The organism is Proteus sp. MB838 (assembly GCF_054767435.1).
Genome location: NZ_BAABMO010000003.1, coordinates 1 through 57,671 on the forward strand (window position 1 = coordinate 1; position 57,671 = coordinate 57,671).

The 57,671-nt window shown below is 38.8% G+C and carries 57 protein-coding genes, 2 tRNA genes and 2 pseudogenes (1 of these 61 running past the window's edge); 25 read left to right on the forward strand and 36 right to left on the reverse strand.

Going from position 1 to position 57,671, the window contains the following annotated elements; genetic code table 11:
• From ACYUCW_RS01710 to ACYUCW_RS01725, 4 genes are all read left to right on the forward strand, one after another.
• The coding region (locus ACYUCW_RS01710; protein WP_460408150.1) for a class I tRNA ligase family protein at positions 1–1,346 on the forward strand (1,346 nt) is incomplete at its 5' end.
• A 399-nt stretch (positions 1,347–1,745) separates the two neighbouring features.
• On the forward strand, positions 1,746–2,255 hold the full coding sequence (locus tag ACYUCW_RS01715) for a GNAT family N-acetyltransferase (RefSeq protein ID WP_004249583.1): 510 nt from the start codon (positions 1,746–1,748) through the stop codon (positions 2,253–2,255).
• Between the two features lie 414 nt (positions 2,256–2,669).
• Positions 2,670–2,837 carry a YhfL family protein gene (locus tag ACYUCW_RS01720; protein ID WP_004246189.1) on the forward strand — a complete coding sequence of 56 codons (168 nt, stop codon included), beginning with the start codon at positions 2,670–2,672 and terminating at the stop codon, positions 2,835–2,837.
• Positions 2,838–3,145: 308 nt separating this feature from the next.
• Positions 3,146–4,015, forward strand: coding sequence for a pirin family protein (locus ACYUCW_RS01725; RefSeq protein ID WP_004249584.1), 870 nt, complete (start codon positions 3,146–3,148; stop codon positions 4,013–4,015).
• Positions 4,016–4,108: 93 nt separating this feature from the next.
• On the opposite strand, the gene rraB is transcribed toward ACYUCW_RS01725, so the two are convergent.
• Positions 4,109–4,540, reverse strand: a complete 432-nt coding sequence (gene rraB, locus ACYUCW_RS01730) for a ribonuclease E inhibitor RraB (RefSeq protein ID WP_004249585.1) — start codon at positions 4,538–4,540, stop codon at positions 4,109–4,111.
• Between the two features lie 181 nt (positions 4,541–4,721).
• Here rraB and argF point away from each other — a divergent pair, with 181 nt between their 5' ends.
• From argF to ACYUCW_RS01775, 9 genes are all read left to right on the forward strand, one after another.
• Entirely contained in the window at positions 4,722–5,726 is a 1,005-nt protein-coding gene (gene argF, locus ACYUCW_RS01735) for an ornithine carbamoyltransferase (RefSeq protein WP_004246195.1), read from the forward strand.
• A gap of 179 nt (positions 5,727–5,905) precedes the next feature.
• The gene (locus tag ACYUCW_RS01740) at positions 5,906–6,085 is read left to right on the forward strand and encodes a hypothetical protein (protein ID WP_004252960.1); all 180 of its coding nucleotides are present in this window, start codon (positions 5,906–5,908) and stop codon (positions 6,083–6,085) included.
• A complete protein-coding gene (pyrB, locus tag ACYUCW_RS01745) occupies positions 6,078–7,013 on the forward strand; it encodes an aspartate carbamoyltransferase (RefSeq protein ID WP_004246197.1) in 936 nt (311 codons plus the stop codon). Before ACYUCW_RS01740 ends, pyrB begins: the two co-directional genes overlap by 8 nt.
• 13 nt (positions 7,014–7,026) lie before the next feature.
• Positions 7,027–7,485, forward strand: a complete 459-nt coding sequence (gene pyrI, locus ACYUCW_RS01750; RefSeq protein ID WP_004246198.1) for an aspartate carbamoyltransferase regulatory subunit — start codon at positions 7,027–7,029, stop codon at positions 7,483–7,485.
• Between the two features lie 337 nt (positions 7,486–7,822).
• Entirely contained in the window at positions 7,823–8,209 is a 387-nt protein-coding gene (locus ACYUCW_RS01755; protein ID WP_004246200.1) for a RidA family protein, read from the forward strand.
• 345 nt (positions 8,210–8,554) lie between these two features.
• On the forward strand, positions 8,555–10,693 hold the full coding sequence (nrdD, locus tag ACYUCW_RS01760; protein WP_460408154.1) for an anaerobic ribonucleoside-triphosphate reductase: 2,139 nt from the start codon (positions 8,555–8,557) through the stop codon (positions 10,691–10,693).
• A gap of 4 nt (positions 10,694–10,697) precedes the next feature.
• Positions 10,698–11,162 (forward strand): anaerobic ribonucleoside-triphosphate reductase-activating protein, encoded by a 465-nt coding sequence (nrdG, locus tag ACYUCW_RS01765; RefSeq protein WP_004246203.1) that lies wholly within the window; start codon positions 10,698–10,700, stop codon positions 11,160–11,162.
• Positions 11,163–11,188: 26 nt separating this feature from the next.
• Positions 11,189–11,407, forward strand: coding sequence for a hypothetical protein (locus ACYUCW_RS01770; protein ID WP_460408155.1), 219 nt, complete (start codon positions 11,189–11,191; stop codon positions 11,405–11,407).
• A 171-nt stretch (positions 11,408–11,578) separates the two neighbouring features.
• Positions 11,579–11,941, forward strand: coding sequence for a hypothetical protein (locus ACYUCW_RS01775; RefSeq protein ID WP_012368742.1), 363 nt, complete (start codon positions 11,579–11,581; stop codon positions 11,939–11,941).
• A gap of 8 nt (positions 11,942–11,949) precedes the next feature.
• Here the strand turns inward: ACYUCW_RS01775 and ACYUCW_RS01780 are convergent, their stop codons facing one another.
• Together ACYUCW_RS01780 and ACYUCW_RS01785 are read right to left on the reverse strand one after the other, a co-directional pair.
• Positions 11,950–12,390, reverse strand: a complete 441-nt coding sequence (locus ACYUCW_RS01780; protein ID WP_460408156.1) for a YhbP family protein — start codon at positions 12,388–12,390, stop codon at positions 11,950–11,952.
• 115 nt (positions 12,391–12,505) lie between these two features.
• Positions 12,506–12,757, reverse strand: a complete 252-nt coding sequence (locus tag ACYUCW_RS01785) for a YdgH/BhsA/McbA-like domain containing protein (RefSeq protein WP_004246207.1) — start codon at positions 12,755–12,757, stop codon at positions 12,506–12,508.
• A 286-nt stretch (positions 12,758–13,043) separates the two neighbouring features.
• On the opposite strand from ACYUCW_RS01785, the gene ACYUCW_RS01790 reads away from it, so the two are divergent.
• Complete coding sequence (locus tag ACYUCW_RS01790) at positions 13,044–13,325, forward strand: GIY-YIG nuclease family protein (RefSeq protein WP_004246208.1); 282 nt, start codon at positions 13,044–13,046, stop codon at positions 13,323–13,325.
• Positions 13,326–13,341: 16 nt separating this feature from the next.
• On the opposite strand, the gene ACYUCW_RS01795 is transcribed toward ACYUCW_RS01790, so the two are convergent.
• Together ACYUCW_RS01795 and ubiT are read right to left on the reverse strand one after the other, a co-directional pair.
• Positions 13,342–13,845 (reverse strand): GNAT family N-acetyltransferase, encoded by a 504-nt coding sequence (locus ACYUCW_RS01795; RefSeq protein WP_004246209.1) that lies wholly within the window; start codon positions 13,843–13,845, stop codon positions 13,342–13,344.
• On the reverse strand, positions 13,839–14,372 hold the full coding sequence (ubiT, locus tag ACYUCW_RS01800) for a ubiquinone anaerobic biosynthesis accessory factor UbiT (RefSeq protein WP_004249588.1): 534 nt from the start codon (positions 14,370–14,372) through the stop codon (positions 13,839–13,841). Before ubiT ends, ACYUCW_RS01795 begins: the two co-directional genes overlap by 7 nt.
• A gap of 215 nt (positions 14,373–14,587) precedes the next feature.
• Here ubiT and ubiU point away from each other — a divergent pair, with 215 nt between their 5' ends.
• Both ubiU and ACYUCW_RS01810 read left to right on the forward strand, forming a co-directional pair.
• Positions 14,588–15,583 (forward strand): ubiquinone anaerobic biosynthesis protein UbiU, encoded by a 996-nt coding sequence (ubiU, locus tag ACYUCW_RS01805; protein WP_004246211.1) that lies wholly within the window; start codon positions 14,588–14,590, stop codon positions 15,581–15,583.
• Between the two features lie 14 nt (positions 15,584–15,597).
• A complete protein-coding gene (locus tag ACYUCW_RS01810) occupies positions 15,598–16,476 on the forward strand; it encodes a U32 family peptidase (protein WP_004249589.1) in 879 nt (292 codons plus the stop codon).
• 69 nt (positions 16,477–16,545) lie between these two features.
• Here the strand turns inward: ACYUCW_RS01810 and ACYUCW_RS01815 are convergent, their stop codons facing one another.
• The 9 genes and pseudogenes from ACYUCW_RS01815 to ACYUCW_RS01855 all read right to left on the reverse strand — a co-directional run bounded on the left by ACYUCW_RS01815 (position 16,546) and on the right by ACYUCW_RS01855 (position 26,480).
• Positions 16,546–17,478 carry a fimbrial protein gene (locus ACYUCW_RS01815; RefSeq protein ID WP_004252977.1) on the reverse strand — a complete coding sequence of 311 codons (933 nt, stop codon included), beginning with the start codon at positions 17,476–17,478 and terminating at the stop codon, positions 16,546–16,548.
• A 32-nt stretch (positions 17,479–17,510) separates the two neighbouring features.
• A complete protein-coding gene (gene fimG / locus ACYUCW_RS01820; RefSeq protein WP_004249593.1) occupies positions 17,511–18,023 on the reverse strand; it encodes a type 1 fimbrial minor subunit FimG in 513 nt (170 codons plus the stop codon).
• Positions 18,024–18,038: 15 nt separating this feature from the next.
• Positions 18,039–18,581 carry a type 1 fimbrial adaptor subunit FimF gene (gene fimF / locus ACYUCW_RS01825; protein ID WP_004246215.1) on the reverse strand — a complete coding sequence of 181 codons (543 nt, stop codon included), beginning with the start codon at positions 18,579–18,581 and terminating at the stop codon, positions 18,039–18,041.
• A gap of 3 nt (positions 18,582–18,584) precedes the next feature.
• The gene (locus tag ACYUCW_RS01830; protein ID WP_202107488.1) at positions 18,585–21,206 is read right to left on the reverse strand and encodes a fimbria/pilus outer membrane usher protein; all 2,622 of its coding nucleotides are present in this window, start codon (positions 21,204–21,206) and stop codon (positions 18,585–18,587) included.
• 37 nt (positions 21,207–21,243) lie between these two features.
• Positions 21,244–21,943 (reverse strand): annotated as a pseudogene (locus ACYUCW_RS01835) (fimbrial biogenesis chaperone).
• A gap of 100 nt (positions 21,944–22,043) precedes the next feature.
• On the reverse strand, positions 22,044–22,610 hold the full coding sequence (gene fimA, locus ACYUCW_RS01840) for a type 1 fimbrial major subunit FimA (RefSeq protein WP_004246218.1): 567 nt from the start codon (positions 22,608–22,610) through the stop codon (positions 22,044–22,046).
• Between the two features lie 580 nt (positions 22,611–23,190).
• On the reverse strand, positions 23,191–24,354 hold the full coding sequence (locus ACYUCW_RS01845; protein ID WP_460408185.1) for an ABC transporter permease: 1,164 nt from the start codon (positions 24,352–24,354) through the stop codon (positions 23,191–23,193).
• A complete protein-coding gene (locus tag ACYUCW_RS01850; protein WP_004246220.1) occupies positions 24,354–25,499 on the reverse strand; it encodes an ABC transporter permease in 1,146 nt (381 codons plus the stop codon). Before ACYUCW_RS01850 ends, ACYUCW_RS01845 begins: the two co-directional genes overlap by 1 nt.
• 9 nt (positions 25,500–25,508) lie before the next feature.
• A complete protein-coding gene (locus tag ACYUCW_RS01855; protein ID WP_004246221.1) occupies positions 25,509–26,480 on the reverse strand; it encodes an HlyD family secretion protein in 972 nt (323 codons plus the stop codon).
• Between the two features lie 235 nt (positions 26,481–26,715).
• Here ACYUCW_RS01855 and ACYUCW_RS01860 point away from each other — a divergent pair, with 235 nt between their 5' ends.
• From ACYUCW_RS01860 to ACYUCW_RS01885, 6 genes are all read left to right on the forward strand, one after another.
• On the forward strand, positions 26,716–28,419 hold the full coding sequence (locus ACYUCW_RS01860) for a LytS/YhcK type 5TM receptor domain-containing protein (RefSeq protein ID WP_460408161.1): 1,704 nt from the start codon (positions 26,716–26,718) through the stop codon (positions 28,417–28,419).
• Positions 28,420–28,421: 2 nt separating this feature from the next.
• Positions 28,422–29,138, forward strand: coding sequence for a two-component system response regulator BtsR (gene btsR, locus ACYUCW_RS01865; RefSeq protein ID WP_004246223.1), 717 nt, complete (start codon positions 28,422–28,424; stop codon positions 29,136–29,138).
• Positions 29,139–29,160: 22 nt separating this feature from the next.
• The gene (locus ACYUCW_RS01870; RefSeq protein ID WP_004246224.1) at positions 29,161–29,535 is read left to right on the forward strand and encodes a YjaA family stress response protein; all 375 of its coding nucleotides are present in this window, start codon (positions 29,161–29,163) and stop codon (positions 29,533–29,535) included.
• Between the two features lie 375 nt (positions 29,536–29,910).
• Positions 29,911–30,273: a hypothetical protein gene (locus tag ACYUCW_RS01875; RefSeq protein ID WP_049198902.1), complete on the forward strand. Its 363-nt coding sequence runs from the start codon at positions 29,911–29,913 to the stop codon at positions 30,271–30,273.
• A gap of 4 nt (positions 30,274–30,277) precedes the next feature.
• Positions 30,278–31,030, forward strand: coding sequence for a tetratricopeptide repeat protein (locus ACYUCW_RS01880; RefSeq protein WP_004249597.1), 753 nt, complete (start codon positions 30,278–30,280; stop codon positions 31,028–31,030).
• Positions 31,031–31,140: 110 nt separating this feature from the next.
• Positions 31,141–31,365, forward strand: coding sequence for a hypothetical protein (locus tag ACYUCW_RS01885; RefSeq protein WP_049209917.1), 225 nt, complete (start codon positions 31,141–31,143; stop codon positions 31,363–31,365).
• Between the two features lie 56 nt (positions 31,366–31,421).
• Here ACYUCW_RS01885 and ACYUCW_RS01890 read toward each other — a convergent pair whose 3' ends face one another.
• Genes ACYUCW_RS01890 through ACYUCW_RS01900 form a run of 3 tightly spaced genes read right to left on the reverse strand, consistent with a single transcriptional unit; the run spans position 31,422 to position 34,057 of the window.
• A complete protein-coding gene (locus ACYUCW_RS01890) occupies positions 31,422–32,669 on the reverse strand; it encodes an MFS transporter (RefSeq protein ID WP_036919636.1) in 1,248 nt (415 codons plus the stop codon).
• 11 nt (positions 32,670–32,680) lie between these two features.
• Positions 32,681–33,058, reverse strand: coding sequence for a RidA family protein (locus tag ACYUCW_RS01895; protein WP_004246229.1), 378 nt, complete (start codon positions 33,056–33,058; stop codon positions 32,681–32,683).
• 36 nt (positions 33,059–33,094) lie between these two features.
• Complete coding sequence (locus ACYUCW_RS01900) at positions 33,095–34,057, reverse strand: sugar phosphate isomerase/epimerase family protein (RefSeq protein ID WP_004249599.1); 963 nt, start codon at positions 34,055–34,057, stop codon at positions 33,095–33,097.
• A gap of 186 nt (positions 34,058–34,243) precedes the next feature.
• Here ACYUCW_RS01900 and ACYUCW_RS01905 point away from each other — a divergent pair, with 186 nt between their 5' ends.
• On the forward strand, positions 34,244–34,894 hold the full coding sequence (locus ACYUCW_RS01905) for a helix-turn-helix transcriptional regulator (RefSeq protein ID WP_004246231.1): 651 nt from the start codon (positions 34,244–34,246) through the stop codon (positions 34,892–34,894).
• Positions 34,895–35,076: 182 nt separating this feature from the next.
• Here ACYUCW_RS01905 and ACYUCW_RS01910 read toward each other — a convergent pair whose 3' ends face one another.
• The 16 genes from ACYUCW_RS01910 to rlmE all read right to left on the reverse strand — a co-directional run bounded on the left by ACYUCW_RS01910 (position 35,077) and on the right by rlmE (position 53,185).
• Positions 35,077–36,912: a DEAD/DEAH family ATP-dependent RNA helicase gene (locus tag ACYUCW_RS01910; protein WP_004246232.1), complete on the reverse strand. Its 1,836-nt coding sequence runs from the start codon at positions 36,910–36,912 to the stop codon at positions 35,077–35,079.
• Positions 36,913–37,083: 171 nt separating this feature from the next.
• Positions 37,084–37,971 (reverse strand): lipoprotein NlpI, encoded by an 888-nt coding sequence (gene nlpI, locus ACYUCW_RS01915; protein WP_004249600.1) that lies wholly within the window; start codon positions 37,969–37,971, stop codon positions 37,084–37,086.
• A gap of 114 nt (positions 37,972–38,085) precedes the next feature.
• Entirely contained in the window at positions 38,086–40,215 is a 2,130-nt protein-coding gene (pnp, locus tag ACYUCW_RS01920) for a polyribonucleotide nucleotidyltransferase (protein ID WP_004246234.1), read from the reverse strand.
• A gap of 269 nt (positions 40,216–40,484) precedes the next feature.
• Entirely contained in the window at positions 40,485–40,754 is a 270-nt protein-coding gene (gene rpsO, locus ACYUCW_RS01925) for a 30S ribosomal protein S15 (RefSeq protein ID WP_004253005.1), read from the reverse strand.
• A gap of 122 nt (positions 40,755–40,876) precedes the next feature.
• Complete coding sequence (gene truB / locus ACYUCW_RS01930; RefSeq protein ID WP_004253007.1) at positions 40,877–41,833, reverse strand: tRNA pseudouridine(55) synthase TruB; 957 nt, start codon at positions 41,831–41,833, stop codon at positions 40,877–40,879.
• A complete protein-coding gene (gene rbfA, locus ACYUCW_RS01935; RefSeq protein WP_134940210.1) occupies positions 41,833–42,237 on the reverse strand; it encodes a 30S ribosome-binding factor RbfA in 405 nt (134 codons plus the stop codon). The genes truB and rbfA overlap by 1 nt, the downstream gene beginning before the upstream one ends.
• A 307-nt stretch (positions 42,238–42,544) precedes the next feature.
• Complete coding sequence (gene infB / locus ACYUCW_RS01940) at positions 42,545–45,295, reverse strand: translation initiation factor IF-2 (protein WP_004246237.1); 2,751 nt, start codon at positions 45,293–45,295, stop codon at positions 42,545–42,547.
• 22 nt (positions 45,296–45,317) lie between these two features.
• Positions 45,318–46,826: a transcription termination factor NusA gene (nusA, locus tag ACYUCW_RS01945; RefSeq protein WP_004246238.1), complete on the reverse strand. Its 1,509-nt coding sequence runs from the start codon at positions 46,824–46,826 to the stop codon at positions 45,318–45,320.
• A gap of 20 nt (positions 46,827–46,846) precedes the next feature.
• Positions 46,847–47,299 (reverse strand): ribosome maturation factor RimP, encoded by a 453-nt coding sequence (gene rimP, locus ACYUCW_RS01950; RefSeq protein ID WP_004253010.1) that lies wholly within the window; start codon positions 47,297–47,299, stop codon positions 46,847–46,849.
• Between the two features lie 199 nt (positions 47,300–47,498).
• Positions 47,499–47,575 (reverse strand) — tRNA-Met (locus ACYUCW_RS01955).
• A 60-nt stretch (positions 47,576–47,635) separates the two neighbouring features.
• Positions 47,636–47,725 (reverse strand) — tRNA-Leu (locus ACYUCW_RS01960).
• Between the two features lie 64 nt (positions 47,726–47,789).
• On the reverse strand, positions 47,790–48,134 hold the full coding sequence (gene secG, locus ACYUCW_RS01965) for a preprotein translocase subunit SecG (protein WP_004246240.1): 345 nt from the start codon (positions 48,132–48,134) through the stop codon (positions 47,790–47,792).
• A gap of 166 nt (positions 48,135–48,300) precedes the next feature.
• The gene (gene glmM, locus ACYUCW_RS01970) at positions 48,301–49,638 is read right to left on the reverse strand and encodes a phosphoglucosamine mutase (RefSeq protein WP_460408167.1); all 1,338 of its coding nucleotides are present in this window, start codon (positions 49,636–49,638) and stop codon (positions 48,301–48,303) included.
• The gene (gene folP, locus ACYUCW_RS01975; RefSeq protein ID WP_104459365.1) at positions 49,635–50,477 is read right to left on the reverse strand and encodes a dihydropteroate synthase; all 843 of its coding nucleotides are present in this window, start codon (positions 50,475–50,477) and stop codon (positions 49,635–49,637) included. The genes glmM and folP overlap by 4 nt, the downstream gene beginning before the upstream one ends.
• A gap of 81 nt (positions 50,478–50,558) precedes the next feature.
• Positions 50,559–52,499 (reverse strand): ATP-dependent zinc metalloprotease FtsH, encoded by a 1,941-nt coding sequence (ftsH, locus tag ACYUCW_RS01980; RefSeq protein ID WP_004246243.1) that lies wholly within the window; start codon positions 52,497–52,499, stop codon positions 50,559–50,561.
• 56 nt (positions 52,500–52,555) lie between these two features.
• Positions 52,556–53,185 (reverse strand): 23S rRNA (uridine(2552)-2'-O)-methyltransferase RlmE, encoded by a 630-nt coding sequence (rlmE, locus tag ACYUCW_RS01985; protein ID WP_004246244.1) that lies wholly within the window; start codon positions 53,183–53,185, stop codon positions 52,556–52,558.
• Between the two features lie 145 nt (positions 53,186–53,330).
• Here rlmE and yhbY point away from each other — a divergent pair, with 145 nt between their 5' ends.
• Positions 53,331–53,624: a ribosome assembly RNA-binding protein YhbY gene (gene yhbY, locus ACYUCW_RS01990; RefSeq protein WP_012368729.1), complete on the forward strand. Its 294-nt coding sequence runs from the start codon at positions 53,331–53,333 to the stop codon at positions 53,622–53,624.
• 122 nt (positions 53,625–53,746) lie between these two features.
• Here the strand turns inward: yhbY and greA are convergent, their stop codons facing one another.
• The gene (greA, locus tag ACYUCW_RS01995) at positions 53,747–54,223 is read right to left on the reverse strand and encodes a transcription elongation factor GreA (protein WP_004249606.1); all 477 of its coding nucleotides are present in this window, start codon (positions 54,221–54,223) and stop codon (positions 53,747–53,749) included.
• A 413-nt stretch (positions 54,224–54,636) separates the two neighbouring features.
• On the opposite strand from greA, the pseudogene dacB reads away from it, so the two are divergent.
• Positions 54,637–56,080 (forward strand): annotated as a pseudogene (gene dacB / locus ACYUCW_RS02000) (serine-type D-Ala-D-Ala carboxypeptidase).
• Positions 56,081–56,190: 110 nt separating this feature from the next.
• On the opposite strand, the gene cgtA reads toward dacB, so the two are convergent.
• Together cgtA and rpmA are read right to left on the reverse strand one after the other, a co-directional pair.
• Positions 56,191–57,360 (reverse strand): Obg family GTPase CgtA, encoded by a 1,170-nt coding sequence (gene cgtA / locus ACYUCW_RS02005; protein WP_049209920.1) that lies wholly within the window; start codon positions 57,358–57,360, stop codon positions 56,191–56,193.
• A 131-nt stretch (positions 57,361–57,491) separates the two neighbouring features.
• A protein-coding gene (rpmA, locus tag ACYUCW_RS02010) for a 50S ribosomal protein L27 (RefSeq protein ID WP_004246250.1) crosses the window boundary here: on the reverse strand, positions 57,492–57,671 show its 3' portion. The gene runs 78 nt beyond the window's last position; only the last 180 of its 258 coding nucleotides appear in the window; its start codon lies off the right edge, out of view; its stop codon occupies positions 57,492–57,494.

Genomic DNA, 57,671 nt, shown 5'->3' on the forward strand with positions numbered 1-57,671 from the left:
TGTTAGTGAGCGGTTTCGATATTATCTTCTTCTGGATTGCCCGCATGATCATGATGACCATGCACTTTATTAAAGATGATGAAGGTAAACCACAGGTTCCATTTAAAACCGTTTATATGACAGGCCTTATCCGTGATGAAGAAGGTCAGAAAATGTCAAAATCTAAAGGTAACGTACTTGATCCTTTAGATATGATTGACGGTATCACATTAGATAAACTGTTAGAAAAACGCACTGGTAATATGATGCAGCCACAAATGGCTGAGCGTATTGCTAAACGCACCAAAAAAGAGTTCCCAGAAGGTATTGAAGCACATGGTACTGATGCTCTGCGCTTTACTTTAGCGGCGTTAGCTTCTACAGGGCGTGATATTAACTGGGATATGAAACGTCTGTCAGGTTACCGTAATTTCTGTAACAAATTATGGAATGCCAGTCGTTTTGTACTGATGAATACAGAAGATCAAGACTGTGGCTATCAAGGTGGTGAGATGACATTCTCATTGGCTGATCGCTGGATCTTAGCTGAATTCAATAACACCATAAAAGCCTATCGTGAAGCGTTAGATAATTATCGCTTTGATATTGCTGCCGGTATTTTATACGAATTCACTTGGAACCAATTCTGTGACTGGTATCTTGAGTTATCAAAACCGGCGGTTCATAAAGGTAATGATGCTCAAAAACGTGCTGCTCGTCATACCTTGATTGAAGTATTAGAGGGTCTGTTACGTCTTGCTCATCCAATTATTCCATTTATTACAGAAACTATCTGGCAACGCGTTAAAGAGGTGAAAGGCATTGAAGGCGAAACCATCATGCTCCAAGCTTTCCCTGAATTTGATGCGTCATTAGTCGACGAGCAAGCACTTAACGATCTGGAATGGATCAAAGAGGTTATCGTCGCAGTTCGTAATATCCGTGCAGAAATGAATATTGCGCCAGGTAAACCACTGGATGTTATTTTACGTGGTGCGGATGAAACGGCTAAACGTCGCGTCAGTGATAACATTGGTTTCTTAAAAGCAATGGGTCGCTTAGCGGATATTCGCCCATTAGCGGAAGGTGAAGAAGCACCATTATCGGTAACTAAACTGGTGAGCGGTGCAGAGCTGTTGATCCCAATGGCCGGCTTTATTGATAAAGATGCAGAGCTTGCCCGTTTAGATAAAGAGCTTGAAAAAGTAGAGAAAGATATCACTACATTAGACAGCAAATTATCAAACGAAGGCTTTGTTAATCGCGCACCTGAGGCTGTTGTCGCCAAAGAGCGTGAGCGTTTAGCATCTTGTTTAAATGCTAAAGAGAAGCTGATTGCCCAAAAAGTCTCTATTGCTGCGTTATAAGTTATTGCACCATTAATACTAAAACCCGCATTGATTGCGGGTTTTAGTTTATTTTTAACACCTAATATCGTTACTACTTAAGATATAGGTTGATCACTAAACCTAAAAATAAAACATTTTTTCACTATATTGTGACTCGTTTTGCAGTGAAATAGTGTTCTATAGTGCCTTTTCTCTATTATTCTCTCTCTAATGAAATAGATATTTGAAATATATCTCTACCAACAAATACCCTAATCATATAAATAAACAGGCATAACAGTTTACAATCCTATTTAATCAATTAAGATGTTTTCAGTGGCCCTCAGTGCTACTTTCAATGAAGAAGTTCCTTTCCGGTGCTCTCTCAATACATTATCAAAAAATATTCTACTAATAAGTAAAACGATGAGTGCAACTATGACTGCAAACCCTAATGCAACACAAAATATTATTATCAGAGCCATTGAAAAAAGAGATAACGCCGGCATTGCACGCGTTATTCGAGAAGTTTCCGCCGAGCATGGCTTAACAGCGGATAAAGGATTTGCAGTAGCTGATCCGATTTTAGATACCTTATTCGAAGTTTATCATCAACCTCGCAGCGCTTACTGGGTGGTAGAAATGGATGGCGAAATTGTTGGTGGTGGTGGTGTCGCACCTCTTGCGGGTGGCGATGGGGAGACTTGTGAATTACAGAAAATGTATCTCTCTTCTAAGTTACGAGGAAAAGGAATTGCGAAAAAAATTGTTCAGCAATCTCTTGAGTTTGGTAAGCAACAAGGCTTTAGTCGCTGCTACTTAGAAACTACTGATATTTTAAAAGCAGCAATTGGTCTATATGAAAAATTAGGCTTTGAGTTTATTGATAAAGCATTAGGTAATACAGGCCACAGCGACTGTGAAATTCGTATGCTGAAATCACTTTGATATTTCTCATAACCATGTATCTACATGCTGTATAGATATAAACGCCCGCATATTTAATGCGGGTTTTTTGTTATCTCACAATAGCACTTATCAATATAAAATGAATTTATCTTAATGGTATAAAAGAGCGATATTTTACAGCTATTTTTAATGATTAATCTATATTTAAATTATTAGCAATCTATTTCACATTAAATATTTATCTTAAATTTAATAAAAAAACACAAGTTTAATTTATTTCTCATTTTACTCTAGATAATCATATTTCACATCTTAAATAAAATATTTTTTAGTTTCTGTTCTATTTTAAAATTCCTATTTTTTTATATTGCTATTTATAGATAATTTAATATCTTTATGCACAGAAAGTCATGCTGTGGCTTTTAACATTCTAAAATTAAAAAGGAATTTCTTATGAAAAACTTTGTCAAAATTGCACTTATTGCTTCTTTTGTTACCGTAATGACTGGTTGTACTGGTAGTGTTTACAACAAAGAAAAAGATTGTAACTACGACTATTTATTACACCCAGCAGTATCTATCTCTAAAATTATCGGCGGTTGCGGCGATACTAATAAATAATATATAGTTTTATGAATAAACTACATTCTGAGTTATTTTTATAAAGCAGAATGTGGTTTTTATTTTGGAAAATAATTAATAATAATTTTAAAATCATTTTTCCTGTTAGGCTTTTCTACTTATCATCTCTGGCTTTTTTACCTTAAAAAGATCATTCATTTTTTTTGAATACCATCAACAAATTCCCCCTATTTTGTTTATAGAGCGAACAATTTATGATCATACTCATTAAGAAATCGCGATAACTTGTATTACCTCCTTCTGTGTCTGGGTTATTGCGGTTTCTTTCCTTAATCAGGAGAAACATCATGACAATGAGACAGGTAAAACAAATTTATTCAGCACCTAATCCACATTGGGTTGGTAATGGCTTTTCTATGAGCACAGTATTCTCTTATAAAGAGAATGCAGAGCAATATAGCCCATTCTTATTAATGGATTATGCTGAGCCTACATTATTTAAGCCTGTTACTAATGCGCGTGGTGTTGGGACTCATCCCCACCGTGGATTCGAAACGGTCACTATAGCTTATCAAGGTGAAGTATCTCACCATGATTCTACCGGTCATGCCGGTACAATTGCTGAAGGTGATGTGCAGTGGATGACAGCCGCTTCAGGTATTTTACATAAAGAATATCACTCTGAAAAAATGACGAAAGAGGGAGGTATGCTTGAAGTCGTACAACTGTGGGTTAATTTGCCAAGCGCGTATAAAATGGCACAACCCCGTTATCAAGCACTAAAAGCGCAAGATATTCCTCATGTGCAATTACCTAATGCACAGGGCTATGTCCGAGTCATTGCCGGTGACTATGCAAATACATCTGGTGTTGCTATGACCTATTCCCCTGTAAACCTGTGGGATGTGCGCTTAAATCATGCGGGTACTTCACACTATGCTATCCCTGAGGGACATAATGCGATGCTATTTGTCGTTAAAGGTGCGATACATCTCAATAACAGTGATATTGTACGTCAACATGAAATCGCAATATTAGATACCCACGGTGATACCCTAACATTAGGATCCATGGGAGACGCTATCGTATTAATATTAACGGGTGAGCCCATTAATGAGCCAGTAGTAGGACAAGGGCCTTTTGTCATGAATACACAACAAGAGTTATTACAAGCTTTTGATGACTATGACAATGGTAAGTTTGGTATGATGGATTAGCCATTTAAAAAATGCCCGTCACAAAAAGAATTTGTGGCGGGTGTTCTTTTTTGCACCTAAAGACTGGTACATTGGGACAACATATAGCGCCAATTAGTGCAGGCGTGATGACTTATCAGACTCGCTTTCGTCATCTTCATTTTCGCCATCTTCGTCATCATACTCAGCGTCGGGATCTTCAAAATAAGTTCCCCAGCCGTCGTAATAGACACCCATTTTTTCCGCTAAATTCATTAACTGTTCTACTTGCGCATCAATCAGTTCAGCATTTAGACCACTTTCACTAACCGCATCAAAGCAGACTAAGATCTCACCTGATTCAATTTCAATTTCTTCAGGCTCGGTGACTTCATAACCTAATTTAAAAACTTCAACAGCCGCTTTTTCTAACGTTTCAAAATTTTCACATGAAATGTGGTGTTCAATTGCGTACAGTGCATCGGGATCACTGCCATCTTCGAGTAATTCTTCAATAATAAGACGTGTTTCTTCACGTTGTTCTGCTAGCTTTTTGCTGTCCGCCATAATTCCGCTCCGCAATAGTCTGAAAGATATCTTGGTTATTCTCCCACAGGGGGAATAAACACTCCATAGTTAAATAAGGCTCATATCGCAGAGTTTTTCATTCAAAAGTGACGTTTAAGGGTTGATGATGAATATTTATTGTATTAAATTGAATATAAATTCAATTATAGGATGCTTATCTATGAACCCTTTCTACCAAAGATCATTTTTACGTTTACTCGACTTCTCATCAGCAGAAATACAACAATTACTGGCTTTATCACTAGAACTTAAACAAGCAAAAAAATCAGGCCATGAACAGCAGTATCTCACAGGAAAAAATATTGCGCTGATTTTTGAAAAAGATTCCACCCGTACCCGTTGTGCCTTTGAAGTGGCCGCCTTTGATCAAGGTGCGAATGTGACCTATCTCGGCGGAGGAAGCCAAATCGGTCATAAAGAATCGATAAAAGATACCGCTCGCGTGTTAGGACGTATGTATGATGGTATTCAATATCGTGGTTATGGCCAAAAAACAGTAGAAATGCTGGCAAAATATGCTGATGTACCGGTTTGGAATGGATTAACCGATGAGTTTCACCCCACACAATTATTAGCGGATTTGCTCACTATTACTGAACATCAAACAAAACCATTATCAGAAACCATTTTTGCTTATCTTGGTGATGCTCGTAACAATATGGGCAATACCCTACTCGAAGCGGCTGCCTTAACAGGAATGGATTTACGCCTAGTCGCACCAAAAGCGTGTTGGCCACAAGCAGAATTAGTCGCTGAATGCCAAAATATCGCTCAGCAAAATGGGGGGAAAATTACCTTAACTGAAAATGTCGCAGAAGGCGTTAAAAACGCCGATTTTCTCTACACGGATGTGTGGGTATCTATGGGAGAGCCAAAAGAAGTTTGGAAAGAGCGTATTACGTTACTCAAACCTTATCAGGTTAATATGGATGTAATCAAACTAACGGGTAATCCAGACGTTAAATTCCTGCATTGTTTACCGGCTTTTCATGATGAAGAGACAACAATGGGGCAAGCATTAGCGGAAGAATTTGGCTTATATGGTGGTTTTGAAGTCACTAACGAGGTTTTTGAATCAAAACACAGTATTGTGTTTGATGAAGCAGAAAATCGTCTACACACGATTAAAGCGGTTATGGTGGCGACCTTAGCAAATCCTTTTTAAAAATACATATTCATGCAAAAGCAACGTTTTTTAATGATTAAACAAACGGTGCTTTTTTGCCTTTTCTTTAAGCTAATTGATTTTTAAATTAAAAAAATTTTTTTGCAAAAAATTAAAAGCAAACGCTTGCGTGTAAGATTAAGATGCGTATAATGCGCCACAATTTGTCAGGAGGAAAGATGAAACAGCGCCAATGCCAATTTGTTGTCACATTACGTACCCTAACCGGTCGTAAGCGCTCTCTTTTTTCCAAAAAGCTATTTTTTAAAACCCCTCTCATTGAGGGGTTTTTTTTGGTCTGTAGAAAAACACATATCGCACCATTTATCGTATCATCAAAGGAGAACTCTAATGACTAATCCGCTCTATCATAAGCATATTATCTCCATCAATGATCTGAACCGAGACGATCTGGAGTCTGTTCTCCATGTTGCTGACAAATTAAAACAACACCCCAATAGCCAATTATTAAAAGACAAAGTGATTGCCAGTTGTTTTTTTGAAGCCTCCACCCGCACTCGCTTATCTTTTGAAACAGCAATCCATCGTTTAGGGGCGTCTGTGGTTGGCTTTGCAGATGGTAGTAACACCTCTTTAGGTAAAAAAGGGGAAACCTTAGCTGATACTATTTCCGTACTACGTACTTATGCTGATGCCATTGTTATTCGTCATCCTCAAGAAGGTGCGGCACGTTTGGCCTCTGAATTTGCTGGGGATATCCCCGTTATTAATGCTGGGGACGGTGCCAACCAACACCCTAGCCAAACGTTACTAGACTTGTTTACCATTAAAGAAACACAAGGCCGATTAGATAACCTCAATATCGCGATGGTAGGTGATTTAAAATATGGTCGCACAGTACACTCACTAGCCCAAGCATTAGCCAAATTTACAGGAAATCACCTCTATTTTATTGCCCCAAAAGTGCTGGCCATGCCAGAGCATATCTTGCATTTACTCGAAGAGCATGGTGTTGAATATAGTCAGCATGAAACTGTAGATGAAGTGATGTCAGAGCTGGATATCCTGTATATGACTCGGGTACAAAAAGAGCGCCTTGATCCTTCTGAATATGCCAATGTCAAAGCCCAATTTATCTTAACCAGTGCTGATCTGGTGAATGTAAAAGATAATCTTAAGATATTACACCCCCTGCCACGTATCGATGAAATTACCACCGATGTTGATAACACCCCTTATGCTTACTATTTCCAACAAGCAGGTAATGGTATTTACGCGCGTCAGGCACTACTTGCCTTAGTTCTAAATAAAAACTTAGTTCTTTAATAAGGAGCACACCATGACTCATGATCACAAACTAAAAGTTGAAGCTATCAAACGTGGGACTGTTATTGATCATATTCCGGCGCAGGTGGGCTTTAAGATCCTATCTCTATTTCGTTTAACCGAAACAGACGAAAGAATAACGGTAGGTTTTAATCTTCCTTCTGAAAACCTAGGTAAAAAAGATTTAATCAAAATTGAAAATGTCTTTTTAACCGCAGAGCAGGCAAATCGCTTAGCAATGTATGCCCCTCAAGCGACGGTTAATATTATTGATGACTACCAAGTCGTCAATAAAATGGCACTAAGTTTACCTGAATTACTCGAAGATGTTGTACCCTGCCCTAATAGCAACTGTATTAGCCATAATGAGCCGGTACAAAGTAGCTTTCGCGTGAAAAAATTCGCGTCTGACGTGGTATTAACCTGCAAATATTGCGAAAAAGAATTTGAGCGCCACGCCGTTATTCGTTGATTTCTTATTGGCTATCTGCCCTGCTTGATAGGGCAGATAGTAAACACCTACCCTAAAAATAGAATAATCCCCTCTCAATCGCGTTGATCCCTTTTTATGAAAAAATAGAAATAGCTAATAAGCACTATCTTAGAAAAAAAATTGCTATAAATGGGGGATTTAGATGGGCTAAATATCGTATAAAAAGGCGAGAAAGCGTTAGGATTATTTTCTTTTTATACCTATAGACTTTATGATAAAGCCTGATATCTATCATATTGCTCGTCTTCTGCGCTGGCTATAATAGCGCTGAGCTAATTAAGCGTTAGCATGAATCTTATAAAAACAGGAGTTCTACATGTCTTACGAAATTAATACCGAAAAAGCCCCTGCAGCAATCGGCCCTTATGTACAAGGTGTTGATTTAGGTAATTTAGTGATCACATCAGGCCAATTACCTGTTGATCCGGCTACGGGTGAGTTTGTGTCTGACAATGCGGCAGAGCAAGCACGTCAATCTTTAGAAAACGTCAAAGCAATTATTGAAAAAGCAGGTCTAACCGTTGCTAATATCATTAAAACGACTGTTTTCGTAAAAGATTTAAATGATTTCGGTACTATTAATGCAGCTTATGAAGCTTTCTTTAAAGAGCATAATGCAGCATTCCCAGCACGCTCTTGTGTTGAAGTTGCTCGTTTACCGAAAGATGCCAAAGTAGAAATCGAAGTTATCGCGATCCGCTAATTTATTTTTCTACCTGTCATATCAAAGAAGCAAAGTACTCTTTATGAGCACTTTGCTTTTTTTATATTCTCAATAAATGAGCAATCATTTATTACTGCCATTTTTATCTCAGATTTACAATTCAGCCAAGCCCTCTCCAAGCCTGATGTAGCAAAAATACCTTGATTTAGATCAGTTTTACTCAAGATTATTTCGCTTCCAATTACTATATATTGTGCTTTAATAAATACACAGATACAACATATAGTAATTATACACACCTTATCCACAATTAGTCTCAATGCTACGCCATCACCTGTTTTTATGGGATTAAAGCCTGTGGATAAATAGTTAAGGAGCCAGATTGTGAAAACCATAGTGATAAAACGAGACGGATGTAAAGTCTCTTTTGACCAAACCCGCATCAGCGATGCTATCAAAAGAGCAGCCGAAGCTTGTCAGATCACTGATGATGATTATTGTGAGTTTGTCGCTCAATCTGTTTCACAATCTCTCGCAGGACGTTCGAATGTCGATATCCGTGAGATCCAAGACGCCGTTGAAAATCAGCTGATGGCTGGCGAGCACAAAGATATTGCCAGAGCTTATATTGAATACCGTCATGACCGAGATGTTGCTCGTGAGCAACGAGGACGATTAACTCAGGAAATCCGCGGTCTTATCGAACAGAGTGATGTCTCTATCTTGCACGAGAATGCGAATAAAGACAGTAAAGTTATCCCAACCCAACGCGATTTACTTGCGGGAATTGTGGCTAAACATTACGCAAAATTACATATCCTGCCAAGAGATGTGGTACTCGCTCATGAGCGCGGTGAAATTCATTATCATGATCTCGATTACTCACCCTTTTTCCCTATGTTTAACTGCATGCTGATTGATCTCAATGGTATGTTAACCAACGGTTTCAAGATGGGTAATGCAGAAATAGAACAGCCAAAATCCATTTCAGCAGCCACTGCGGTGACTGCACAGATTATTGCTCAAGTCGCTAGTCATATTTATGGTGGCACGACAATCAACCGTATTGATGAAGTCCTTGCACCTTTTGTCAAAGCCAGTTACGACAAACACTATAAAGTGGCGCAAGAATGGCAAATAGCGGATAAAGAAGCTTATGCCAACGCACGTACAGAAAAAGAGTGTTATGACGCTTTTCAATCTTTAGAATATGAAGTTAACACTCTACATACGGCTAATGGTCAAACGCCTTTTGTTACCTTTGGCTTTGGCCTAGGCACATCAAAAGAAGCACGTTTAATTCAACGCTCAATCCTTGAAAATCGCATGGCGGGTTTAGGTAAAAACCGCAAAACGGCGGTTTTCCCCAAACTGGTTTTTGCTATTAAAGATGGCTTAAACCATAAATTTGGTGATCCTAACTACGACATTAAACAACTTGCTTTAGAATGTGCAAGCAAGCGGATGTACCCTGATATTTTAAATTACGATCAAGTGGTAAAAGTAACCGGCTCGTTTAAAACCCCAATGGGTTGTCGTAGCTTCTTAGGCGTCTATGAAGAAAATGGCGAGATGCTCCACGAAGGGCGCAATAATCTAGGGGTGATCAGTTTAAACTTACCACGTATTGCCATTGAGGCCAAAGGAGATGAAGCCGCATTCTGGTCGCTGCTTGATAAACGTCTTGAATTGGCTAAAAAAGCCTTAATGACCCGAATTGCTCGTTTAGAAAACGTCAAAGCACGTGTTGCCCCTATTCTTTATATGGAAGGTGCTTGTGGCGTACGTTTAAAAGCGGATGACAGTGTTGCTGAAATTTTTAAACATGGCCGGACCTCCATTTCATTAGGTTATATCGGTGTTCATGAAACGATTAATGCCTTATTTGGTACGCAAAAACACATCTTTGATGATGAAACATTGAGAGCTAAAGCAATAGCAATTATTCAGCGTTTACGTGAAGCGACAGATCAATGGAAAGCAGAAACAGGCTATGGTTTTAGTCTTTACAGTACACCTAGTGAAAACTTATGTGACCGTTTTTGCCGTTTAGATGCAGCGGAATTCGGTATTATACCGGGGGTGACTGATAAAGGTTATTACACCAACAGTTTCCACTTAGATGTAGAGAAAAAAGTCAATCCATATGATAAGTTGGATTTTGAAGCCCCTTACCCGCCATTAGCCAATGGTGGTTTCATATGCTATGGCGAATATCCAAACTTACAACATAACCTAAAAGCATTAGAAGACGTTTGGGATTATAGCTACACCCGTGTCCCTTACTACGGCACAAACACCCCTATTGATGAATGTTATGACTGTGGTTATACCGGCGAATTTTCTTGTACCAGTAAAGGTTTTACCTGCCCTCGATGCGGTAATCACAACCCTGCAAGAGTCTCGGTGATACGCCGTGTATGTGGCTATTTAGGCAGTCCTGATTCGCGTCCATTTAATGCCGGTAAACAAGAAGAAGTTAAACGTCGAGTTAAACATCTGGCTAATGGTCAGTTAGGTTAATACTGTGAATTACCATCAATATTACCCTGTTGATGTTGTCAATGGCCCAGGAACACGTTGCACCCTGTTTGTTGCAGGGTGCGTACACCAATGTCGTGGTTGCTATAATAAATCAACTTGGTCACTAACATCTGGCAAGCCGTTTACCCAAGAAGTGGAAGATCAGATCATTGCTGATTTACAAGACACTCGTATTAAACGACAAGGACTATCACTTTCCGGTGGTGATCCCCTGCACCCCCAAAATCTTTCTGCTATATTAAAATTGGTAAAACGTGTTAAAACGCAATGCCCTGAGAAAGATATTTGGGTTTGGACAGGCTATTTATTGGCTGACTTAACCCCAGAGCAACAAGAAGTCGTTAGCTATATTAACGTACTGATTGACGGCAAGTTCGTACAAGAACTTTATGATCCCGCATTACTGTGGCGCGGTAGTAGTAATCAGGTGATCCATAAATTGAAGTAATACACATTGAATTAACTGGAGGATATATGCCTTTAAGTGATAATAAATATGTAAGCTTTTCTGAAGATCATGAACTGAACTACCATTTAAAAAAATGGGGTAAAAAGCAATCGAAAGCCAATCGAGATCAACTCGTGAAGCTAGGCAGTGAATTGAAAAAGAAACTTGATGTTAAACATCTCCAACATACTGAAATAGATGCAGAGATAGAAAAAATCTTTCATTATTTGAGTAATATCTCATGATCCCCAGTGATAAATCACCTTACTACTGGGGATCACTTCACTATTATAAAGCGCTCCTATTTAGTCACCTCCGTTATCAAATGCGAATCATTTTCAAAAACAATAGTCAAAGTGATTAGTTTTGTTTTATGATTAGTATTCTTAATTCTTCTTTTTATGACAATATTTAATATGAAATTTGTTTTTTTACCTTTAATTTCAATCGTTTTAATAACTGGGTGTAGTAGTAAATGGGAGCCTAAAGGGGTACCCGATTACACATTACAAGAAGCAAAGTTAATTTGTGATTTGGATGCGAATACACGTTACCCTATTCGTAAAGAGGTACTACAGCACACCGTTTATCGTGATGTAGAAAAAACTTGCCGTAAAGACGACAAAGAGCGTTGTGGGGATAAAAAGACCTATACAGAACGTGTTCCGATGACAGAAAGCTATGTAGCAGATATTAATCAAGAAGATAGAAAAACATTCTATACCTCATGTATGTCTTTAAAAGGTTGGGAACAAAAAAATTACTACTTTTGGCAATAAGGAGTAACTTAGTGACGTTGCCAAAAGAGCTTAGTACCAAAGCCTAGCTGATTATTCACCATTTTAATTTCTTGCAATTGTAATTGCCATAAAGGCACATGGATGGCGGCTAGCGCCACAGGGAAACGTAAGCAATACTGTTTTCTTGCTCTGATGTCGTCATTAGCGGTTAATAAAGACACTGTACCGGTGAATTGAACGCCTTGCAGATTGGCGACAGAAAGCTCTTGAGTACTAATACCGCCCGCAACAAATAAATTTTCCTGCATCATTTGTGCGTGTCGTGTATGTTTTTCTGAGAGAAAAACAAGTCGCATGTTGCTTTCATCGAACCAATAGAAACAATTCGCGCACCAAATATCCCCTAATGCACGAGTTGTACATAAGGTAAACACATGGTGACTGGCCATATATTGTTTAATTATTTTGATCGAGTCTGGCGTAGACATAATTTACCTGCATAGAAACTAAAAGAGACGCTGTTTAGGTGATAATTATATCACCAAAACAAGCGTCTTACCGCGTGTCTCTTTGTGCAGGTAACTTATCGAGAATAATTATAAATTAACGATAAATTTCCGCATTTACAGTCAGATAATCGTCACCTGTAGCACCGATAACTTTATAACCAGTTGCGCCTTCATCTTTTGCGATTTGTGCAATTTTAGTTGTTAAGCCATCTAAAGTATCGTTACCTGTAATTGTGATATACTCACCAGTAGAGGTATGGCTAGTTGCTACGCTGTCAGCAGCGATTGAACCGAATGAAATAGCACTTAAAGCTAATGTTGCAGCGATTAATGTAGATTTTTTCATGATGAACTCCAATTAAATTCTAAATTTGTTATCTATCGCGGAGTGTGTCTCTGTGATGTGGATCATATTATGCATTTTAATTTAACTTTAAAATTAGCAATTATTGCTGTTCTTTTTCAAAATAATTGAATGTATTTTTTTAGAAAAACGTTTTTTACGTCATAAATTTTTCACAACGTGTTGATATAATTACAAGATTTGAAACTTAGTGGTTTGTTAATAACTACCGTTAGAAATTAAGAAATTTTGTTTATTAAAATCATAAGTAGCACAAAAAGGAAAAAAGATGGCTGATACTCAATGGTCAATCTATATTGTCAGAAATCGTCTTGGCTCTCTTTATACCGGAATAACAACGGATGTTGAGCGACGATTTAATCAGCATCAAAATGGAACTGGCGCGAAAGCACTAAGAGGGAAAGGCCCATTATCATTGGAGTTTTATTGCCAAGTTGGCGATAGGCAACAAGCGTCTCAACTTGAATATCGTTTAAAACAGTTAAAAAAAATACAAAAAGAAAAGCTGATCATTGATCAGCCTTCAGACGTTGCACAGTATTTAGCATAATGAAAAGATGCGATTATCAAACCTCATCAAATAACGGCGAAAAGTTCACTAAGCCGTGAATATCATCAACATTGCCATTATCTAAAGCATAAAATTGAAATGCTTCTTCTGTATTCGGCCATTTGCAATGCAAGCCTTGTGATTTTGCCGGTATAAAACCTGATTTTTGATAATAAGTTGGCTCACCTAATACCACAACAGCGCCATAACCAAACTCATTAAGGCTATCAAGCCCTTCATTAATCAATTGACGACCGATGCCCTGACCACGGTATTGTGGCGCCACAGCTAATGGCGCAAGTCCTACCCATTGGCAATCTTTTCCCTCAATATCTACAGGTGTAAAACCGATATAACCAACAATCCGGCCTTCGTCATTGATTGCCACCATACCTAAGGTTAATAATCCCTCTTCACGTAAGTGACCAACTAAATCGGCTTCTGCGCCTGTTGGAAATGATTGGCGTAAAAGATCATCAATAGCAGGAATATCAACAGGAATTTCAACACGTATTAGCATGAAGTTGAGCTCAGTTCATGGCTGTGTGCGGTGTCTTCAACTTCATCTTGAAGGCCACTTTTCACAAAATCAGCCAATTGTAGTAAACCAAAACGCAATACAGATGGCATAGAGTCTAACTCAATTGCATCCATTAGGTTCTTAACATATAACCCAAGTTCTGTATCGCCCTCAATTTGTAAGCGTCGTTGAAAAAACAAGGTGTCCGGATCTTCTTTACGCGCGGCAATTAAAATAAGATCGTTAGCATTACCACTAAAACTTACATCTTCTTTTTCAGAACGGCTTACGATTAATTTATCATCACAAACACTGATAAACCACTGCAAATGTAAATCTTTAATTTCTACCTTTAGCCATTTATCTTCCAAGAAGTGTAAATCCCCCTCAGCTAATGCTTCGCGGAATTGCCAACTTAAAAACTGTTCTAAAATATCACGTTGCAAAGCAAATGGCGTGATTTGCAAAGGGTAACGCAAGAAACGAGGGCCATCTTTAACTAGGCGGGTGCGAATTTTATTAAACACTTTCGGACTCCTTAACATTTAATTGCGGGTATTGTGCCAGATATAGATAGCGATTCTGCGATCCTACATCAATATTCCGTTAATCGGTTGTTCATATTTTGAGTTATTTAATTTTACTTAAGTAAAACTCAATATTCTCTGCCCTAAATCAAAACCTTTTTTTATCCTGCTTATTACAATTTCTGATCATTTTTAATCTCTAAAGGGAAGTGAAGATGGAATTGTTGTGCCCAGCAGGTAACTTACCCGCATTAAAAGCCGCTGTTGATAATGGTGCAGATGCCGTTTATATCGGCTTAAAAGATGACACCAATGCTCGCCATTTTGCTGGCTTAAACTTCACAGAAAAGAAATTGCAAGAAGCCGTCAATTACGTACATCGCCACCAGCGAAAACTGCATATTGCCATTAATACTTTTGCTCATCCTGATGGATTTGAACGTTGGCAAAAAGCCATTGATATGGCGGCTCATTTAGGTGCCGATGCATTAATTTTGGCCGATATTGCTATGCTAGAATACGCAGCTGAACGCTATCCACAGATAGAGCGTCATGTATCGGTACAGGCGTCGGCCACTAATACTCAGGCAATCGCATTTTATCAACGCAATTTTGATGTTGCACGTATTGTACTACCACGCGTTCTTTCTATTCATCAAGTCAAACAATTGGCTCAAAGTAGTCCTGTTCCTTTAGAAGTCTTTGCCTTTGGTAGTTTGTGCATCATGGCTGAAGGACGCTGTTATCTTTCCTCTTATCTAACTGGTGAATCGCCTAATACTGTCGGAGCCTGTTCCCCAGCTCGTTTTGTCCGTTGGCAGCAAACACCACAAGGTATGGAATCTCGCCTCAATGATGTCTTAATAGACCGTTATGCTCCTGATGAAAATGCAGGGTATCCTACTTTATGTAAAGGACGTTATTTTGTTGATAAACACTGCTATCACGCCTTAGAAGAGCCAACCAGCTTAAATACACTAGCGCTACTACCTGAACTTATGGCTATGAATATTGCCTCTGTCAAAATTGAAGGTCGCCAACGTAGCCCCGCGTATGTTACTGAAGTTGCAAGAGTATGGCGTGCAGCTATTGACCAATGTAAAAAAGATCCTCAAGGTTTTAAAACCCAACCGCGTTGGATGAGTGCATTAGGAAAAATATCTGAAGGAACACAAACAACATTAGGTGCTTACCACCGGAAATGGCAATAATAAGGGATATTAATATGAAATACGCATTAGGCTCTGTACTTTATTATTGGCAAAAAGAAACACTTGAGACATTTTATCAGCAAGCAAAACAGAGCGATGCTGATATTATCTACTTAGGCGAAACAGTCTGTAGTAAGCGCCGTGAGACTAAACCACAAGATTGGATTAATCTGGCCAAAGAAGTGGCTAAAAGTGGTAAACAAGTGATCCTTTCTACCTTAGCACTACTACAAGCGCCTTCTGAACTAAAAGAGATAGCAAAGCTGGTGGATAACGGTGAATTTTTAGTTGAGGCTCATGATTTTGGTGTGATCAATATGCTTTATGAGCGTCATTTACCTTTTGTAGCAGGCCATGGATTAAACTGCTATAACGCTTATGCACTACGTTTATTACAGAAACAAGGCATGATACGTTGGTGTATGCCGGTTGAGCTGTCTCGTGAGTGGTTAAATAATCTTTTAATTCAATGTGAAGAATTAGCGATTAGAGATAAATTTGAAGTAGAAGTATTCGCTTATGGTCATCTTCCTTTGGCTTATTCAGCGCGTTGTTTTACTGCTCGCTCGGAAAATCGTGCTAAAGATGATTGTGAAACCTGCTGTCAAAAATACCCACAAGGCCGTCAGGTATTATCACAAGAAAACCAACAAGTGTTTGTTTTAAATGGTATTCAAACGCAAAGTGGCTACTGTTACAATTTAGGTAATGATTTAACTTCAATGGCAGGTTTAGTCGATATCGTCCGTCTTTCACCGCAGTCTGATGAAGTTTTTACTACCTTAAAACAATTTCGCCAAAATGAACAAGGCGCACACCCTATTAACACCATCCATCATCATGATTGTAATGGTTATTGGCGTAAACTGGCTGGTTTAGAATTAGTTGAATAAGTAGATATTTTTTGAAATCTAAATAAGGTGGAAAATAAAATTATTATTCCACTTTATTTTAATAAACATCTACTCATAAACAAAGGTCACACCGATAACGGATTTTACATTACCCGCTCTTACTCTTTCTCCCGTTTCACCATACGAAGCAGATAGCCTTAAACTCACACTATTATTCGTCACATTGCCTAATTTGACCGGTGTATTAGCAGGAATAACACCATTATTATTTGATATTTTAATTCCAACCCCTTTAGCAGGAGAGTTAGATGATATATTGGTAAAGACCGTATTATTCACATCAGACGTTGATCCTGTTAAATAGTAAGAAATATTTTGTTGTCTAGGACAAAAAATAGATAAAGGAATAGGTTGCGCATTACCCGGATATTCAGGAAGATTAATCGTGACATTTCTACTAGAAAGATCACAGCCCCCAGTAGGCATAATAACATCATTTAATGCGTAAATATTCCATGTAAAAAAACGAGGGTGCCCACCATCCCAATCTGCAATTTTGTACATTTCTATTTTTGCAATTAAATCCCCCTTATTTATTTGCTTCCCTCCCGCAGCACCAATACTTTTCAAATACAATCTAAGATTTAGTGGGATAAAATTTCTGTCTTTAATATTAATAACTTTTGTATCGTAATAAAGAGGAATAGGATAATAACTGTTATACCATAATAAAGAGCCGTCAAAATTATTCAGCGCGCCTCCAAAAGTCGTTCCACTAACTAAATTAACATGGTCAACGTCTATTGGATCTCTAGGTCCACCATAAGAATCATTTTTACAAAGAATTTGTTGAGATAAATCCACTACCAAATTCTGGTTTACTTCAACTCGAGGCGTTAAATTAACGCGTATATTAGCAGCACCATCACCAACAATTTGTCCCGTTGAAGCGACTTTACAAGTAAATGATAGTACTGGGTTTGAAAATAAACCGAAGCTTAAATACAATAAAAAACGCATTGTTTTTTTATAGCTTATCATAATGTTTTTTCTATAATTTAATTAAATAACAATTACATAAATACATAGGTAACATTAATTATTGCCTGTACTGATCCCTGTGTAGGTCTACCATTCACAGAGATGGCTCTTACTCGTAAAGGAAAAATTGCAGCAAACGAATACTCACCAACTTCAACCACTTTTTTCGAACCGTTTCTTAATTTATTACCTGCAGTATCTTGTAATTCTAAATGAAGATTTTTAGCTGAGCCCTGATTTCTATAGTATCCAGTACTATCATCAAGACCGGTGAATGTCGCTTCAATAGAAGTTGTACCAATAGGACAATTTCTTAATTCCAAATCAACGGGATACCATTTAGAGGTAGAGCCTGGGATCATAAAATCGAATGTATATAGGTCGCCCATGTCCACATTGGCTGTTTTTGTGATTGTTTCACAAGGCCTTGCTATTACACTTCCATTAACAGTAATTGTTGCATCTGCAGCCATAGCGAATGAAGTATTGCAGCATAAAATAGCAAATATTACGTTTTTTACTCCTCGCCATTTATATTTCATCATTGATTCTCTTTATCTCTATTGGTACTCGAGTGTAAAAGTGGCACTGGCTTTAATTTTTCCAGCTAAGACAGGCATATCAGATGCCATTAATCGACTATAGAAAAAAACGGTGTTACTTTTTCCTGCAACTAAGGGGATCCATTTAAGTTGGTCACTACTTGGATTAATAGGAATGGGTGACCTTTCACTATCTAATATTTGTATTCCAACACCAGAAGCAGATGTTGCTATCGGATCTAACGCTAATAATGAAGGATTATTTCTATCTGAAATACCATTAAAATAGAATTTCACAGCAATCACTGATTCTCCACAAGGCTCCAGTATTATATGAAAAGGAATAAAGGGTGTTGTTTCTCCCACTTTATATAACCGCTTAACTTCATTATTTAATAAATCAATAGTTTGGTATTGTGATTCTGGTGCAACTGCACAGGTGTTATCTCTCATATAACCTGTTATTTGAATAATGCTATCGGCAGAATATGCAACATTAGGTGATAATGATAAGAAAAATAACCATAGTGTTGTCAAAATACCCTTAATATTATTAGTCATTATTTATTCCTTAATAGGGTGGCACTCTGCACTATATTCAACATAAAGTTTATCTGGATCTTGTGGTGGTAATGTGTAATTTACTAAGCATTGTTGCTCTTTCTTACTACCCCAATTCACTTTTAATTGCCCTGAAGGTGATAACCCTGTTAAATAAACTTTTCCTTCATCTGCCACAATCCCAGTATTATTACCTGAATCAACGATAGCCCCGAAAGGTACTGGTTTCCCTTTATGGGTTAATGTCGTAATTGCTTTTATCCCAACACTAGGCTCAAATGTGATCGCACTAATGGCCCCACGAGTAGGAACTACGCTTTTCACCGCATTATCTATTTCAATATTGTTAGAGAATGAATTGGTATCCAATGCAATACGGTTTTCTTTATATTCAGAAACATAAGGTAAAACCACATAACCATTACTGTCTGTCGTGATGCCACTATTGTTTTCTAATTTTATATTTTTAACTTCAGGTACTTTAACTAACACCGCTGTTTGATATATAGGCTGACTAAGTGTTATACCACCTGAGTGAGCTAAAATACTGCCACTCATACCATAATTTATTTGATGTGATGTATCGGTATAGTTATAACCTATATTGCTATTCATATAAGAACCGTTATAACTTAATGAGGCATATCCTGTTGAGTCCGATTCTTCTTCATGAGAATAACCTGTTTGAATATTGTAACTTAAGTTTTTATCTTCCAATAATGTACCGTTTAATCCGATAGTATTGTTAAAACGTTTCTTCATGTTATGCGAGGAGTTAGTACTTAAACTCGCATTTTGCCATATAGAATCATTATCAGAACGCATAAAGTTACTAAAAGGAATACTAGTATTAAATGCTAACATCTGATCTTTACTATCATTCCATGATGTTTTAGATAAGCTATAATTTAGGCCTAAATTAATACCTTTAATAATAGTATTAAGGCCTATCTGTAATTGATTATCTTGTTTTTTAGAATTCCAATAACGCTGATTAGTACCAATAATATATAACGTAGATTGATCACCTATTTTTTGAGTAATATTGAGTTGTATCCTTTGCCTTTTATTATAAATAAGATCGTAGTAACTTTGTGGCAATCCACTAACTTCAACAACACCATCCTCCGTTTGTATATAATTTCCTCTCATTTTTTTATAAGTAGTCTCTGCTAAAGTATAAAAACCACTCGTCGCATATTTATAACCGGCAAGTTGCACCCTTGTGCCTAATTCATTGATAGATTTATTATAAAGAATACGTATCGATTGCCCACGGTGTGTAGAGTCATCGGGTAGTATTGATCTCGCTTCGGTAATATCAAATGATAAAGCCCCAAAACGCCCAATATTTTTACCTACCCCAATACTTGCCGCTTGGTAATTTTTGGATAACTGGGTTCCTCCATAAATGGTCCAACCCGCAGGTAAGCCGTGGATCACTGATCCTTGTAGAAAATAAGGCCGCTCCTGCTCATCATTACCCGAACGGTAACTACCTACAGTCACTGAATATTTGGTATGTCCTTCCCTTTGTAATAAAGGGACTGATGAATATGGCACAGTAAAGGTTTGTGTTGAACCATCAGACTCGGTAATGGTTACCTCTAAATCGCCACTGTTACTTGTTGAATAGAGATCATCAATAACAAAAGGACCCGGTGGAAAAGAGTTACGGTAAATCACATAACCATTTTGCTGTATAGTAACCTCGGCATTAGTCCGGGCGACACCTCGAATAATCGGAGCAAAACCTCTTTGGCTATCCGGTAACATAACTTCATCAGATGACAGTTGAAAGCCTCTAAAGTTGATGCTGTCGAAAACTTCACTTTGTGTGTAGCTATCACCAATAATAAGACGAGAATATAATTTATTAATACCACGTTCTATATAAGTATTCAGATGTTTCCAACTTGATTTATTAATAGAATCATAAGAATAAATAGAGTTATCACGAAGACGCCATGGCCCAAGATTGATCCCACTTTGTAAATTGAGATGAGTAAAATGAGTATCTGGGCTACCATCGTTGCGAGTTTTACTCCCATTTAAAATATAGGTAATAAATCCAGCCACAATACCATCATCCCATAACTCTGGTGGAATAAAGCCTCGAGACTGATTGACTAAATATACTTGAGGTATAGTGAGATTGAGCTTTTGTGAACCAACATCAAAATTTGCTGTGGCTTGAGCAATTAATGAAGTAAGTGACTGACAATGTTCATCGAGCTCATTTTTCTGTTCAACATTATTTTTATCTTTATTTTGTTCATCCGTTATGAGATTTAAATTAACATTCCAACTTTTTAGCTCTGCTTTTGTGATACATGGTGATAGCTGCCCTTTATTCTCAATAAAATTGATATATTGGGTTTTTAAGAATATGTCATTTAAGTAAATATCAACCAGATAATTACCTTCAGGTACTTCTAATCCTTTCTCAAAAGAAGATAGATCAGCGACAGACTCCGGGTTATCTGATAAGAAATAGGGGTTATAATAAAACTCCTCCTCAGACTTTGAGTCAACTGAAAATAGTAGCGCAAGTATAAAAATAAATAATTTTACGTTATTTATTTTTATGCCGCTTAAGCTATTTATACCTGTTGAAAATGACATAATATCACTCTTTCAATTCTACAATATTAAATAATGATTATCTAACGTCGACGATTGTTTTTGGTGTGATGGCACCATAATCATTAATAGTTTGAAACGAGAGTTTCCCATAAGCTGATGTTGGAATAGAGATAGACTTATCTTCAAAAGGTGGAACCATAGTGTTCTCTAATTTTTTACCACCAAGTTCTAATTCAGTCATCGTAATAAAATAAGGTGTCGGATTTTTTATAATAAGTGTGTCATTATTACGTTTAAATTGTAGTTTTTTATAATTTTCATCTGGAGATATGGTGAGATCTTTTGGTCTATAAAAGAATTTTATTTTACTAATAATCGCAAGTTGTAACATATTCTCATTAGCAAGTGATTTTTCTACAGCGGGGATAGATTTTACACTCAACCAAAATAAAGTTTCTCTATCTTTCGGTAATTTATTGTTAGTTGCATCTATAATTCTTAAAGTATTCTCTTTTTTACCCTGCATAGAAAATAGAGGAGGCGTAATAACAAAAGAGTTATCTTTCTTTCCTTCGCTATTTTCTATCCAAGACTGTATTAAATAACGTTTTTCATCATTATTAATTACTGGTAATTTTACTTGCTTTTCACCTGCAAAATAAATGACTCTAGTTGCCCCTAATGATACAGCAGCATATGCTTGGTTAATGACACATAGAGTTAAGAGCATTAAAAAAAAGAAGCTTTATTTTAGAAAAAGTTAGAATACTATTCATTTTTATAATCCACTATAGCTAATCTTGGTGTATGTCTTATTAAAATAACCCACAAAAAAGTAAAAAAGCCTTATACTAAAAAATAGTATAAGGCTATATATTATTCGTATTGGACAGCAAAGGTTGCATTCGCGTTTGCGATACCAGGTTCAGTTGCACCTAAAGCATAATATCTTGCTTGGAATGGAATAATATTTTTTCCATCATGTAATTTAGTTGCATTACCGAATCCAGCGCCATCAAAAGACATTGGTGCACTCTTACTATCTAAAATTTGAATACCGACATTTTTAGCACCACCAGCAGAAGAAGAAGATACTGCTAATACGTCATCTTGTCCTGCAGCAGAAACCCCTGTAAAAGCAACTTTTGCAGTACTAGCTACTTTAGAGTCACAATCATTTAATTGGATAGTAAAATTAGTATTTTCGCTAAAATCACCAGCTTTCGCTAATTTTGCAGTTCTCACTTGACCTAATTTAACTATTTGGCCATCAGATGAAGAGTCAACAGCACATGCTGCATTTACTAATTCACCTTTAAAAAATATTTCGCCACCATTCACGGTTACAGGTCCATTTCCTACAGGATCTTCAGCTGAAACAGCAAAAACAGAACCTACAGATAATGCAGAGATCACAAAAAGTTTCAAATAATTAAGTTTCATATAAATTACCTTAATTCCTAGAAAATAATAAACACATTTAATTACGATTTTTCATAGACTTTTATCTTATTTAGATAATAAGATAAAAGTTACTAAGAAATTGAATTGACATCAATATAATAATACTTAATTAAAATTTAACAATTAATTTTTTAAAATTTTTATTCTTACTTTAATTGAATGTTTTATTTTGATTATTTTATTTAGCCCTTCTAAATTAAATTTATTACAATAAGATTGGTTTATTTTAATTAAGTGTCATTACTAGTTTTTATATAATTATTTGTTTTTTATGTTTATATAAAAAGTAATTAATTTATTTTTTATATATTAAGATAAGGAAAAGCACTTAAAATAGTTCACATCAATTATTATAGCAATAACATTAATTATTTAAGCTTATTAAAAACATTATTATTATTAAGATAATATCTTTAGATAGAGATTGCATAAAAGTAAAATAATTTAAACAAAATTTTTTTATTAATAGACTATTATAGAAAATTTACACTAAAATAAAAAAGACGGGATAACTTTTCAGTAATCCCGTCCTATTTACCTAGCATATTACAGATATTATTTACTTTGAACGGTGGTAATGTCTCGCCCAATGCTTAAATTGATGAGTAATTTTCCTTAACTCACCATTGCGCAACATACCCACTAACACCCCCAAAATGGTATATATCACGCCTAAAACCAGCATCATCACGATATCCCCTAGGATGCTTTGGAATGATAATCCCATCTGGTTAATTCCGGCCATAGCATTTACAGCCCATGTAGAAGGTAATGCAGAGGATATTGCCAATACCCAATCCGGCATAGCTTGTAATGGCCAAATAGTTCCCGAAATATAGAATACTGGAGTCGTCACAAATGCCAATGTTAAGTAAATCATCTCAACACTGCGCAAGCATTCGGTGATCAACTTACCTAATCCTAATACCGCTAATAAGAATGGGAAGGTCAACATCCAAATTTGATAAAGTGGTGCTTCTTGACGATAGCCTAATACCCACGGCCATAGTGCAAAGAACACCGAAGATAAAAAGAGCCAAATCGGTATAAGTGCAGATAGCGCGCCTAAATATACCGCTAACGGAGGCTTCCCTTTTGGCGTTCCTCTGACGGCGATACTCACTCGTACACAAGCAATTAATAATGAGTGTTGCAATAACATCACTAACAAGCCTGGGAAAATAATGGCGGCAAAACTGACCCCAGGGTTATACATGGCGATAGTTTCACTTTGGATCGGTTTTAATAATATTTTTGACTGTGTCGCACTAAAACCCGCATTTTGTAAGATACGGCCGTTATAGTTATCTAATAATTGCTGATACGCCTGCATTAATTCTTGCTGAATTTGTCCACTAGCAAGGCGGTTGGTCGCATCCCCATACACAGGAACGGTAACATTTTTGCCATTAAGCAGTTTTTTTTCAAAATCTGTTGGAATGATAATAATGGCAAACAGTTCACGCATGATCATGTCATGACGAGCTTCATCTAAATTATCATATCCCTTTAAGCTTAATTTAGGTGTGGCATCTAATGAGCGGATAAGGGCATAACTGGCGGGACTATGATCTTGATTGATCACCGCCACAGGCAGATCCCACAATACAGGTTTAGCGTAGACTAAACTCATAATGCAAAGAGAAACCAATAATAACATCCACATCGGTTTTTCTAACATGCCTAATAAAACACACTTAAATGTTTGGAAATACATCTGCATCATACGACACCTACCTGTAATTCCAATCTTTTAAAGATGCGTTTGCGAACTAAAAGCGCAATCGCAAAAGGATAAATCAACAAAAGTGTGCACACATAAAGAATACCTTGTAACGAAACTTCTCTTAAGAAGATATCAAACATAGCATTTAAGGCGTGCGTTAACGGCTCTAGATTAGAAATAATTCGAGCAGGTAATATCATCGACAGTTCAGGCACTGCCATCCCTGAAAAAGCTAAGGCGATACTCACTAGCATACCTATCATACTGTATGCGGTTATCGCACTATTGGTAAATGTAAACAGCAACAAGCCAATACTTTGTGCCGCGATGATATAAAAGAACCCCACCAATATCATATAAAGCGGATTACCATTGACTTTTGCCCCTGAAAAATGCACTAACGCCGCTAATTCAACCATTAATAATGTTAAGAAAAACAGCGTATAAGGTGCTAATTTACCTATTAGGGCAAAAGTGAAAGGTTTTAGGTTTAATAGCATATTACCCCGTGATAAGGAGTAAATCGTGCAGGTGACAACAAAGAGTTGCAGCATATGAATGGTTGCAGCAAATTGTTGATAGTAGATATAACTACCACTGGCATTAAACAGGCTGTCATAAGAGAGTGTTACTTTGGCTAAAGGCGGCACTGGCTTATTCATCTCTTGCGCTAAAACAGTGCGATATTGAGCATTAAGCTCGGCAATTAACCCGCTAAAATCCTGTATAGCATAGCTACCCGCAGCATAATACAACCCATTGTAATACATTCGGGTTGTCGGCTGTTTACCTGCTAATACATCTTTTTCAAAATGGCGGGGGATCATTAAAATAGCGTAATCTTTTGCACTTCCTAGCTGCTCTAAGGCGGTTCGCGGATTTGTATCTAGTGCACTTAATTTTGCATGAGAGCCTGCATTTAAATCTCGGATCAACGTTTTTGATAGTGGACTATTATCATTATTGATAACGGAAACTGGCAAGTTCAGCAAAGTACCTTCTGAAAAGTTAGCACTAATTAATGTGAATAACATTAATGGAAACAGCCAGCTTAGCCAGTGGAACACTGGGCTTCGCACTGCCATATGGGTTTCTCGTGAGAATGCGCTATTAAAACCACGCCAAGCTGCCTTTACTCTCATTATTCGCCCTTACTTATCCCAACGCCATAATGCGCTCATACCAGGACGTAGTCCTTCAATTTGTGCCGTTGGATACAGTCGAACTTCAAAGGTTTTTAAGTCGAAATCTCCTGTTGCACGCGTCGCTCTTTTCGTTGCGTAATCTCCCATAGGAGCAATATAGCGAACTTCTGCTTCCACTTCTTTATTGCCTAACGCAGGAACAGTGATTGTGATGCGATCGCCTTTGCGGATATCGGCTAAAATATCTTCACGCAAGTTATATACAAAATAGGCTTCAGGGAGACGAATTAACGTAGCTAATGGGCTATTGGCATTAAAAAGCTCACCCACTTCCGCAGGAATAGGCCCCACTTCGCCGTCAACCGGAGCTTTTACCTGTAAATCTTGTTGCTGAACTTTCAGCTCAATTAATTGCTGCTCTGCTTGTTGTAGTGCGGCTCGGTATTTCTCACGTAATTCAATACGATCACCATTTTTCGCTTCATCTAATTCAGCTTGTGCTGCTTTGGCTTGCTGCACGGCAACATCTCGACGACTACGAGCACTATCAAGCTCATTGGCAGAGACATAACCTTTATTGGCGACCGCACTAAGACGCTGATAATCTTTCGTTGCATTGGTGGCTTGTGCTTGCGCCTGAGATAAGATCGCTTGTAAATTGCGAATGCTTTCTTCTCTTGTACCGTGAATAGAGAGATCTAATTGAGCTTGAGCTTGGGCTTTTGCCGCTTCCAGTGCAGCCACTTGAGCATTGAGTTCCGGGCTATCTAAGGTGATCATCAATTGCCCCGCTTTAACATCATCACCCCGCTCAATATGACGCTCTATAACACGTCCTTTGGCTTTAGAGGCCACAATAACTTCAGGTGCATCCACTTCACCTTGCAGTAATAAATATTGATTATGCGCGCGGAAAAGAACGGCTAATGCAATAAGTATTAGCATTAATAAAATAAGATAGATGGCTCTTTTTTTCATATAACGATTAGACCTTAATAGTGAAGTAGAACACTCACTGATAGCGTTATCTTACACAATAACTGGCTATTTCTTTAAGAATTTTGTGCGCTAGATCACTGACTCAGAGGAAGATTTTCTTTGATAGTACGATTAAGTTATTCTTATACCAAATTTTATTACTCCACGAATAGCCTCATTTTATCTACGTTTTTTTAATTTATTAAATAAACACAGAAAATGGTACACACAACTTATGTACGAATTTGATTTAATTTTGCTGTTATTACAGCAAATGTGCGCTTATCTCATTATTGCGTGGTTTCTCAGCAAAACGCCGCTATTTACGCCTCTTTTACAAGTGACTATCAAACTTCCACATAAATTAATGTGCTATGTGATTTTCTCCATTTTCTGCATTATGGGCACCTATTTTGGATTGCATATTAATGACTCTATTGCTAATACCCGTGCTATTGGCTCCGTATTAGGCGGATTATTAGGTGGCCCGTATGTAGGCTTTCTCGTTGGCTTCACGGGTGGCTTACACCGCTATTCCCTCGGCGGGATGACAGCGTTAAGTTGTATGGTATCCACTATCGCAGAAGGATTAATTGGTGGATTAGTTCATCGTTATTATGTAAAACATGGACAAATGCACCGCATATTTAATCCTTGGACAGCGGCTACCGTCACCTTTTTTGCCGAAATAATACAGATGAGTATTATTTTATTACTCGCTCGTCCTTTTGATGAAGCACTTTCTTTAGTAAAAAATATTGCCGCTCCTATGATTGTAGCAAATACAATAGGTGCTGCGATGTTTATTAGGATATTACAAGATAGACGTGCCATTTTTGAAAAATATACCAGTGCTTTCTCCGCTCAAGCATTAAAAATTGCGGTTTGCACTGAAGGTATTTTACGTAAAGGCTTTAACCAAGATAATAGTACTCGTGTTGCAAAAGTTATCTACCAAGAATTAAAAGTCAGTGCTGTCGCCATTACGGATAGAGATAAACTACTCGCTTTTATTGGTATTGGCGCTGATCATCATTTGCCGGGTACACCGATTTCCTCAGAACAATCTAAACAAGCCATTAATAATAACGAAGTCGTGTATGCGGACGGCAATGAGACACCTTATCGATGTACCCTTTCTCCACATTGTAAATTAGGCTCGACACTGGTTATTCCTTTACGAGGAGAAAATAATCGCGTTATTGGCACCATAAAGCTCTATGAAGCAAAGAATCGCTTATTTAGCTCCATTAATAGAACCTTAGGAGAAGGGATCGCCAGTCTATTATCAGCACAAATTCTTGCCGGACAATACGAAAGAAATAAACAATCACTATTAGAATCAGAAATTAAATTACTACACGCACAAGTCAATCCCCACTTTTTATTTAATGCATTAAATACATTACAAGCCGTTATTCGTCGTGATAGTGATCAAGCAAAACAGTTAGTGCAATTTCTGTCGGCTTTTTTCCGTAAGAATTTAAAAAAACCCGAAGCGATAGTGACACTCAGTGATGAAATTGAACACGTCACGGCTTATTTACAAATTGAAAAAGCGCGCTTTCAAGAAAGTTTACAGATAGATATTCAGATACCTGAACATTTAGCCACTGCACGCCTTCCTGCATTTTCGCTTCAGCCTATGGTTGAGAATGCAATTAAACATGGAACATCACAGTTATTAGGCATCGGAAAGATTACAATTAGAGCGCATCAAGAAGACCACTTAATAGTGATCGAAATTAGTGATAATGCAGGGCTTTATCATTCGCAAGGCGCATCACATCAGCTCGGTTTAGGAATGAGACTTGTCGATAAGCGGATTAAATTACGCTATGGTGATCTATATGGTGTACTTGTGGAGTGTCAGCCTGATAACTATACCAAAATAAAAATCTGTTTACCCTTAGAAAAAAATATGGATAACGCAGCATAACAATGAATATATTAATCGTTGATGATGAGCCGCTTGCTCGTGAAAATTTACGTTGTTTACTCGAAGAAGAAAAAGATATTCATATTATTGGTGAATGCAGTAATGCTATTGAGGCGATAGGGGAAATACATCGTAAAAAACCTGATGTGGTTTTTCTTGATATTCAAATGCCACGTATTACTGGCTTAGAAATGGTCTCAATGCTTGATCCTGAACATCGCCCTTATATTGTCTTTTTAACCGCATTTGAAGAATATGCTATTCAAGCATTCGAAGAGCATGCTTTTGATTATTTGCTCAAACCATTAGAGCAAGAGCGTTTAGCCAAAACATTAAGTCGTTTACGCCAAGGCAATAAACAAAATATTGATTTATTATCACCACCAGAAGAACGCTTAAAGTGCATTCCTTGTACTGGGCATAGCCGTATTTGGCTAATGCCAATCGATGAAGCCGTGTTTGCTACATCACGATTAAGCGGTGTCTATGTCACCAATAATCAAGGGCAAGAAGGTTTTACTGAGCTTACATTACGTACTTTAGAAACACGCACTCCGCTGGTACGTTGCCATCGTCAATATTTAGTGAATATGGATTATGTCAATGAAATTGTATTTGGTGATAATGGACAAGCAGAACTTATTTTACATAATAATAAACAAATTCCGGTCAGTCGACGTTACCTTAAACCCTTAAAAGAGGCGATTGGCTTAATTTAATTAGTAAAAAGGAATGAGCTAGATGGAACCCATTTATATTAAAGTTTATATTAATCGCATCGAAGTTCGTGATCTTCACACCAAAAAAGAATTTTCTGTAGAACGTCATTTTACTCATAGCCGAATGTTAATTGGTGATTTTTACCCTGCTATTGAAGCGATACGAACAGCACTTACTCAAATAGGTATTAACCCATTATCCTTTTTTTGTCGAAAAAGAAATGTGGTAATTCATCCTTTAGAACGTACCGAAGATGGATTATCCCAAGTAGAAATTCGATTATTCAATGAAGTCATTGCCGGTGGGTTGAATAACAAATACAAAAAAATCGTTATTAGTGCAAAACTCACACCACTTATGGATGCAGAGGTGATTGAATTAATCAATAAATCATAACTCTATATAAAATCAGTATTTAACCATTTACAAATAAGTGTCTAAATACTTATTAAAAACCTGCTGATATTGTTTTCTAGAAAATATAATGAGTATAAACCGGTTTAATACCTAAACATTGTTCGGCTTTACTGTAAATTATTTTATTATGACTTCATTTTTAGCCATTACCAACTTATTTATATAATACTTTTTATTTAGTACTATCAAATTTAAAAACTTCACATATTATTTTTAATAATTAATTACAACCACTAAATTAACTATTAAATAAAAAGTTAATTATGGTAATTAAAATTATAAGTAGACAAATTAAAAGTTTAATTTTAGCCTAATGTAAAATTAATTTTTAAATATTATATATAGGAGATCATTATGAAAGAGAAAAATTCAGATGGAATAACACAAAAAGATGAACTCTATTCGCTAGATAAAGCTGGTATTAATTATATAGAACTTAATATAACTAAAAGCCATTTCTATGACTTAAATAATAATTTTCATCAATTAGAATCCTTTGTAAACTGGGATAATGGAAATAGCACATTGATTACTGATGTTTTATTGCATCAAAAACCTAATACTGATAATAATAAAATTTCTCAACAATTAATGAACAATATTATCAATGAGATGGCTAGTTTTTCTTCTTTAGGAAATAGTGAGTCCATCCCAATAAATCAATTTATAAATTCAATTGAAAGTACAGTTTCATTAACACCAAATCTATTGAGATAATATAATGAAAATATTTAATATATTATTTTTTGGTTTATTAATTATTAGTAATTCCTCAATCGGAGATGAATACCCTATTATCACAGAGAAAATGTTAAACTCAGGATATAACAAATTAGAGTTGCAGTATGATCCTCAATTACCTTTGATTACACCTTACCCTGAAAATAAAGAGCTTGTTTATCCTCTTATTGAAAAGGCTAAAAAAAATAACAATTCTAATGATAGCTATCTTATTGCTTCCATTTTCTTTGTTGGTTGTACTAATTTAAAATATAAAATTACTCATGAAAGTGATAAAAACCAGTGCGAATTATCACGTAATTTCTTAAAAAAAACATTAGCATTGAACCCTAAACATGGAGCAGCTCTATTCTATCAAGCCGTTATTTTTGAAAATGGTTATGGTGTTGAAAAAGATATAAACAAAGCAATTAAATACTATGACAAAGCATGTCGAATAAAAGGAAACAAAGTGATTATTGCTTGTGAAAATCTTTTTTCTATCTATTTGCATGGTAACAAAGGTGTTCCTCAAGATTTAAACAAGGCCAAAGAATATGCAAAATGGATTGCTGAAAATGGGAGCCAAAAATATCAAGAATATATAAAACGTTGGGATTACATTTTATTTTCTCTTGAATTAAGTTTAAAACTAAAAGAATGTAAAAAAAGTGGGATAAATGCATCTATATGTATCCGCAAAAGCAATAATGCACTCTTGGAATATGCCAATAAAATGTACCCAATTGAGTAATTATTTATTTCTACTTTATATAGAAAAAACCAGCCAATTTTCGTTGACTGGTTTTTCAATTTATATCATTAACTCAATTGAATACTGAGTGAATTATATTCTTATTGATTATGAGCACTACTACGGCGACGTGGTGCATTTTCGTTATTACCGCGACCACAGAAGTTACCACGCTCACCATTTACCTGAACAATTTGCTTAATCCATTAGAGCAAGAGCGTTTAGCCAAAACATTAAGTCGTTTACGCCAAGGCAATAAACAAAATATTGATTTATTATCGCCACCAGAAGAACGCTTAAAGTGCATTTCTTGTACTGGGTATAGCCGTATTTAGCTAATACCAATCGATGAAGCGGTGTTTGCTAGATCACAATTAAGCGGTGTCTATTTTTAAGCTATATTTAAAGTGTTATTTATCATTTTAATACGCTTAGCTAATATGGTTGCACAAATAAAACCAAGCAAACTAAAAGTGACCATAATACTAAATACATAGTTATATCCTTGAATGCCCTCAAAATTATCTAATAATGACCCATAGAGAGCATAAGCAAACATGGAAGGCATATAACCAATAATACACCCAAACGCCATCGCTGAACCTGCATATTGTCTTGGTGTTCCAATTTCATCCATTGGTGCAAAGAAAATAGCTCTTTGCGAGAAAATGATTGCACCGAAACCTAATGTTGCAGTCATACCTAAATAGACATTCATTGAGTCATGAGGCAACATAATGAAAATAGCCATTGCAATCGCAGATAATAAAAATGTCCATTTCAGATATATTGTTGGCGATTTTGCAACTTTGTCAGCTAAAAATCCGCCTAATGGACCACCTATCATTTTTAGTGCATATTGATTAATAATGCCATAGGCACCGATAAGGGCTATTGGTAGTGCGTAAATATCTTTTAAAAAAGGAATAAAATAAGTTAACCCACAGTAAGCAGAATAAACAAAGAAGATACTCATTGATGCTAACCATAAGTTAGGACATTTTACGACATTTTTAATCCCTTCCAAAACTTGGCGATTAGCTTCACTTGCTGAGGAGGTTTCCTTCTTATCGTCATTATCCACAATAAAATATGTAATTATACCTACTATTATTGTAGCAAGCGTATAATAAATTAATCCTGCTTGCATACCTGTTTTACCTTCACCAAATAAAACAAATATATAAAGAGCTCCCGAAGCTACTAGAACATCAACAACCCCTCGCCCAGCTTCTAGAAAACCAAACATACGTCCTTGTTCTTCTTTATTTCCTAATAAACGTACCGATTTTAGTAAAACAGGCCAATAAACAACCTCGCCGAAAAATGCCATTGCACCAAATGCAATTAAATAACCCGTAAAAGGAGGCAATGTGCTTAAATAAGCACCACATAAACCTACTCCAATTAAGCCCGCTGGTAATAAAATTTTCTTAGAGAAACGATCGGCAATATACAATGATGAAAATAATCCGATTGTTTGAATAATGGCATAAATAGTAAAGCCAAAACCAATTTGGGTGTTAGATAATCCCCAATCTTGTTGCATTGGCACATAAAATACATCTTTCATGCTGGATAGTTTGAATATAGTCCCACCACCCAAAATAAGAAAACATAATTTTCCCCATTTATTCATGATCATATTTCCTATTTTTTATAAGCGATAGCTTCTATTTCAATTAAAACATCTTTAGGTAGACGAGAAACTTCCACACATGAACGAGCTGGGTATTTTCCTGATGTAAAAAAAGAAGAATAAATATTATTAAAAATAGGAAAATCTTTTATATCTTTAATAAAACAAGTCGTTTTAACAATATCATCCATTGATGCACCGGCAGCTTCTATAATAGCTTTTAAATTATTCATAGCTTTTAATGTTTGTGTTTCAATATCATTTCCCATAACAGAACCATCATGAGTATTGAATGGGCAACAACCTGAAATATAAATATGATTTTCAACTTTAATTGCTTGTGAATAAGGACCAATAGCTTCTGGTGCTGATGTAGTATTAATAATCATGAGATCACTCCAATATTTGATAACTATTTTTATATATTAATAACAATATTTTTTTCTTAGTTCTTTTAATTTATTAACAGAAACTTGTACACAACGCTCTTGTGCGTCCATTAATGTTTTTAATGCAACAGGAGAAATTTTAGCTGGATAATAATATTCCAAGGGGTTAATTAATTGCGTATCAAAAGGTGGTGATTTAACTTCAAAGCTTCCACTTAATTCAAATACTCCCCCCGTTCCTTTATCTCTAGCAAAATGAGATGTATAGGGAAAACAGTTTTCTAAGTTAATACGTGTTACAGGCGAATGTTCAACTAATAAACGAAAACATTCATCGATATCAATACTCCCTTCACCAAGAGGCATTCCTGTAATTACCAGTGTTTCATCATCATGTGTAACAATATGATCTTTAAAATGAGTGCTATATGTATAAGGTGCTAATTTGCTCACTGTTACTATAGGATCTTCCCACGCCATCATGCCATTACCAATATCACAATGTGCACCAACCCAAATAGAATCAATATCTTTTACAATATTTAAGATTTCATCAGCCGTTTCATCTTCATGATTTTCTATTGCAAGACGTATACGATATTTTTTTAATAATGGAACAATAGACTTAATATCTTGAATAATTTTAGGGTATTGTTTCGGATTGTATTGTCCTCGACGAAACATATAAGTACGTATCACATCAGCACCAATTCCTCGAGCGATATCAATTGCTTTTGTTAATGCCTTTGGTGTTGTAAAACGTGTATCTAATTCACAATAAAGATTTTTATCTTCAATTGCCTGACGTACTTTTGCTAAATATTCAGGGCTATCACTTGTTAACACACCAAATTCTGGGTGTAATCCTTCATCAGGAATGATATTTAATTCGACCCCATCCAGCCCTAATTCAGTTGCTTTATTTATAAAATCAAAAACATCCATTACACCCTGCTGAAAAAATAGGTGATAGGACTCTGTTTCAATACCTAGTTTCATAATTTCTTCCTCGAATTCCTATACCCGTATTTAGCCATATTAAGAAAATAAAGTATGTGCTTAGGATCATAAAACTTAACTTAGTATAAAAATATTTTACTCAGTATTATCCGAGTATACTAAATATGGATTTCGACAACTTTTAACGTTAGAATTATTTAACTGTAATTATGGGTAAAATTTCTTATGGACCTTCCTACAAACCAAAAGATTACTGAAGAAGATCGGCATCTACTCCGCTCTTATATTCCTTTTCTCGATAATTTGGGGCAATTTCTCGGTGATTATTGTGAAATAGTGCTACATAGTTTTGAGGATTTACGCCATTCCGTTATCCACATAGTTAATGGACATGTTACTGGTCGTGGATTAGGTGCCCCCGTAACAAATATTGCTTTAGAAAAACTCTCAAAATTTAATCGAACAGATCAAATGTGGGAGGTTTATTTCAATACAAAAAGTGTTCGGCCATTTAAATCATCATCTACTTTAATTGTAAATAATGCAGGTACACCTATTGGTATGATTTGTATGAACTTTGCTCTCGATATGCCATTAAATGCATTAATAGATAGTTTTACTGATACAAATAATTTAAAACATGAAAATTTTTCACAAGATGTGAATAATCTTGTACAGAATCATCTAGAACCAATTAAAAAGAGAGTTTACGGAAATAAAAATATTCCAAGTAAATACAAGAATTTAGAGATAATTAAAGAATTAAATGAAAGTGGACTTTTTGAATTTTCAGCAACACATAAAATAGTATCCGCCGAATTAGGCATAAGCTCAGCAACAATTTATAAGCATTTAAGAAATTTAAGCAAGAAATAATAATAAGATTTACTTATTGTCTAGTAGGAGATGGGATCACTCCTGTCGTCCTCTAACAGCGCCCTACTTACGGCTGCATATAAGGCGCCAAACACCATGCTCAGCATACTATAAAAAAACCAGTCCATTGTATGGACTGGTTTTTATCAATTCAGCTTAAAATTGAATAAACTTTAAGTTTCTTATTGATTATGAGTACTACTACGGCGACGTGGTGCATTTTCGTTATTACCGCGACCACGGAAGTTACCACGCTCGCCATTACCACGGCGTGGTGGTTGATCGCCTTTACTAAAGCGACGACCACCTTGTGGCTGACCATCACGACGGCTGCTATTACGGCGCTCACGGTAAGGTTGTGCATCACCCACTAACTGCATATTCAATGGTTTATTCATAATGCGAGTACGAGTGAAGTGGCTTAATAAATCGCCTGGCATCCCTTTTGGTAACTCAATGGTTGAGTGAGAGCCATATAATTTGATATTACCAATATAACGGCTACTGATATCGCCTTCGTTGGCAATAGCACCAACAATATGACGAACCTCAACCCCATCATCACGACCCACTTCAATACGATAAAGATCCATTTCACCCGCATCACGGCGCTCACGACGTGGAGAACGTTCGCGATCGTTACGGCGATCGTCACGATCGTTAAATTCACGACGAGGACGACGTACTGGATCAGGTGGCAGAATAAGTGCACGCTCACCTTGAGCCATTTTCAGTAATACCGCCGCCAATGTTTCCATATCTAACGCTTCTTCACCTTGTGGCGCTAATTTTGGTAACAATGCACGATATTGGTCAAGGTTACTTGTTTCTAACTGTTGAGCGATTTGCTGAGCAAATTTTTCCTGACGACGCTGACTAATCAGCTCTGCGTTTGGTAACTCAACTTCAGGAATAGACATCTTCATCGTGCGCTCGATATTGCGCAGTAAACGGCGCTCACGATTATCAACAAATAGAATTGCACGACCCGCACGACCAGCACGGCCAGTACGGCCAATACGGTGTACATAAGACTCTGAATCCATAGGGATATCATAGTTGACAACCAAGCTGATACGGTCAACATCCAGACCACGCGCAGCAACATCCGTTGCGATAAGGATATCTAAACGGCCGTTTTTCAGACGCTCTAATGTTTGCTCACGCAGAGACTGATTCATGTCACCATTCAATGCCGCACTGTTATAGCCATTACGCTCTAAGGTTTCTGCTACTTCTAAGGTCGCATTTTTTGTACGAACGAAAATAATAGCTGCATCGAAATCTTCTGCTTCTAAGAAACGGATTAATGCTTCATTTTTACGTGCACCATAAGTCATCCAATAGCTTTGGCTAATATCTGGGCGTGTAGTTACACTGCTTTGAATACGTACTTCTTTTGGATCATTCATAAAGCGGCGTGTAATACGACGGATAGCTTCTGGCATCGTCGCAGAGAATAATGCGGTCTGGTGCTCTGCTGGGATCTTACTTAAGATATTCTCAACATCTTCAATAAAGCCCATACGTAACATTTCATCAGCTTCATCTAATACTAAACCTTTTAGTTTAGATAAATCTAAAGTGCCACGGTTTAAGTGATCTAATAAACGACCCGGTGTACCCACAACAACTTGTGGCCCTTGGCGTAATGCACGTAGTTGAACGTCATAGCGTTGACCGCCATACAGAGCAACGACATTCACTTTTGGTAAATGTTTAGAAAAATCTTCAATGGCTTCGGCAACCTGAACCGCAAGTTCACGGGTTGGTGCTAACACTAAAATTTGTGGTGCTTTTAATGATTCATCTAGATTGTGTAATAACGGTAAGCTAAACGCAGCGGTTTTACCACTACCGGTTTGTGCCATACCTAGAACATCATTGCCATCTAAAAGGAAAGGAATACATTGTTGCTGAATTGGAGAAGGCTTCTCGTAGCCTAAATCATTCAGTGCAGTCAAAATAGGTGCTGATAAACCTAGATCAGCAAAAGTCATATCGGTTTCAGTAGTCATGTCACTGTGCCTCATTCATTATGGCGGCCAGTTGACATAACATACCGCATGGTTTGTCGGTCTTTATCATCTAAAATGTGAACTGGCTCAAATTATATTATTAAACGAACAAACAAGCCCTCATCCTATGCAGATGATGGCTTTCAAACTGATCAAAGAAATGTTCGTCAGCTATTGCTGGTCCGATTCCGCTAGGTCTTCTTGTTGGCCTAACAGTGCTAATTCCAACAATGCGTAGCGGTGCTCAACAAAGTTATGTGCGTTGTTGGCAACCGTCAGCTTGAATAACGCTTCAGCGCTATCCATGTCCCCCAGACTTAGGTAATATTTACCTAAATAGAAGTTAGTTTCACTAAGATGCTCAGCGAGCGAAGTGTTATCGGTTGACGTCTCATTTAGCCTTTCCATTAATGTTTTTTCACTAATGTCACCTAAATAAAACTCAACTATATTCCATCCCCATTGTCCCGTTTTATTCGCCTGTAGGTATCGCTGTTTCAGCTGTTTTTTAGCAGAATCAGAGTCTATCTCTTTTTCAACAAGATATAACCAAAGCGAACGAATGGGATCATTTGGATCGACCTGATAAAACGCCTGCAGATCATCCTGCGCCAATTTCAATCGGCCACCATAGTATAAAGCGATACCACGATTAAAACGCGCATTATTGTAAGTTGGATCAAGCTCTAAAACAGAATCAAACGCTTCATAAGCAGCATCATAATTCGCTGCTTGCGTAAAATAGATACCTAGAAAATTAAAAATTTCTAGCATATCTGGTCTCATTGACAGCGCCATTGAAAAATCATTGCGCGCCAATGCTCTTAAACCGAGACTATCATACAGCACACCACGCTCATATAAAAGCTGTGCATATTCATCTTCGGTTAATGAACGACTCGCCAGAATTTGTTCTATACGAGCCAATATCACTTCTTGTTGTAAAGAAGGCTGTAGTGGAGTAGCAAAAATAGCATTCTTACGCCATTCTGGACTAGTGCTGCACCCGGAAATAAAGATGAAAACAGCAATAGAACAACCGCGCAGAAATGTTTTCATTTCTCACTCCCAAAGTCAGACTCTTTCAACAAAAAGCGTTTTATGACGTCCTACTTGTCAATCATAATAAGTCTCTACCGATACCTATGTCTAGATATCGGTAGTAGAATATCATTAATTTGCAGGATCTTCAGAAGAAGTTTCAGCTGCTTCCTGCTGGGTTGCTTGAGCCTCTTTCATGCTTAAGCGGATACGGCCTTGGCGGTCAATTTCCAGTACTTTCACTGGAACTTCTTGACCCATAGTCAGGTAATCACTTACTTTCTCAACGCGTTTGTCTGCGATTTGAGAAATATGCACCAGACCTTCTTTACCACCACCGATAGCAACAAATGCACCGAAATCAACGATACGTGTTACTTTACCGTTATAGATACGGCCAACTTCGACTTCTGCCGTGATCTCTTCGATACGAGCGATAGCTTGTTTTGCTTGTTCGCCACTAGTAGCCGCAATTTTCACTGTACCATCATCTTCGATTTCGATAGTGGTCCCCGTTTCTTCCGTTAATGCACGGATAACCGAACCACCCTTACCGATAACATCTTTGATCTTATCAGCATTGATTTTGATAGTGTGAATACGTGGTGCAAACTCAGAAATTTCTGCACGCGGCTGGCTAATTGCACTTTCCATTACCCCTAAAATATGCAGACGTGCGCTTTTCGCTTGATTTAACGCAACTTGCATAATTTCACGAGTGATACCTTCGATTTTGATATCCATTTGTAATGCACTGACTCCGTTACGGCTACCCGCAACTTTAAAGTCCATATCACCTAAATGGTCTTCATCACCTAAAATATCAGAAAGAACAACGAAGTTTTCACCTTCTTTTACCAGACCCATTGCAATACCAGCAACAGATTCTTTAATTGGTACACCAGCATCCATCAGTGCTAAAGAAGCACCACAAACAGATGCCATTGAAGATGAACCATTGGATTCTGTAATTTCAGACACTACACGTACTGTGTATGGGAATTCTTCAATCGTTGGCATAACGGCTAATACACCACGTTTTGCTAAACGACCATGACCAATCTCACGACGTTTTGGCGAACCCATCATACCTGTTTCACCGACAGAATATGGAGGGAAGTTGTAGTGCAGTAAGAAGGTATCGGTATGCTCACCCATGATGTCATCAATGGTTTGTGCATCACGTGCAGTACCTAAAGTAGCTGTTACTAATGCTTGCGTTTCGCCACGAGTAAATAGCGCAGAGCCATGTGTACGTGGTAATAAACCTGTACGAATATCTAAAGCACGTACCATGTCTTTTTCACGGCCATCGATACGAGGTTCACCCGCTAATACACGAGCACGAACAATTTTCTTCTCTAAACCAGAGAAAATTTCAATGATTTCGCCTTCGTCTAAAGACTCATCTTCTGCTAATAATGTGCTGATCACTTCATCACGAATAGCATCGATTTGCTCATAACGCTCTTGTTTTTCAGTAATACGATACGCATCACCAATACGAGTTTGTGCTAATTGAGCAATACGATCATGTAAAGATTGGTTAATAGGCTCTGGTGCCCAATCCCATTTTTCTTTACCGACTTCGGCAACTAATGCATTGATATTTTCAATCACAACTTGTTGTTGTTCATGACCAAATACCACTGCACCTAACATTTGTTCTTCTGATAATAAATCAGCTTCTGATTCAACCATCAGTACCGCACCCGCAGTACCTGCAACCACTAAGTCTAATTTACTAATTTTCAGTTCATCAACGGTTGGGTTCAGCACATATTGACCATCAATAAAGCCAACACGTGCACCACCGATAGGACCATTGAAAGGTACACCCGATAATGACAGTGCTGCAGAAGCACCAATCATAGCAACGATATCTGGGTTAACTTGTGGATTAACAGAAACCACAGTCGCAACTACTTGGATTTCGTTTAAGAACCCTTCTGGGAATAGTGGGCGTAAAGGGCGGTCGATAAGACGCGCGATTAAAGTTTCACCTTCGCCAGGACGACCTTCACGACGGAAGAAACTTCCTGGAATACGGCCAGCTGCGTATGAACGCTCTTGATAGTTAACGGTGAGTGGGAAGAAGTCTTGTCCTTCTTTCACTTTTTTCTTAGCAACAACGGTAACAAAAACAGCAGTGCCGTCCATGTCAACCATTACAGCAGCCGTTGCTTGGCGAGCCATCATGCCCGTTTCTAACGTAACGGTATGTTGACCGTATTGAAATTTACGAACTGTAGGATTCAGCAAAATAATATCCTTTATCTTATTGTCGCATGATATTTAGCGACGATGAATAATCTTTTCTCCGCTACGTCCCCTCGCGACTAATGGAAATATTTAACTTAACCACGTTTAAACACTTTCATTAGCCGCGCGAATTGTCGCAACTAGAGAGACTAAATAACCATCACCACATTAAAACATAACGACTCATTTTTGAAATAGCACTTTCTTAAAAATAGCACTTTCTAGTAGAAAAGGGGCCTACGGGCCCCTTTTCACTGAAACTCACTTGATTAGCGACGCAGACCTAAACGTTCAATCAGTGCAGTATAACGAGCTACATCTTTACGTTTCAGGTAGTCCAGCAGATTACGACGGCTGGAAACTTTACGCAGCAGACCACGACGGCTGTGGTGATCTTTTTTGTGCTCTGAAAAGTGACCTTGCAGGTGGTTGATTTCTGCAGTCAGCAGTGCGATCTGAACTTCGCTTGAGCCAGTATCGTTAGCATCACGACCGAATTCAGCAACGATCTTTGCTTTCGCTTCAGTACTTAGAGACATAATAAAACTCCAATAAAAGTAAAATTTTCAGATAGCCAATCTCTAATTCAGCTATCCAACTCAGCCACCTAAACAGATAGCCGCATTATTCTACGCTTCAAACACACTTAGCGCAAGAATTGCTATTCAGGGTTATTGAGTGCGTGATAATCCACGACTAATCTTTTCGGTGCAACTAGACCATCTTTGATGATCGCAAGGCCAATAAATTTTTTCTCATCGCCTTCGGTGACTCTGACCCATTCCCCTTCATCCAAGGTGTGATTTACCCGAACCGGTTGCCCCAGTTTTAAGTAACCCGCCATAATGGCGGTTAAATGCACCACAGGGAAATGTGCAACCGCAGTATCCATAGGCAATAATAAGGCATCTAACGCAGGAAATGGTGACTCATCTTGTTGCTGAGCATCATCAATGATTGCACGCAATTGCTCAAGCGTCACCATACGCTCTTTCGGATAATCTGCGACTTCTAAACGACGTAAGAAAATCACATGGGCACCACAGTTTAATTTCTCACCCAGATCATCAATGATAGTGCGAATATAAGTACCTTTAGAACAATGAATTTCTAGTTCTAATTCATCGTCTTCCCAGCGAATAAATTGCAATTCATACACGGTAATGGGTCTTGCTTCTCGCTCAACTTCAATACCTTGTCTTGCATATTCATAAAGTGGTTTACCTTGATGCTTAAGGGCTGAATACATTGAAGGAATTTGCAATGTTTCACCACGAAAACTCTCTAACGCAGCATCGAGCGCTTGCTGGTTAAACTGTACCGGTCGTTGCTGGATCACTTGTCCATGAGCATCAGAGGTATCTGTTCTTTCACCTAATTTGGCAATCACTCGATAGCGTTTATCTGAATCCAATAAAAACTGTGAAAACTTTGTCGCTTCACCTAAACAGATAGGAAGCATACCTGTCGCTAAAGGATCTAAAGCGCCGGTATGCCCCGCTTTACTTGCATTAAACATGCGGCGTACTTTTTGCAAAGCGTCATTCGATGAAATATCTTGAGGCTTATCAAGCAATAATACGCCGTTAATCTCACGCCCTTTACGACGACGCCCCATTACTCTTCCTCTTTATGATGACGGCGTTTTTCATCATCTTTGACAACATTTGACACAAGGTTAGACATACGCATACCTTCAACTAATGAATTGTCATAAGCAAATGTTAGCTCAGGAACAACACGTAAGCGCATCGCTTTACCTAATAAAGAGCGAATAAAGCCTGCTGCTTCGTTAAGGGCTTTTAAGCCATTTTCTACCATTTCTTCATCGCTTTCTTCACCTGCTGATAGGTTTAAAAAGGTGACAAATACTTTGGCGTAAGCCAGATCACGTGAAATTTCAACACCGGATACGGTGGCCATTCCAATACGTGGATCTTTTACTTCGCGCTGTAAAATGATGGCGATTTCTTTTTGCATTTCCTGAGAAACACGCTGAGCACGGCTAAAATCTCTTGCCATTTTATCTCTCCCTGACAATGTCGTTATCACTCTATTGTCATTATTGATCCAATTTTAAAATCGATGATATCTAAAGAGTATACATAAAGTCACGTTTCACAACCGCTTTACGCTTTTTTTCTCTTTAGCAATAAATCTGCTCTTTAGCGTTATCTTACCCTGTTCTTTTAATGACATAAATTACTGAAAGCCAATCTATTTCGCTTATATTGAAAAATACAGAAAAGAATAAAGGGGGAATAGCACAAAGAGAGGAATAAGAAGGGAGCCATTAAGCTCCCTTCCTGTTTAAATCAGACGTACTCGATTAATCGATAGAACGTTTAATTTCGATAACTTGGAACACTTCAATCATATCGCCAACACGGACATCGTTGTAGTTTTTCACACCGATACCACATTCCATACCATTACGGACTTCGTTGACGTCATCTTTAAAGCGACGCAGTGATTCAAGCTCACCTTCGTAAATAACCACGTTATCACGTAATACGCGAATAGGATTGTTACGTTTAATGTTACCTTCAACCACCATACAACCCGCGATAGCGCCGAATTTAGGTGATTTAAATACATCACGAACCTCAGCAAGACCCATGATTTCTTGTTTGTATTCAGGCTCTAACATACCGCTCATTGCTGATTTAATTTCATCAATCAAGCTATAGATAACGGAGTAGTAACGTAAATCAACACTTTCTTGTTCGATAATACGACGTGCAGAAGCATCAGCACGAACGTTGAAACCAAGAATGATAGCATCAGAAGCAGCCGCTAAAGTCGCATCTGTTTCAGTGATACCACCCACGCCAGAACCGATAATTTTCAGTTTAACTTCATCTGTAGAAAGTTTAACTAATGCATCAGTGATGGCTTCACAAGTTCCTTGAACATCCGTTTTCAGTACGATGTTCAGTTCAGAAACTTTACCTTCTTCCATGTTAGCAAACATGTTTTCCAGTTTCGATTTCTGTTGACGAGCCAGTTTCACTTCACGGAATTTACCTTGACGATATAAGGCAACTTCACGCGCTTTTTTCTCATCACGAACAACGGTTGCTTCATCACCCGCAGAAGGTACATTAGACAGACCTAAAATCTCAACAGGCATTGATGGGCCGGCAGATTGTACTTCTTTACCTAATTCGTTACGCATTGCACGAATACGACCGTATTCAAAGCCACACAGAACGATATCACCTTTATTCAAAGTACCTTCACGAACAAGGATAGTCGCAACAGGACCACGGCCTTTATCGAGGTAAGATTCGATAACAACACCGCTTGCCATACCCTCTTTTACTGCTTTCAGTTCAAGAACTTCCGCTTGTAATAAGATAGCATCCAGCAACTCGTCAATACCTAAACCTTGTTTTGCTGACACATGGATAAACTGAGTCTCACCACCCCAATCTTCTGGCAGAATGCCATATTGAGACAGCTCAGTTTTAACACGATCAGGATCAGCTTCTGGTTTATCAATTTTGTTCACGGCAACAACAACAGGCACATTTGCTGCTTTGGCGTGTTGGATAGCTTCGATAGTTTGTGGCATCACACCATCATCAGCAGCAACAACCAGAACAACGATATCCGTTACCTGAGCACCACGGGCACGCATTGAAGTAAATGCGGCGTGACCTGGAGTATCTAGGAAGGTAATTTCACCTTTGTCGGTTTTAACGTGATAAGCACCGATATGCTGAGTAATACCACCTGCTTCACCTGAAGCCACTTTCGTTGAGCGAATGTAGTCGAGTAAAGAGGTTTTACCATGGTCAACGTGACCCATAATAGTCACAACAGGCGCACGAGATACAGCCATTTCATCGCTAGTATCACGGTCGTTCATCACTTGTTCTTCTAACTCGTTTTCACGACGTAAGATAACTTTGTGACCCATTTCTTCCGCAACCAGTTGTGCCGTTTCTTGGTCTAAAACTTGATTGATGGTTGCCATTGCACCCATTTTCATCATTGTTTTAATGACTTCAGAACCTTTCACTGCCATTTTGTTTGCTAAATCAGCAACTGAAATAGTCTCACCAATGACAACATCACGGTTTACGGCAGCTGCTGGCTTATTGAAGCCTTGCTGTAATGTGCTATTTTTACGTCCTTTGCCTTTCTTGTTAGAACGGCCAGCAGCGCGAGCTTCTTCACGATCTGCTTTTTCAGAGTGACGGTTATTTTTCTTTGGACGAGGGGCTTTTGCTGCACGACCACGGCCACGGCCACCTTCAACCTCAGCATCACTTTCATCTTCTGCATCACGCGCATAGCGAGATGTCGTCACATGATAGTCAGTGCCTTCTGTTTCAGATGACGTATCTGAAGTCCATTTTTCAGCATTTTCTTCCGCTAAGCGACGCGCTTTTTCTGCTGCAATGCGAGCTTCTTCTTCAGCTTTACGACGCTGAGCTTCTTCTGTTTTACGTTTCAGTTCAGCCTGTTCGGCTATGCGACGTGCTTTTTCCTGATCAGCCTTATCAGCTTTTGGTTTCTCGTTTTGTTTCACTTTGTCTTTTTCCGCTGCTTCGCGCTTAGCTAATTCCGCTGCTTCACGTTTTGCTTCTTCAGCTTCACGTTTTGCCTTTTCTTCAGCCTTTTTCTTGGCTTCTTCAGCTTCACGTTTTGCTTTTTCTTCAGCTTCGCGCTGTGCTTTCTCTTGTGCTTCGCGCTGTGCTTTTTCTTCTGCTTCGCGACGCGCCTTTTCTTCCGCTTCACGCTGAGCTTGCTCTGCCGCTTGTGCTTTTTCAACTGCATCACGGTTCACATAAGTGCGTTTTTTGCGGACTTCGATGGCTACTGATTTATTTTTGCCACCTGTACCAGGAACACTTAACGTACTACGCACTTTGCGCTGTAACGTTAATTTTTCTGGTTGGCTGGTTGACTCTTTATCACGGTTCAACCAAGCCAGCAAGGTTTCTTTCTCTTTTTGGGAGACAGAATCAGAGACGGTTTTCTTAATACCGGCATCAGCAAACTGCTGTACCAAACGTTCAACCGGTGTCTGAATCTCTTCTGCAAGTGATTTTACTGTTTCATCTGTCATTCTGTTCCTTCCTGCTCAGTTGTTACGCATCATTCCCAAACCAGCAGATATTACGAGCAGCCATAATGAGCTCGCCTGCGCGCTCACTATTTAAACCGTCAATATCAGTTAGGTCGTCGATACCCTGTTCGGCAAGATCTTCCAGTGTGCAGATACCACGGGCAGCTAGATCAAATGCTAAAGAACGTTCCATGCCTTCGAGAGCTAATAAGTCCTCAGCTGGCTGGTTATCGCCTAGGCTTTCTTTTTGAGCTAGTTCAATCGTTGTTAATGCCGCTTTTGCTCTTTCTCGTAATGCTTCAACTGTTTCTTCATCAAGACCGTCGATAGCTAACAGTTCGTCAATCGGCACATAAACTAACTCTTCAAGGGTAGAGAAACCTTCTTCAACTAAAACAGTTGCGAAGTCTTCATCAATGTCGAGATGCTTAGTAAATATTTCAATGGCTGCGTTTGCTTCTGCCTGATGCTTAGCATTCAGTTCATCTGCAGTCATGACATTCAGTTCCCATTTGTCATCACCGCGATGTTTTTTCAGTAATTGTGCTGCTAAGCGAACATTTTGACCATTACGGCCAATCGCTTGGGCAAGATTACTGCTTTCAACAGCGACGTCCATTGTACATTTGTCTTCATCGACAACAATAGAAGCAACATCTGCCGGAGCCATTGCATTAATCACGAATTGTGCAGGATTATCATCCCACAGAACAATATCAATTCGTTCACCGCCCAGTTCACTGGAAACGGCTTGTACACGTGCACCACGCATACCAACACAAGCACCCACAGGGTCGATGCGTTTATCGTTGGTTTTTACAGCGATTTTGGCACGAGAACCTGGATCACGTGCTGCAGCTTTAATCTCAATGATCTCTTCGCCAATTTCAGGTACTTCAATGCGGAATAATTCGATCAGCATTTCAGGACGAGAACGTGTTACGAAAAGTTGTGCACCACGAGTTTCTGTACGAACATCGTATAAGACACCACGTACACGGTCACCTGGGCGGAAATTTTCACGCGGTAGCATATCTTCACGTAAGATAACGGCTTCTGCGTTATTTCCTAAATCTAGGGTGATGTTATCGCGGTTTACTTTTTTCACAACGCCCGTGATAATTTCGCCTAATTGTTCGCGGAATTGATCAACAACCATCGCTCTTTCAGCTTCACGTACTTTTTGTACGATCACTTGTTTTGCGGTCTGGGTGGTAATACGGTCGAAAGTAACAGACTCAATTTGGTCTTCAATGAAGCCGCCTAGTTCAATTTCAGGCTCTTCGTATTTAGCCGCTTCAAGTGTGATTTCACGAGTAGGCTGAGTAACTTCTTCAACCACAAGCCAACGACGGAAAGTATCAAAATCCCCCGTTTTACGATCAATGCAAACTCGTACATCAATCTCTTGCTCATATTTTTTCTTAGTCGCTGTCGCTAATGCAGTTTCCAGTGCTTCGAAAATCTTCTCACGAGGAAGAGATTTTTCGTTAGAGACCGCTTCCACAACAGCCAGAATCTCTTTGTTCATCCTAGTTGCCTCTTCAAAACTTAAAAGTGGGGTACCAGGTTAGCTTTCTGGATGTTGCTCAGTGCGAACACTTCGTCTTTACCATCCACAGTAACCGTGATCATTTCGCCAGCGACAGACTTAATAATGCCCTGCCATTTACGGCGGTTTTGCATCGCAATTCGTAATACAACGGCGACTTCTTCGCCGATAAATTGCTCATAATGCGTTGTAGTGAATAAAGGTCTTTCTAAACCAGGAGATGAGATCTCAAGGTTATAAAATGTTTGAATTGGATCTTCAACATCCAGCACAGCACTGACCTGGTGGCTAACATCAGCACAATCATCAACAGTGATACCTTCTTCACTATCAATATAGATACGCAATGTTGATACTCGACCACGAATAAACTCAAGACCAACAAATTCAAAGCCTAATGCTTCTACTGGTGCTGAAACCATCGCTGTTAATTTTTGCTCTAATGTGGACAAACCCACCCCCAAGGCATAAAAAAAGGGCTTATAGCCCAGTATTCTATTCTCTGATAACAAAAAACCCCGAAATTCGGGGCTTTATGCAACTGGACCCTGTAACTTGCCAATCGAGATAACCTCTTCTACGGCACATTCCACTCAGGATCATAATCGGTTTACAAGATGATTAATGAGAAAAGTGCTGTATTGTTAGAAGTGGTTGCGGGGGCTGGATTTGAACCAACGACCTTCGGGTTATGAGCCCGACGAGCTACCAAGCTGCTCCACCCCGCGTTCGAAAAACGTGGCAAATTTTACGCTGATAACAAGCAAAACGCAAGCTATCTGGAATAATGGTGCCGAGAACGGGACTTGAACCCGTACGCCCGTTTTGTAGGCACTACCACCTCAAGGTAGCGTGTATACCAATTTCACCACCTCGGCACTTTAATGAGACTGTTTATTTAACCAAAACCCCAAACAATCTCATTTTTAACTATTACTTAGTTTACTGCGGAATATCTGTGTTTGCTGGTGCTACAGGCGCTGCTAATTGCTCAGCTTTTTTCGCTTCTTCTGCAGTCTGCTCGATAGACATCCACTTACTGTCTTCACGAACAGTTTTATTGGCACTTAAATTACCTAAAATAAGGCAAAGTACAATAAACACTGTTGCTAAAACAGCGGTCATACGGGTCATGAAATTTGCTGAACCGCTTGAACCAAATACTGTACCGGAAGCACCTGCACCAAAAGAAGCGCCCATATCAGCACCTTTACCCTGCTGTAACAGGATCAGACCAACCAGCCCTGTTGCTGCAATGATAAGAATAACAATGAGTGCTGTATACATTTGCGTTACCTATTCTATGGAACTTATCGCCTATGCGATAACCTTCGATTGCTTCACCCGCTTTAGTTCAACGACCTTACTAAGCGGGTGTGAATACTAACCAAACCTGAACTGACAAGCAAGGTTATTTTACTATAAAGTGATTAATTGAAGAAAAAAACAGCAATTAGCCAACATGTTTTACTGCACCAGCAATACGATTCGCCATCGCTGTGACTTGCTCTTCATTTTCGCCTTCAACCATCACTCGAATTAATGGTTCTGTTCCTGATTTACGTAATAAAACGCGTCCCTTACCACCAAGCTCCGCCTCAACTTCTTTTGCGAATTGCTGAACTTCTGTGGATTGTAGAGGATCGTGATTTCCCGTAAAACGAACATTCACCAAAATTTGTGGTAATAATTTCATGCCACTGCATAGATCATGCAAGCTCATATGGTTACGAACCATTGCGCTTAATACTTGTAGACCAGCAACAATACCATCACCCGTTGTTGTCTTATCAAGTAAAATAATATGACCCGAGTTTTCCGCCCCTAAACGCCAGCCTTTTTCTTGCAATTTCTCAAGCACATAGCGGTCACCCACTTTGGCTCTCACAAAAGGAATACCAAGCTGTTTTAAGGCAATCTCTAACCCCATATTACTCATTAGTGTACCGACGGCACCACCACGTAGTTGACCTTGGCGTAACGCTTCTCGCGCAATGATATAGAGAATTTGGTCACCATCTACTTTTAGGCCTTTATGATCAACCATAATAATACGGTCACCATCACCATCAAAGGCTAAACCAACGTCGGCACCCTCTTCTAACACGCGTTTTTGCAACATGCGTACATCTGTTGCACCACATTCGTCATTGATATTGATGCCCGTAGGCTCACAACCAATAGTGATAACCTCAGCCCCGAGTTCACGAAAAACATTAGGCGCAATATGGTAAGTTGCACCATGGGCACAATCCACAACAACTTTTAACCCATTTAAATTATTTTCGTTAGGGAACGTACCTTTACAAAATTCAATATAACGGCCCGCGGCATCAACAATGCGATTCGCACGCCCTAATTCTGCGGACTCTACACAAGTGATCGGTTTTTCCATTTCCGCTTCAATGGCTTCTTCTACTTCATCAGGTAGTTTTGTACCATCAATGGAGAAGAATTTGATGCCATTATCATAATAGGGATTATGAGAAGCAGAAATCACTATGCCAGCTTCTGCTCTGAAAGTACGGGTTAAATAAGCGACCGCGGGGGTTGGCATCGGGCCTGTAAATGAAGCGGATAATCCCGCAGCAGCAAGGCCTGCTTCTAGAGCCGATTCCAACATATAACCAGAAATACGAGTATCTTTACCAATAATGATTTTACGTGAGCCGTGACGTGCAAGTACTTTACCTGCAGCCCAGCCTAGCTTTAATACAAAATCAGGTGTAATAGGGCTGTCACCTACTTTTCCACGGATACCGTCTGTTCCAAAGTATTTACGTTCGCTCATTCATTATTTTCCTTTGCAGAAAGAGTCGCCTGCACGACTTTCATCGCATCTACAGTCTCTTTAACATCGTGTACACGAATAATTTGTGCCCCTTGCATTGCAGCAATAACTGCGCAAGCAACACTACCAGCAACACGCTCTTGTGGCGGAACATTGAGTAACTGTCCTACCATTGATTTACGTGACATTCCGGCGAGTATCGGTAAACCAAAGTGATGAAAATCACTTAGATGTGCTAATAATTGATAATTATGCGCTAAATTTTTACCAAAGCCGAAGCCTGGATCAAGAATAATTTGATTTTTCTCGATACCAGCATCAATACAACGTTGAATATTCTCTGCCAGAAAAGCATCAACTTCTATCATCACATTCTTATACTGCGGCGAATGTTGCATTGTTTTAGGTAAACCTTGCATATGCATAATACAAACAGGTAACCCCGTTTTTGCAGCCGCCTGAAGTGCTCCAGGTTCGGTAAGTGAACGTATATCATTGATAATAGAGGCACCCGCTTGAGCGGACTCCGTGATCACTTGTGCTTTGGATGTATCAACAGAAATCCACACATCAAAACGTTGCTGGATAGCTTCGACCACAGGAATAACACGATGTAACTCTTCATCGACAGAAATATCACTGGCACCCGGCCTTGTTGATTCACCACCGATATCGATGATAGAAGCCCCTTCAGCAATAAGTTTAGCGGCGTGGTTAATAGCATCATTAAGAGAGTTATGCGTTCCGCCATCAGAAAATGAATCTGGCGTCACATTTAAAATGCCCATCACTTGGGGTGAAGATAAATTAAGCTCTCTTCCTCTGGCAATTAATTTCATTTCGTTGATACCTATATAAAAAAACCCCAGAAAGCCTGGGGTTTGTATTTATAGCTTACTCAATATAGAACCCGATAAGGATTAATGAGTATTGTTATCAGAAGGTGTGTCACTCTCTGATCCTGACTTATTATTTGGCTCATTCGTCACATGTGTTTGTGTCGGCTGTGCTGTAGCGGTATTTGCACCACTATTGCCATTATTGCCTTCCCAACCTGCCGGTGGACGAACTTCACGACGATTCATTAAGTCATCAATTTGAGGTGCATCAATGGTTTCATAAGTCATTAATGCATCTTTCATTGAGTGCAGAATATCTAGGTTGTCCATCAGGATTTGACGAGCTCGGGTATAGTTACGATCGATGATAGCTTTAATTTCTTCGTCGATAGTACGTGCCGTTTCATCTGACATATGTTGCGCTTTAGCAACTGAACGACCTAAGAACACCTCACCGTCTTCATCAGCATACAGTAATGGCCCTAATTTTTCAGAGAAGCCCCACTGTGTCACCATGTTACGCGCAATATTGGTTGCCACTTTGATATCATTAGAAGCCCCTGTCGAAACATGTTCAGGCCCATAAATGATCTCTTCCGCTAAACGACCACCATAAAGTGTTGAAATTTGGCTTTCCAGTTTTTGACGGCTGGCACTGATTTGGTCACCTTCAGGTAAGAAGAAAGTCACACCTAATGCACGTCCACGCGGGATAATCGTCACTTTGTGTACCGGATCATGTTCAGGCACTAAACGACCAATAATGGCGTGTCCCGCTTCATGATAAGCCGTTGATGCTTTTTGTTCTTCGGTCATAACCATTGAACGGCGTTCAGCACCCATCATGATCTTATCTTTTGCTTTTTCGAACTCGACCATTGAAACAACACGTTTGTTACCGCGTGCGGCAAATAGTGCAGCTTCATTAACCAAGTTTGCCAAGTCAGCACCGGAGAAACCCGGAGTACCACGAGCAAGGATCGCAGGATCAACGTCTGGTGATAATGGCACTCGGCGCATATGCACTTTCAGAATTTGCTCACGACCACGAACATCTGGTAAACCTACGACGACTTGACGGTCAAAACGACCTGGACGTAATAATGCAGGGTCTAATACGTCAGGGCGGTTAGTTGCGGCAATCACGATGATACCTTCATTGCCTTCAAAACCATCCATTTCGACCAGCATTTGGTTCAGCGTTTGTTCACGTTCATCATGACCACCGCCAAGACCGGCACCACGTTGACGACCAACCGCATCGATTTCATCGATAAAGATGATACAAGGTGCTGCTTTTTTAGCCTGTTCAAACATATCACGAACACGAGAAGCACCGACCCCGACAAACATTTCAACGAAGTCAGAACCAGAAATAGTAAAGAAAGGTACTTTTGCTTCACCAGCAATCGCTTTTGCTAATAATGTTTTACCCGTACCCGGAGGACCAACCATTAGGATACCTTTCGGAATTTTACCACCTAATTTCTGGAAACGACCCGGATCACGTAAATACTCAACTAGCTCGCTGACTTCTTCTTTTGCCTCATCACAACCTGCAACATCAGCAAAGGTTGTTTTGATTTGGTCTTCTGTCAACATGCGAGCCTTACTCTTACCAAAAGACATCGCACCTTTACCGCCACCACCTTGCATTTGGCGCATAAAGAAGATCCAAAGACCAATCAGTAAAAGCATTGGGAACCAAGACACAAAAATTTGTGTTAGAAGGCTTTGACCTTCAATGGGTTCTCCGGTCACTTTTACATTACGGTTCATTAAAGTGGTCAGCAGGTTATCATCACGCATAGGCATATACGTGCTGTACTTTGAGTTATCTGTTTTAGTTACATTAATATCATAACCACTTATGCTGACCTCGCGTAACTGGTTATTAGTTAACTCATTGATAAAGGTAGAGTAATCCACCTTACGACTATTCGAATCGCTGGGTCCGAAGCTCTGGAATAATGACATCAATACGACTGCAATGACTAACCAGAGGATCAGGTTTTTCGCCATGTCACTCAAGGGATTAACCTCATATTACAACTGTGTTAACAAATAGCTTTAGGGTACTAAAGTTTACGCCCTGTGGCTACAATATATACCTCACGAGAACGAGACCGCGAAGCGTCTGGTTTACGAACTTTCACTTTCGTAAACAGGGAGCGTATTTGCCCCAGGTACTCATCAAAGCCTTCTCCCTGAAACACTTTGACAATAAAACTTCCCCCGGGAGCCAGCACATCACGACACATATCAAGCGCTAACTCTACTAAATACATGGATCGAGGAATATCGACCGCGGGTGTTCCGCTCATGTTTGGAGCCATGTCAGACATGACAACCTGGACTTTATTATCACCTACTCTATCAAGCAATGCCTTCAATACAAGTTCATCACGAAAATCGCCTTGAAGGAAATCGACACCAACGATAGGATCCATAGGTAAAAGGTCACATGCGATGATCCTACCTTTATTTCCTAACTGCTGTACGACATATTGAGACCACCCACCCGGAGCAGCACCTAAATCGACAACGGTCATACCTGGTTTGAAAATGTTATCACTTTGCTGAATTTCTTCCAATTTAAACCAAGCTCGAGAGCGAAACCCTTTTTTCTTTGCTTGTTGAACATATTTATCACTAAAATGTTCTTGTAACCAGCGGCTAGAGCTTGCCGAACGTTTTTTATTGGCCATTGCGTTTTCCAACTATCATACACTTAGCAATCAAAAATTTTACTTCTTCACTCATTTTACCGCATCTTGACGACATTTTATGGTGATAAATGAGAGATGGCGTTAGAATAGACCGTTTTCAATCCCAACTAAGCAAAAATTAATGATGACTCTTAACAAAAAACAAATTCAACACCTGAAAGGGCTCGCTCATCATCTCAATCCTGTCGTTATGATCGGTAACAACGGGTTGACTGAAGGCGTTCTTGCAGAAATTGAAATCGCTCTGGCACATCATGAGCTTATCAAAGTCAAAATCGCAGGCGAAGATCGAGATGTTAAAAACTTGATCGTGGCAGCGATTGTGCGTGAAAGCGGTGCACAGAATGTACAAGTTATCGGAAAAATGGTTGTTCTTTATCGCCCTTCTGAAGCGCGTAAAATTATTTTACCGAAATAAAACTTATACCTTTATATAAAAATGCCATAACTAACTCTATGGCAAAAAAGGCCTTTTCAGGCCTTTTTTAATATTACCACAGGATAGCATTCTAGTTTTCTATAGAAACGTAAAATTACAAATTAAATATATTCTACGTTTAAAACTTCATACTCTACTTGGCCGCCTGGGGTGTTAATGACCACCACATCATCTAACTCTTTACCAATCAATCCACGGGCAATCGGTGAGTTGACTGAAATTAAGTTTTCTTTAATGTTTGCTTCATCATCACCAACAATGCGGTATTTTTGCTCTTCTTCAGTATCCACATTGAGTAACGTCACCGTGGCACCAAAAATAATACGTCCATTATTCGTCATTTTAGTGATATCAATGACTTGCGCATTTGATAATTTTGCTTCAATTTCTTGAATGCGGCCTTCACAGAAACCCTGTTGTTCACGAGCTGCGTGATATTCCGCGTTTTCTTTTAAGTCGCCATGTTCCCGTGCCTCAGCAATGGCCGCGGTAATTTCTGGGCGACGAACAGTTTTTAGATATTCCAGTTCTTCGCGTAATTTTTCTGCTCCGAGAACTGTCATAGGGATCTGATTCATGTGTTAATACCTCAATACTATTCCTAATAAAAAATAGGTATCATCCTGATTTTTTATACTAACAACACAGAGAAAAGGTTCTACTTTACTCTTCTCAAGACAAAAAAAGACACAGGCAGCCTTAATGAGGGCCTGTCCCTTTATATATTCGATGAATAGAAAATAATTGTAACTTTCTACCCTTTTGGTTGGGAAGTAGTAAAAACCTCCCTTATCTAAAGCTAAACTAAATCTAACACAAGAGGCCAATGGCTTCACGTCTTATTCTCGTTTTAAAAACAGGATAAGTAATATTTTCTGATAATCAGATAATCACACGTGTTACCGTTTACTTTTGCCCTCATTGCCCTTTAGTATTAGCCTCTGGCAATCAACACTATAGCGTTAAGCTTATAGTTACGGATAGAGAAATTATGCGCTTATTACCTATATTCCGCGGAATATTTTATACCTTGAGTCTGTTAAGCTTTTCAACCCTCGCCATTCCTGTTGAAAAATATATAGAACTTTTGCCTGATGGCACTCAAGTCGGTTTAATCACCCAAACTGTTGGCGCATCCTCCCCTAACCTAACTTATAATGATAATCAATTATCTTTGCCAGCCAGCACACAAAAAGTGGTCACAGCTTTAGCCGCCCTATTGCAATTAGGGGGCGATTATCAATTTACCACCACAATGGAAACGGAAGGTAAGATAAAAAACAATCAACTAGAGGGTGATTTAATTTTCCGTTTTAGTGGTGATCCTACGCTAACTCGCCAGCAATTACGAGCAATGGTTGCCGTATTAAAACAATCCGGCGTCACAAAAATAACGGGAAATTTATTAATTGATACCTCTGCTTTCTCCAGCCATGACAAAGCGCCGGGATGGGTTTGGAATGATATGACCCAATGCTTTAGTGCCCCACCAAGTGCCGCTATTGTAGATAAAAATTGTTTTTCCGTCTTACTGCAAAGTGGTCAAAAAGAAGGTGATATCGCCACCATACGTAAAGCGTCTTTTTATCCTGTCACGGTTTTAAGCGAAGTTGAAACCTATGAAAAAGGCTCAACACGAACCCGCTTTTGCGAATTAGACGTCACGGTGAGAGATTTAAATACTTATGTGATAACAGGCTGCATTCCTAAACGTGAAGAAGCCATGCCGCTGATGTTTTCCATTCAAGATGGTGCGCACTGGGCAGGTATATTGCTAAAAGAAGAGTTACAACGTGCAGATATTGAGCTGGACGGTTATGTCAAACGCCGCTCCCAACCTAAAGCCCCTGTTACTGTTTTAGCACAAACACAATCTAAACCGTTACACACTTTATTGACGACGATGTTAAAAGAGTCTGACAATATGATTGCAGATGCCGTATTTAGAACTATTGGTCGTGAATATTATGGTGTAGCTGGCACTTGGCGTTCAGGGGCGGATGCCACTCGTGCTATTTTAAAACAAAAAGCGGGCATTGATTTAGCTAATACAATTATGGTGGATGGATCTGGGCTTTCCCGCCATAACCTGATAGCCCCCCGCAACCATGATGCAAGTATTACAATATGTCGGACAACATGATAGTGAGTTAAATTTTATCAGTATGCTTCCTCTTGCCGGTCATGATGGTACATTGCAATATCGTGGTGGTTTTACTGAAGCGGGCGTCAACGGTAAAGTTTCCGCTAAAACAGGTTCACTCAAGGGAGTGTATAATCTAGCTGGCTTTATGACCACAGCCAATGGACAGAAAGTGGCATTTGTACAATTTATTTCTGCCTACTCTCCCCCTACACAAAATCGCAATGCTGGACGCGCCTATTTGGTTCGTTTTGAAACGAATTTATATAAAGATATCTATAACAATAGATAGCACTATTATTTGTTAGAAAGTAAAAACGCCTGAAAATTCAGGCGTTTTTTATGTCTCACTATCTGTATGTCTATACGATACCGAGACAACAATACCGATAAAAAGAGAGATTAACGTTGGTAGATAAACTCTACACCATCATCATCTTCTTCATCCCAATCTTCGTCATCGTCTTCAATGTCAGGATTTTCAAGTTGTTCTTTATGGTAGTCATCCCACATAAAATCAACTTTTTCTTCAGTGGCTAAAGCGGTAGCAATATCTTGCTCACGTGGGGTTACTTTCAGGAATTCCATAATATCCCAACAAAGTTTTTTCACCCCTTCTTGGTTGATAGCAGCAATCATATAATAATCACCTTCCCAACCCAACGCTTCAACTATCGCTTGCGCTTTCTGTTTTGCTTCATCGGCATCAAGCAGATCCACTTTATTGAAAACTAACCAACGTGGTTTTTGTGCCAGTTTATCGCTGTATTTTTCTAATTCAGAAATAATGATTTTGGCATTTTCAACGGGATCAGAACCATCAATAGGATCGATGTCGATCAAATGCAATAATACACGGCAACGTTCTAAATGTTTCAGGAACTGGATCCCAAGACCCGCGCCATCAGCAGCCCCTTCGATCAGCCCCGGTATATCCGCAACTACAAAGCTTTGATGGCTGTCCATACGCACAACACCTAAGCTAGGTACTAGTGTAGTAAATGGATAATCTGCCACTTTGGGTTTGGCTGCCGAGACGGCTCGAATAAAGGTAGATTTACCGGCATTCGGCATACCTAACATACCTACATCCGCAAGTAGCATCAGCTCTAACAGTACTTCACGTGATTCACCTGGTGTACCCATTGTGCGTTGACGTGGTGCACGATTGACTGATGATTTAAAACGCGTATTCCCTAAACCATGGAAGCCACCTTTAGCGACCATTTGTTTTTGACCATGTACCGTTAAGTCAGCAATGATCTCACCTGTAGCAAGATCACGGGCACGCGTCCCCACAGGGACATTAATAGTAATATCTTGACCACGTTTTCCCGTACAATCACGGCTTTGGCCATTTTCACCACGCTCAGCGCGGTAAGATTTAGTAAAACGGTAATCGATAAGGGTGTTGAGGTTTTCGTCTGCAACCATGTAGACATCACCACCATCACCGCCATCACCACCGTCTGGTCCCCCTTTCGGGATATATTTTTCTCGACGAAAGCTTACACAGCCGTTACCACCGTCGCCAGCGACGATTAGGATCTTGGCCTCATCAACAAATTTCATGATTTTACTCCGTATGATAGCCATTAACGTGCTGGATGGCCGAAATTACCCAGAGATGGCCTTTTTTAAATATAAAAAGCCCCGCAACAGACTGTGCAGGGCTTTTAACTCGGTGTTTAAAGGACCGGTAATTATTCAGCTTCGATGCTGATAAATTTACGATTGTTTGGACCTTTAACTTCGAATTTAACTTTTCCGTCAGCTAACGCAAACAGGGTGTGGTCACGACCACAACCAACGTTAGTACCTGCATGGAACTTAGTACCACGTTGACGAACGATGATGCTACCTGCTAATACAGCTTCACCACC

Excerpts from the sequence above, each read along its gene's own strand:
- cgtA (WP_049209920.1), bottom strand. The coding sequence starts at position 57,360 with ATGAAATTTGTTGATGAGGCCAAGATCCTAATCGTCGCTGGCGACGGT.
- ACYUCW_RS01890 (WP_036919636.1), bottom strand. The coding sequence starts at position 32,669 with ATGAATAAATGGGGAAAATTATGTTTTCTTATTTTGGGTGGTGGGACT.
- secG (WP_004246240.1), bottom strand. The coding sequence starts at position 48,134 with ATGTATACAGCACTCATTGTTATTCTTATCATTGCAGCAACAGGGCTG.
- ACYUCW_RS01815 (WP_004252977.1), bottom strand. The coding sequence starts at position 17,478 with ATGATAAGCTATAAAAAAACAATGCGTTTTTTATTGTATTTAAGCTTC.
- nusA (WP_004246238.1), bottom strand. The coding sequence starts at position 46,826 with ATGAACAAAGAGATTCTGGCTGTTGTGGAAGCGGTCTCTAACGAAAAA.
- ACYUCW_RS01860 (WP_460408161.1), top strand. The coding sequence starts at position 26,716 with ATGTACGAATTTGATTTAATTTTGCTGTTATTACAGCAAATGTGCGCT.
- argF (WP_004246195.1), top strand. The coding sequence starts at position 4,722 with ATGAACCCTTTCTACCAAAGATCATTTTTACGTTTACTCGACTTCTCA.
- fimF (WP_004246215.1), bottom strand. The coding sequence starts at position 18,581 with ATGACTAATAATATTAAGGGTATTTTGACAACACTATGGTTATTTTTC.
- ACYUCW_RS01900 (WP_004249599.1), bottom strand. The coding sequence starts at position 34,057 with ATGAAACTAGGTATTGAAACAGAGTCCTATCACCTATTTTTTCAGCAG.
- ACYUCW_RS01910 (WP_004246232.1), bottom strand. The coding sequence starts at position 36,912 with ATGACTACTGAAACCGATATGACTTTTGCTGATCTAGGTTTATCAGCA.
- fimA (WP_004246218.1), bottom strand. The coding sequence starts at position 22,610 with ATGAAACTTAATTATTTGAAACTTTTTGTGATCTCTGCATTATCTGTA.
- ACYUCW_RS01810 (WP_004249589.1), top strand. The coding sequence starts at position 15,598 with ATGAAATACGCATTAGGCTCTGTACTTTATTATTGGCAAAAAGAAACA.
- ACYUCW_RS01875 (WP_049198902.1), top strand. The coding sequence starts at position 29,911 with ATGAAAGAGAAAAATTCAGATGGAATAACACAAAAAGATGAACTCTAT.
- nlpI (WP_004249600.1), bottom strand. The coding sequence starts at position 37,971 with ATGAAAACATTTCTGCGCGGTTGTTCTATTGCTGTTTTCATCTTTATT.
- ACYUCW_RS01795 (WP_004246209.1), bottom strand. The coding sequence starts at position 13,845 with ATGCTAATACGTGTTGAAATTCCTGTTGATATTCCTGCTATTGATGAT.
- btsR (WP_004246223.1), top strand. The coding sequence starts at position 28,422 with ATGAATATATTAATCGTTGATGATGAGCCGCTTGCTCGTGAAAATTTA.
- glmM (WP_460408167.1), bottom strand. The coding sequence starts at position 49,638 with ATGAGCGAACGTAAATACTTTGGAACAGACGGTATCCGTGGAAAAGTA.
- ACYUCW_RS01895 (WP_004246229.1), bottom strand. The coding sequence starts at position 33,058 with ATGATTATTAATACTACATCAGCACCAGAAGCTATTGGTCCTTATTCA.
- ACYUCW_RS01790 (WP_004246208.1), top strand. The coding sequence starts at position 13,044 with ATGGCTGATACTCAATGGTCAATCTATATTGTCAGAAATCGTCTTGGC.
- pyrB (WP_004246197.1), top strand. The coding sequence starts at position 6,078 with ATGACTAATCCGCTCTATCATAAGCATATTATCTCCATCAATGATCTG.
- pyrI (WP_004246198.1), top strand. The coding sequence starts at position 7,027 with ATGACTCATGATCACAAACTAAAAGTTGAAGCTATCAAACGTGGGACT.
- ACYUCW_RS01775 (WP_012368742.1), top strand. The coding sequence starts at position 11,579 with ATGAAATTTGTTTTTTTACCTTTAATTTCAATCGTTTTAATAACTGGG.
- ACYUCW_RS01720 (WP_004246189.1), top strand. The coding sequence starts at position 2,670 with ATGAAAAACTTTGTCAAAATTGCACTTATTGCTTCTTTTGTTACCGTA.
- rlmE (WP_004246244.1), bottom strand. The coding sequence starts at position 53,185 with ATGGCCAATAAAAAACGTTCGGCAAGCTCTAGCCGCTGGTTACAAGAA.
- ftsH (WP_004246243.1), bottom strand. The coding sequence starts at position 52,499 with ATGGCGAAAAACCTGATCCTCTGGTTAGTCATTGCAGTCGTATTGATG.
- ACYUCW_RS01845 (WP_460408185.1), bottom strand. The coding sequence starts at position 24,354 with ATGCAGATGTATTTCCAAACATTTAAGTGTGTTTTATTAGGCATGTTA.
- infB (WP_004246237.1), bottom strand. The coding sequence starts at position 45,295 with ATGACAGATGAAACAGTAAAATCACTTGCAGAAGAGATTCAGACACCG.
- ACYUCW_RS01740 (WP_004252960.1), top strand. The coding sequence starts at position 5,906 with ATGAAACAGCGCCAATGCCAATTTGTTGTCACATTACGTACCCTAACC.
- ACYUCW_RS01870 (WP_004246224.1), top strand. The coding sequence starts at position 29,161 with ATGGAACCCATTTATATTAAAGTTTATATTAATCGCATCGAAGTTCGT.
- ACYUCW_RS01780 (WP_460408156.1), bottom strand. The coding sequence starts at position 12,390 with ATGTCTACGCCAGACTCGATCAAAATAATTAAACAATATATGGCCAGT.
- ACYUCW_RS01830 (WP_202107488.1), bottom strand. The coding sequence starts at position 21,206 with ATGTCATTTTCAACAGGTATAAATAGCTTAAGCGGCATAAAAATAAAT.
- ACYUCW_RS01755 (WP_004246200.1), top strand. The coding sequence starts at position 7,823 with ATGTCTTACGAAATTAATACCGAAAAAGCCCCTGCAGCAATCGGCCCT.
- ACYUCW_RS01905 (WP_004246231.1), top strand. The coding sequence starts at position 34,244 with ATGGACCTTCCTACAAACCAAAAGATTACTGAAGAAGATCGGCATCTA.
- rraB (WP_004249585.1), bottom strand. The coding sequence starts at position 4,540 with ATGGCGGACAGCAAAAAGCTAGCAGAACAACGTGAAGAAACACGTCTT.
- ACYUCW_RS01880 (WP_004249597.1), top strand. The coding sequence starts at position 30,278 with ATGAAAATATTTAATATATTATTTTTTGGTTTATTAATTATTAGTAAT.
- ACYUCW_RS01885 (WP_049209917.1), top strand. The coding sequence starts at position 31,141 with ATGAGCACTACTACGGCGACGTGGTGCATTTTCGTTATTACCGCGACC.
- rpsO (WP_004253005.1), bottom strand. The coding sequence starts at position 40,754 with ATGTCTCTAAGTACTGAAGCGAAAGCAAAGATCGTTGCTGAATTCGGT.
- yhbY (WP_012368729.1), top strand. The coding sequence starts at position 53,331 with ATGACTCTTAACAAAAAACAAATTCAACACCTGAAAGGGCTCGCTCAT.
- greA (WP_004249606.1), bottom strand. The coding sequence starts at position 54,223 with ATGAATCAGATCCCTATGACAGTTCTCGGAGCAGAAAAATTACGCGAA.
- ACYUCW_RS01770 (WP_460408155.1), top strand. The coding sequence starts at position 11,189 with ATGCCTTTAAGTGATAATAAATATGTAAGCTTTTCTGAAGATCATGAA.
- rbfA (WP_134940210.1), bottom strand. The coding sequence starts at position 42,237 with ATGGCAAGAGATTTTAGCCGTGCTCAGCGTGTTTCTCAGGAAATGCAA.
- folP (WP_104459365.1), bottom strand. The coding sequence starts at position 50,477 with ATGAAATTAATTGCCAGAGGAAGAGAGCTTAATTTATCTTCACCCCAA.
- truB (WP_004253007.1), bottom strand. The coding sequence starts at position 41,833 with ATGGGGCGTCGTCGTAAAGGGCGTGAGATTAACGGCGTATTATTGCTT.
- fimG (WP_004249593.1), bottom strand. The coding sequence starts at position 18,023 with ATGATGAAATATAAATGGCGAGGAGTAAAAAACGTAATATTTGCTATT.
- ACYUCW_RS01855 (WP_004246221.1), bottom strand. The coding sequence starts at position 26,480 with ATGAAAAAAAGAGCCATCTATCTTATTTTATTAATGCTAATACTTATT.
- ACYUCW_RS01785 (WP_004246207.1), bottom strand. The coding sequence starts at position 12,757 with ATGAAAAAATCTACATTAATCGCTGCAACATTAGCTTTAAGTGCTATT.
- ACYUCW_RS01725 (WP_004249584.1), top strand. The coding sequence starts at position 3,146 with ATGACAATGAGACAGGTAAAACAAATTTATTCAGCACCTAATCCACAT.
- ubiU (WP_004246211.1), top strand. The coding sequence starts at position 14,588 with ATGGAATTGTTGTGCCCAGCAGGTAACTTACCCGCATTAAAAGCCGCT.
- ACYUCW_RS01850 (WP_004246220.1), bottom strand. The coding sequence starts at position 25,499 with ATGAGAGTAAAGGCAGCTTGGCGTGGTTTTAATAGCGCATTCTCACGA.
- ACYUCW_RS01715 (WP_004249583.1), top strand. The coding sequence starts at position 1,746 with ATGACTGCAAACCCTAATGCAACACAAAATATTATTATCAGAGCCATT.